This window comes from Acidobacteriota bacterium (assembly GCA_012729555.1).
Lineage (GTDB): Bacteria > Acidobacteriota > UBA6911 > UBA6911 > UBA6911 > UBA6911.
This window is the reverse complement of record JAAYCX010000015.1, coordinates 1-57,671: the sequence shown is the minus strand read 5'-3', so window position 1 is coordinate 57,671 and position 57,671 is coordinate 1. Positions and strand designations below refer to the sequence as shown.

Sequence of the window (57,671 nt, the reverse complement as noted above, 5' to 3'; positions counted from 1 at the left end):
ATGACGCGGAGGAACTTGACGGTGCGGTCGTAGTCGCGGTCCTTCTTGAAGCGCATATCCACCCCGAGAGCCCCCACCGTCTTCCGTCCCACCATGATCGGGACGCAGAAGTAGGTCAATTCCTCCCGGAGCCCCTTCCGCTGGGCCGCGCGGTTGAGCAGCATCGGTTCCTTGCTCACCTGCGGCACGATGATGGGTTTGCCGCTCTCGACCACGCGCCCGGTGATTCCCTCACCGAGGCGGTATTGCGCCCGCTGCCCCTCGGCGCTGATCCCGTTGGAGGCTTCGATGTGCAGCCCGCCGTCCGCCCTCTCGAGCGTCACCGCGCTGCGGAACATCCCGTGGCGGCTCTCCAGGATCTCCAGCGCCCGGTGGAGCGAGTGCTTGAGATTCAGGGTGCCGGAAAGGGCCTGGTTCAGTTCCAGGAGGGTGGCCAGTCTCTGCGTCTCGGTGGACGGTTGTCGGCGCATGGAGCCTCTATTACAAAAATGTAAAAACCGAAACATCATCCTACCGAAGTGTGATACGGGCGTCAAGGCCCGGATCGCGCGAAATCTCCGGGCGGGCGGTTTCGGCCGGCGGTGCTTCCGGGGAGCTTCAAAAATTTCGTTTGTCTGTCCAAATATTTGGATTATGCTGGGGCGCCATTTCGGGCATTTCGGGACAGATTCTGGTTAATGCATTGCAGTAAAAGGAGATGTATTTCCGGTTCCCGGTTGATGCGGTTGGCATGGAATATGCTTCCAAGGCAGTGGTATTTTCAAAATCCAGGCTCTGGCCCTGAAACTTGGTTTTCGGCGCACGAAAATAATTCGCGGTCCCTTCCCGCGATGCCAGGGATTTTCAAGCGCTGAGGATTCAAGTTTAGGGCCGGGCTTGGCAGCCCTCCCCCTTCCCGGCAGACCGCTGCGACCTACTCCATTTCGGGGAAGATCTGGATGTAGGCCTCTTCGCGGAGCTGGGCGATGAAACGATCGTATTCGGGGCTGCGCTTCTGCTGGTACAGCTTGTTCTTGATCTCCTCTTTGACCTCTTCCAGCGGAAGCACCACGGGCGCCCGGCGGGCGTCCACCCGGTAGATCACGTACCCCTCTTCCAGCTTCGAGGGCCTGGAAACCTCTCCCTCAGCGAGTCCGGCGACGGCCTTGGCGGTGTCGGGATTGAGCTTGGCGCTGAGATAGGTCCCGATGCTCCCCCCCTTGTCCGCGGTCGGACCCTTGGAATACTGGCTGGCCAGAGCGGCGAACGGTTCCCCCTGCCGGAGCCGCCGGTACAGCTCTTCCGCACGGGTCTCGGCGGCCGTACTCCCTCCGGCGTCCGTGATCAGGATCTCGCTGAGGGTGATCTCCTCGGGAGTGGTGTATTCGGCCAGGTGGTTCTTGTAATACTTCTCGATTTCCGGGGTGAGAAGGCTGATCCGGGCGTTGATGAAGTCGTTGACCAGCTCGCCGGTGATGATCTGCCTCAGGAGAAGCTCGCGGTATTCCCTCAGGCTCTGCCCCTCGCGTGCCAGGGCCTCCTCGAGTTCGTCCGTGTCCTTCAGGTTGTTTTCCTTCATGACCCGCTGGATGTAATCGTCGACCTTGTCGTCGGCGTGGGCCTCGTATTCCAGCTCCACGGCCTTCTGGTAGATGAGCTTCTCCTCGATCAGCGCGTCCAGGGTGCCCTTTTCCGCCTTTTCCAGGGCCTGCTCGAGCGCCCGTCCGGAGTGCTTGGACCGCAACTCCCTGCGGACCGGCTCCATGTGGCGGTTGAGTTCGGACAGGGTGATGATCTCCTCGTTGACCTTGGCCAGAATCCGGTCCACCGTGCCCGATCGGGCAAGGGGGAGCAGGAGGAGGATGGGGAGGATGACGGAGAACTTCTTCATATCGGTTGCCCTTTATAGTCGATGAAAGCCTCAATCCTTCATTTTATCCCAAAATCCCCCGGACGGACAGCGGATTGAGCGTCCCTACAGCCGGATCTCCTCCAGGATTTCGTGAATCCGGTCGAAAACCTGCGCCGGGGGGAGCCGGGGCACGTCGAGCGTCAGCAGGCCCTGGGGCGAGAAGGTCGCCCGGCGGTTGCTCATGACGATCGCGAGCAGCTTCTGCGCGTCGACCCGGGAGTGGTCCGCGAAGCGGAAGAAGACCTGGTCCCGGTTTTTTTCGACCGACGGGATCTGCAGGGCGAGGATCTCCTGCCGCAGCCTGGCGTAGCGGAACAGGTTTTCCACCGGCTCGGGGTACTGGCCGAAGCGGTCGCGCATCTCCTGCCGGAGACCGTCGAGTTCTTCCGTGCCGTCGGCCGAGGAGACCCGCTTGTACATTCTCAGCCGCTGGCCCGAATCGGCGATGTAGGTTTCCGGGATGCGGATGTCGAGGTTGAGGTTGATGGTGGCGGCGATCTCCTCCTCCGGCTTTTCCCCGCGCAGTTCCTCCACCGCCCGCTCCAGCAGCTGGCAGTAGAGGTCGAAGCCCACGGTCTCGATATGCCCGTGCTGCTCCCCCCCCAGCAGGTTGCCGGCGCCGCGGATCTCCAGGTCCAGCGCAGCGACGCGGAATCCGGTTCCCAGGTCGCTGAACTCGCGGATGGCCGACAGGCGTTTGCGGGCGACCTCCGAAAGGGCCTCGTCGGAGGGGATGAGGAGATAGGCGTAGGCCCGGCGGTCGCTCCGGCCCACGCGCCCGCGCAGTTGGTAGAGCTGCGAGAGGCCGTACAGGTCGGCGCGGTCCACGATGAGGGTGTTGGCCCGCGGGATGTCCAGCCCGTTCTCGATGATGGTTGTGGCGACCAGGACGTCCAGCTCGTTGCGGACGAACCGGAGCATGATGCGCTCCAGTTCCTGTTCGTTCATCTGGCCGTGGGCCACTCCTATCCTGGCCTCGGGGATGAGCTGCTGTACCTTCGCCGCCGCGGAGTGGATGGTCTCCACCCGGTTGTGCAGGTAGTACACCTGGCCGTTGCGGGCCAGCTCCATCTCGATGGCGGAGCGGACGACGTCGGGGCTGTACTTGAGGACCGAGGTCTGGATGGCGAGCCGGTTCTTGGGCGGGGTCTCGATCGTGGACATGTCCCGCATCCCCAGCAGCGCCATGTTGAGCGTCCTGGGGATAGGGGTGGCCGTGAGCGTCAGCACGTCCACCCGCGTCTTCAGCCGTTTCAGGCGTTCCTTGTGGGTGACGCCGAAGCGCTGTTCCTCGTCCACGATGACGAGTCCCAGGTCCTTGAACTTCACGTCCCTGGACAGGAGCCGGTGCGTTCCCACGACCAGGTCGACCTGGCCCGTTTCCAGGTCCTCGAGGATCTGCTTCTGCTCGCGGGGGCTGCGGAAGCGCGACAGGAGCTGGATGCGCACGGGGAAGGCGGTGAAGCGCCCGACCAGCGTATTGTAATGCTGGAAGGCCAGCACGGTCGTGGGGGCGAGCACGGCCACCTGCTTCCCGTCCATGACGGCCTTGAAGGCCGCCCGCATGGCGACCTCCGTCTTGCCGTAGCCGACATCGCCGCAGAGCAGCCGGTCCATCGGCCGCGGCGCCTCCATGTCGGTTTTCACCGCCTCCAGGGCGTCCGCCTGGTCCCGGGTCAGCTCGAACTCGAAGGCGTCCTCGAACTCCCGCTGCCAGGCGGTATCGGGGGCGAAGGCATAGCCGGAGACCGTCTGGCGCTGGGCGTAGAGCTCGAGGAGCTCTTCCGCCATGTCCCGCATCGATTTCTTGATGCGGGTCTTGGTCCTCGCCCAGCTGGTGCCCCCCAGCCGGTCGAGGGTCGGGCGTGTGCCCCCCATGCTGCTGTATTTCTGGATCAGGTCGAGCCGCTCGACCGGGACGTAGAGCCGGGCGTCGTTCTGGTAGGTCAGCAGGACGAATTCCTTGGCCCCCTCCTGGAGCCCGATCGACTGCAGCCCCTGGAACATGCCGATACCGTGATCCACGTGGACGACGTAATCCCCCGGCTTCAGGTCGCGGAAATCGGAAATGAAGAGGCTGCGTCGGGCGGACTTGATTTTTTTGGGCCCCAGCCCGATGTCGGCCTCGTCGAAAACGTCCTGGCCGGCCAGCAGGCGAAGGTTCGACGCCGGCAGGAAGCAACCCGCGTGCAGGGCGCCCGTGCCGACGAGGACGCCGCCCCCGGGAGCCTCCGGCTCCTCCCCGCCGGGGCGGCAGAGGCGGGCGGGGATATCGTATTCCTTCAGGATGTCGTGGAGGCGCTCCGCGCGCCCGAGGTTCGAGAGCACGAAGGCGAGGGTTTCCCCCGCGGCGCGGAATTTCCCGATATCGGCGATCAGCTCCCGGATGTTGCCGTGATATCTGCGTGTCGGCTGGGATGAGACGTAGATCCGGGAGGCTTCGGGTCCCGCGACGCCGAGCTCCTCCAGTTCGAGCCGGTCGAAGCTCTCGAGCCCGGCGAAGAAATCGTCGACCGCGACGGAGAGCCGCTCAGGGGCGAGCACGGGCTTCTGTGCCTCCGTCCGGTCCACGAAACGCTCGTACAGGGCGGCGTGATGCCGCTCGAGCGCGTGGCGCACCGCCTCGGGCTCGACCAGGGCGAGGCGGGATCCGCGGACGTAGTCGAAAAGGGTGTGCTGGAGCGGATCCACGGCCGGCAGGAGAAACTCGAAGGCGGGGAAAGGCTCCCCGTGGCGCGCCAGCGCCAGCTCCTCCTCGAGGTGGGGCAGAAAGGGGGCTCTCCAGAGGGCGGGGGCTTCTTCCGCCCAGCGCCTGAGCCGCCCGGGCCCCGGGCAGTACTCCCTCATCGGGACGACCTGGAGCGCCCCGGCCCTGGCGGTGGACCGCTGCGAATCGGGGTCGAACAGGCGCATGGAATCGATCTGGTCCCCGAAGAACTCCAGTCGGACCGGCCGATCCAGGTTCGGCGGGAAGAGGTCCAGGATCCCCCCCCTGAGGGAGAATTCCCCCGGATCGGTCACGGGATCGTCTTCCAGGTACCCGGCTTCCCTGAGATGGGCGCACACGAGTTCCGGGGAGAGTTCCTCCCCCTCGGCGAGCGACAGGCAGCCGGCGAGGAAGCGCTCGGGCGAATGCATGCGGACCGCCGCAGCCTTTGCCGAGGCGACCAGGACCGCGGGGGTGTCCTGGAGCAGGCGCCAGAGCGCCCGGGCGCGGGCGGCGGCGATCTCGGGGTGGGGGGAGAGCCCCCGGTAGGGATCGACTTCGAGTTCGGGAAGATGGACGACCTCGGGCGGCGCGGGGGCGAGCAGGTCGAGGAAGAAGCGGAGCTCCTCGGCGAGGGTCTGCGCCTCGGCTCCGGAGGAGGTGATGACGGCGAGCGGGCGCCGCCCGCGAAGCGCCGCCCCGGCGAGGACCAGCGCTTTCGCCCCTCCGGCCGCTCCCGAGACGGTGGCGGAGCCCTCGCCCCGGCCGAGCGCCCCCTCCAGCCGCTCGAACGCTCCGCTTTGCAGCGCCGTTTCCAGTATCCGCTTCAGAGGAATCACCGCCCGCCTATCCGAAACGCTCGAGAACTCTTTGAATGATGTCCGTGGTGGAGACCCCCTCGGCCAGCGGGATGCGGCAGACGCGCCCCCCGGAGCCCTCGACCCGTTCCCGCCCGACGATCGAGTCGGAACTCCAGTCGGCTCCCTTGGCCAGCACGTCCGGGACCAGGAGGTCGATGACGGCCTCCGGGGTGGCTTCGTCGAAAACGACCACAAAATCGACCGGCTCGAGCGCGGAGAGGATCTCGGCCCGTTCCGCCTCGGGCATGACGGGCCGCGCCGGGCCCTTGATCTCCCGGACCGAACGATCGCTGTTGATCGCCACGACCAGCACGTCCCCGAGGGAGCGGGCCCGATGGAGCATGCGCACGTGTCCCACGTGCAGGAGATCGAAGCAGCCGTTGGTGAAGACCAGGGTCCGGCCCGATTTTCCCAGTTCGGCCCGGAGCCGGACCAGTTCCTCGAGAGTCTTCAACTTATGAGAGATCATGGCCGAGATCGAGGATAGCAGATGCCCCCGCGGGCTACAAGACGGGCGGAACCTCCCCGGCGGCTACTTCCCGCGTTTTACCGTGACCTCCGGAGGGTGGATCCCCTTGATGGCGAGGGCGCCGCCGAAATCGTCCAGGACCTGCACGGAGGGTTTCACCCTCCCGGGGAGTTTGGATGGATCGAGGACCCCGGTCCGGACGGAGGCCCGGAAGTTCGAGGCCCCCGTTTTGTCGATGACCTCGGGGGGGGCGAGGATCTGAATCGAAAGATGCCCGGGGGTCACTGAAAAGGCCTCGTTGTCCGCGGCCACCGCGACGTTGTTGATGGTGTGGGTCCTTCTGCGCGGACCGATCGCGATGTCGACCTGGACCGGCTTCCTGGCCGGCGTGCGGACCAGGCGGTCGGCGATGCTCAGGTTGGCGAAATACCGGACCGACTGCGTCTGGCCGCCGATGGAGATCGGTTCGGTCGGGATGTCGTTCAGGGAGTCGACCCGTGAACGCGGGCCGGAGATCAGGACGGTCGGGGGGTTCAGGGTCCTGCCGTACACCTCGAAGCCCTCAGGTGGGGATTCCAGCACCGGCACCACGACGGGCACTTCCCGGGATATGGTTTTTTCCAGGATGATGGAGACCCGGGCGGGGCTGACCTGCAGCACCCGGATGCCGGAACCCTTGGACACCTTCACGTGCTCCGGGGTCAGGGCTACGGTGTGCTCCCCCTCGCCGACCCCCTCGAGATCGATGACGCAGGAGGGGAGGAGCTTGCCGAACCACATGTTGGAAAAGGGCGCGCCCCGCATCGTCACCTCGACCGTGGTCGGTCGTTCGTTGACGATCTCCATCTGGTGGGCGACGCGGATCTCCAGGGGAACCGCGAGCACCCGCTCCGGGCCGGGTTCCCCCCGGACGAAGAGCCACAGGACCAGGGCCAGGAAAGTGGCGGTGGCCTTCAGGCTCCAGTTTTCCAGTGCGTATTCCCGAAAGGTCCTTTTCATGGTGCTTCCCGGCGCGGCTTCGGGCCCGGATCGGAGCCTCGGCCTTCCGTTTTCCCCTCGACGGCGGCGGAGAGCGCGGCGCGCAGTCCCGGGCCGTCGTAGTTGCGGGTGATGTTCCCCCCGATGGCGAGCGAAATCGTCCCCGTCTCCTCGGACACGACCACGGCGACGGCGTCGGTTTCCTCGGTGATGCCGATGGCCGCCCGGTGCCTCGTTCCCAGTTCGTTGCTGAGGTGCGGGTCCAGGGTGAGCGGCAGGAAGCACCCGGCCGCCAGGATCCGGTTCTTCTGCACGATGACGGCGCCGTCATGCAGGGGGGTGTTGGGATTGAAGATGGTGACCAGCAGGTCGTAGGTGATGACGGCGTCCAGGGTGATGCCGCTCTCGACGTAGTTCCTGAGGCCGATTTCACGCTCGATGATGATCAGGGCGCCGATACGGCGGGACGCCAGGTTGGTCGAGGCCTGGACGATCTCGTCGAACCCGCTTCCGCCCCGGTCCCGGTTGCGCCCCCAGATTGAGGTCTTCCCGATGCCGGCCAGGGCCCTCCGGATTTCACTCTGGTAGAGCACGATGATGGCGAAGACGATATAGGTGAGGATGTTCGAAAGCAGCCATTCCACCGCCGTCAGGTTGTAGAACCGGATGACCCAGTAGAAGCCGAGCAGGACGACGATGCCGAACGTCATCTGTACGCCCCGGGTCCCCTTCATGAGCAGGAGGAACCGGTAGAGGATATAGGCGACCAGTGCGACATCCACGAGATCCCGCACCGAAACCGGCGTAGACTGGAAAAATCCCGGTATGAAATCCATGAAACCGCGTCACCCCCGGAAAATGTTCTGGAGAGGGCCTGTTTCAGCCTGCTTCCGGCGTCCGCCCCGCGGCCCTCGCGATCGCGTCGGTGACATCGGCGACATCCCGGGCGGCGGCGACGTCATGCACGCGCACGATGTGCGCCCCGTAAAGGATGGAGGCCGCCACCGTCGCACAGGTTCCCGGGACCCGTTCTTCCGCGGTTTTTTTTACGATGGAACCGATGAACGATTTTCGCGACGTTCCGACGAGGACGGGAAATCCCGCGGCCGCAAGCCGGGGGAGATTCACTATGATCTCGATGTTCTGGGTCGCCGTTTTCCCGAACCCTATCCCGGGATCCAGGATCACCTTGTCTGAGGATACACCACCGGCTTCGGCCCGCGCAACCGCTTCCCGGGCCCAGCGGTCGATCTCCCCGAGAATATCGGGGCTTGGCGGAAGCGCCTGCATGTTGGAGGGTTTCCCCCGCATGTGCATCAGGACCAGGGCGGCCCCCCGCGCGGCGACTTCCTCCGCGATGGCGGGGTCGTTGTCGAGCGCGGTGATGTCGTTGATGACGGCGGCGCCGCACTGGAGCGCCTCGCGCGCTACGCGCGCCTTGGAGGTGTCCACGGAGACCGGGATGGGGTACCCGGGCCCCCGGGCCAGGGCCTCGAGCACGGGGATCACCCTCCGGAGCTCCTCCTCCGTGTCGACCCCCTGGGACCCGGGGCGGGTGGACTCCCCGCCGATGTCGAGGATGTCCGCCCCCTCCTCGGCGATCTGCCACGCCCTCCGGACGGCGGCCTCGATCTCGAAATGCGCTCCCCGGTCCGAGAAGGAATCGGGGGTGACGTTGAGGATACCCATGACCAGGGTCCGCTCCCCCAGCCCGAGGGTCCAGTCTCCGGCCGCGAGGGTGAAGGTCTTTCGGGAAGAGAGTTGGGGCATGAGGTGGGATCCTGTCTGCAGGAGGCCGGGCCGGCTAGGCCGGCGCCGGCTTGCCTTCGGGGTTCATCAGGTGCGGGCGGGGGGAGCCTCCGGGCTCCTTTTCCCGGGTCGCGGTCCCCTCGGGGTCGGGATCGGATGGGACGCCGGTCCTGGGCTTGATCGGCTGCCCCTTGATGATGGCCTCGATCTCGATGATGTCCAGGGTCTCGTATTCCAGCAGCGCCTCGGCCAGCCGCACGAGGGTGTCCCTGTTTTCCTCGAGGATCCTGGCGGCGTGGCCGTATCCCTCCTCCACGATCCGCTTGACCTCCTGGTCGATCCGGATGGCGGTGTCCTCGCTGTAATCGCGGTGCTGGGAGATTTCACGGCCCAGGAAGATCTGTTCCTCCTTCTTTCCGAAGGTCAGCGGCCCCATGGCCGGGCTCATCCCCCATTCGGTCACCATCTTGCGCGCGCGCTCCGTGGCGACCTCGATGTCGTTGGCCGCCCCGGTCGTTTCCTGGTCCAGGAACATCTTTTCGGCGCACCGCCCGCCCATGAGGATGGCGATCTGTCCCTCGATGTACTCCCGGGTGTAGTTGTGCTTGTCGGCTTCGGGGAGCTGCTGCGTCAGCCCGAGAGCCATGCCGCGAGGGATGATGGTGACCTTGTGCACCGGGTCGGTTCCGGGGATCAGGTAGGCCACCAGGGCGTGTCCCGCCTCGTGGTAGGCCGTGACCTTCTTCTCCTTTTCGGTGAGGACCATGGACCTGCGTTCCTTGCCCATCAGGACCTTGTCCTTGGCCCCCTCGAAATCGCTCATCACGACCGTCTTGCGGTTGTACCGGGCGGCGTTGAGGGCGGCTTCGTTCACGAGGTTCGCCAGGGAGGCGCCGGAGAAGCCCGGGGTGCCGCGGGCGATCACCGAAACGTTCACGTCGTCCGATATCGGGATCTTTCGGGTATGGACCTTCAGGATCCCCTCGCGTCCGCGGATATCGGGGAGCGGGACGACCACCTGGCGGTCGAAGCGGCCGGGCCTGAGCAGCGCCGGATCCAGGACGTCGGGGCGGTTGCTGGCGGCGATCAGGATGACGCCGTCGTTGGACTCGAATCCGTCCATCTCCACGAGCAGTTGGTTGAGCGTCTGCTCCCTTTCATCGTGCCCTCCGCCGAGCCCGGCGCCGCGGTGCCGACCCACGGCGTCGATTTCGTCGATGAAGATGATGCAGGGCGCGTTCTTCTTCCCCTGTTCAAAGAGGTCGCGCACCCGGCTGGCGCCCACCCCCACGAACATCTCCACGAAGTCCGACCCGCTGATGGAGAAAAAGGGGACGTTGGCTTCCCCGGCGATGGCCCGGGCCAGCAGGGTCTTCCCCGTCCCCGGGGGGCCCATCAGGAGGACGCCCTTGGGGATGCGGCCTCCCAGCTTCTGGAATTTCTGCGGCTCCTTGAGAAACTCGATGATCTCGGTCAGCTCTTCCTTGGCTTCCTCCACCCCGGCGACATCCTTGAACGTCACCTTCTTCTGCTGGCTGGACATGAGCCGGGCCCGGCTCTTGCCGAACGAGAGCGCCTTGTTCCCCCCGCTCTGCATCTGGCGCATCAGGAATATCCAGAAGCCCAGCAGCAGGATGAGGGGGAGCCAGGAGGTGAGGAAGATCGACATCAGCGACCCGTGGGAGGTTCTCTCCACTTTTACGGCAACCCCGTTCTGGTTGAGGTCCTGGACCAGGTCCCAGGCGCCTTCGGCCGGGATGGTGGTCTTGAATTTCCTTCCGCCGACCTCTTCGCCTTCGAGGTCCTCGCCCATGATCCGGACCGACTTCACCTTCTTGGCCGTCATGTCCCGGTAGAAGGTGGTGAAATCCTTGTCCTCGATATTCACGTCGCGGACATTGACCAGGATCTGCCACAGCACGATCAGCGAAGCGGCTACCGCCAGCCACACCAGAATGTTCTTCATGTTGCTGTTCAATAGAAAAACCTCCAATCGGGACCTTCGGCCGGCGCCCGGCCGAAGCTACACCCCGCTTCCGCGGGGCATAGTTCCCTCTATGACAGTATACCAGAGCCCCCGCGATAAATATAAGATTGAGGATACATTAGAAAAGTCCAGGTTCCACCGCGGCGGGGATCCTCTCGAGCATGATGCAGGGGGTGCCCGGCGCGGCCTCGTGCCGGCGGGCGGGCCGGAAGCCGGGGATCCAGACGACGGCGTCGCCGGAGGCCACCATCGCCAGGCGGGAGCGCTCGAGGCGCGGGACCCTGGCGTCGATCAGCATCCGCTTGACCTTCCGGTGCCCCTCCCCCCCGTACCGGTCCCCCGGTGCCCGCGACCGGACCGTCAGGGGGCCGGGGAGGGTCGAGGGGTCGATGAAGGCACGGGAACGGGGTGCCGGCGTCCCAGGTGACGGGGCCTGGCAGGCGGAAGCCCGGAATGTCACCCCCGTTTCCCGGAGGAGGCATTCGCCCGGCACCGCGAGCGGGTAGGCGTACCCGAGCGTTTCCGAAGGGGGCCGCCCGGAAAGCGTCAGGGTGTCGAACTGGCGGATCGCCCGGGCGCCGCGCGGAAGCTGGGCCTGGCGGCTCTCCCCCCGGCCGGCGCACAGGGCCAGGATCCCCTCGATATGAACCGATCCGATCCCGCGCAGCGACCCCAGGCACTCGCGCAGCGCGCGCCGCACCACCTCTTTCCTCAGAGCGGGGTGGAGCCGGGCCAGGGGGGGGATCTCGAGCACGACCTCCCCCCCGGAGGTGCGGAGGATGCCGTCTGAGGCTTCCGAGGCCTGCGACCGGACGTAATCCCACACCTCCCGCACCATCCGCGCCTGGCGCGCCAGGGCGGGGACGAGGCGGGGGTTGTAGCGGCTCCGGAGGGAGGGGAGGGTTTCATGACGGAGCCGGTTGCGCGCGTAGCGGAGGTCGCCGTTGGAGGCGTCCTCCCTGTGGCCGATCCCGCGCCGCTCGAGGTAGTCGACGATCAGCCCGCGGCCGCAGTCCAGCAAGGGGCGGATCACGAGGCCGTCGGCCACGGGAGCCATGGCCGCGAGCCCTTCGATCCCGCTTCCCCGGAGGAAGCGGAAGAGCGCGGTTTCCGCCTGGTCGTTCAGGTTGTGGCCGACGGCGATCTTTCCGGCCCCCACGCGGCGCGCCGCGCCGCGGAGAAAGCCGTAACGCACCCTGCGCGCATGCTCCTCCAGGTTCCGTCCGGCGAGTTCCGCCTGCCGCCGGACCTCCACGGTTTTGGCGATGCACCGAAGACCCAGCTCGAGGCTCATCCGGCGGACGAAGTCGGCGTCGGCGTCGGCCTCCTCCCCCCGGATCCGGTGGTTGAGGTGCGCCACCGTCAGCCTGAGATCGTATTCGGGCGAGAGGGCGACGAGGCAGTGGAGCAGCGCCACGCTGTCGGCCCCCCCGCTGACGGCGACCAGGACGTGCTCCCCCCCGGCCAGCATCTCATGGGCCTCGATGGTCCTTCGGACCCGGCGCTCGAGGGCGTGCCCCCCCCCGGGTGGAATATGTGTCCCCATCGCCCCACTTCTACCACAAATCCGGACCGATGAGAACGGGCCAAATGGGGCGCTCCCCTCGGCCCGTCGCCGTGATATAATCCTCCTTTTTCGCGGGTCGACCCGGTCTTTGCCGGCCGGCCCTCTTTTTGAAAGGGAGTGGCTTCATGTCCTTTCCGGAAAACCGTCCGCGAAGGCTCCGCAGCAGCCTGATCCGGGGGATGGTGGCGGAAACCAGGTTGTCGCCCGAACAGCTGGTGTATCCCCTCTTCGTCTGTCCCGGCGAGGGGGTGAAAAAGGAGATCTCCGCGATGCCGGGGAACTACCACTGGTCCGTGGACACCCTCGTGGAGGAGGTCCGGGCGGTGAAATCGCTCGGCATCGGCGGCGTCATGCTCTTCGGGGTCCCCGACAAGAAGGACGATCACGGGAGCGGGGCCTGGGACGACGAGGGGATCGTGCAGCAGGCGCTCCGGGCCCTCAAGCGCGAGGTCCCGGGCATCGTCCTGATTTCCGACGTCTGCCTCTGCGAATACACCTCCCACGGCCACTGCGGCGTCGTCTCCGGCGGGGAGATCCTCAACGACGAGACCCTCGAGCTGCTGGCCCGGACAGCCCTGTCCCAGGCCGGGGCGGGCTCGGACATGATCGCCCCCTCGGACATGATGGACGGGAGGGTGGGCGCCATCCGTTCGCTGCTGGACGCCCATGGCTTCCAGAACACCCCGATCATGTCCTACGCGGTGAAGTACGCGTCGGGTTACTACGGCCCGTTCCGCGAGGCGGCCGGTTCGGCCCCGGCGTTCGGGGACCGGCGCAGCCACCAGATGGACCCCGCCAACGCACGCGAAGCCCTGCGCGAGATCGATCTCGACATCGGTGAAGGGGCCGACATCATCATGGTGAAGCCCGCCGGCCCCTACCTGGACATCCTCCGGATGGCCCGGGACCGCTACTCCATCCCCCTGGCGGCCTACCAGGTCAGCGGCGAATACTCCGCCCTGGTGGCGGCCGGGCGGATGGGGTGGCTCGACCTGCCGCGCACCATGATGGAATCCCTGATCGGCATCCGGCGCGCGGGCGCCGATATCATCCTGACCTACTTCGCCAAAGAGGCCGCGGAAATATTGTCCTAACCCGACTTTTTCAGATTGGAGCCAGGCTCGTGAACGATCGATCCAAGGAGTTGTTTTCCCGCGCGCAGAAACGAATCCCCGGGGGGGTGAACAGCCCCGTGCGCGCCTTCCGCAGCGTCGGCGGGGACCCCCGGTTCATCCGGTCGGGGAAAGGGAGCCGCGTTACCGACGTGGACGGGAACACCTACATCGACTACCTTGGCTCCTGGGGCCCCCTCATCCTGGGGCACGCCCCGGCGCCCGTGATCGGCGCCCTGCGGCGGCAGATCGGGCTGGGTACCAGCTACGGCGCGCCCACCGAGAACGAGGTCGTCCTGGCGGAGATGATCACCGAGGCCGTCCCCTCCATCGAAAAGGTCCGGCTGGTGAACTCGGGCACCGAGGCGACCATGAGCGCCGTCCGGCTTGCGCGCGCCTTCACGGGACGCAACAAGATCGTCAAGTTCGACGGCTGCTACCACGGGCACGTGGACAGCCTGCTGGTGAAGGCGGGGTCGGGGGTGGCTACGCTCGGGCTCCCGGACAGCCTCGGCGTCCTGCCCCAGGACTGCAGTTCCACCATCTCCATTCCTTACAACGACATCGACGCGGTGCACCAGGTCCTCGACCTGAACCGGTCGGAGGTCGCCGCCGTCATCATCGAGCCGGTGGCCGGCAACATGGGGATCGTCCCCCCCGCGCAGGGATTTCTCCAGCGCCTGCGCAAGCTCACGCGCGAGCACGGCGCCCTGCTGATCTTCGACGAGGTGATCACCGGGTTCCGGCTCCTGTACGGGGGCGCCCAGGCGCTGCTCAGGGTCAAGCCCGACCTCACCTGCCTGGGGAAGGTCATCGGCGGCGGGCTCCCGGTGGGCGCCTACGGCGGCCACCGCTCCATCATGAAATGGGTGGCCCCGGAGGGGCCCGTCTACCAGGCGGGGACGCTTTCGGGGAACCCCCTGGCGGTTTCGGCCGGCATCGCGGCGCTGGGGGCCCTGAAGAAGGAGGGAGTGTACGCGAAACTGGCGGCCATGACCGCCTCCCTGGTGGTCGGCCTGAAGAAGGCGGCCGGGGACGCCGGCGTCCCGGTCCGGATCAACTCCATCGGGTCGATGTTCACGGTCTTTTTCACCGAAACGGACGTCAGGGATTTCCAGACGGCCAAGACCTCCGATACCGAACGGTACGCCCGGTTCTTCCACGCCATGCTCCGGCGGGGGGTCTATTTCCCGCCGTCCCAGTTCGAGACCGGTTTCCTGTCGCTGGCCCACACGAAAAGCGACATCAAGGCCACGATAGAGCTGGCGCGGGAAGCCTTCGGGGAAGTGGCCGGCTGAGCGCCGCCCCCGGGGGTCACGACGAGGTCCGCACCCGCACGGAGACGATGCGGAACCCTTCCGCCTTCTCGATGGTGAGGACCAGGTTTTCGTAGCGCACGGTTTCCCCCTCGAGCAGCAGCCGCCCGGTCAGCGATTCGAGAAAACCCGCCAGGGTGGCATACCTGGGCGTTTCCGGGAGCTTCTCGTCGAAATAGCGGTTGAAATCGCGGATGGGCAGGTTCCCCGCCACGCTGTAGAGGTGCGGGCCCAGCTGCCTGACGGCCTCGGTTTCCGTGTCGTGCTCGTCGCGGATTTCGCCCACGATCTCCTCGAGCAGGTCCTCGAGCGTGACGATCCCCTCCACCCCCCCGTATTCGTCCACCACGATGGCCATGTGCAGGTGCATCGACTGCAGCCGGCGCAGGACGATGTCGAGCCGGGCGCTGTCGGGGACGAAGTGCACCGGGCGCAGCAGCGTCCGGATGGCGATCTCCAGGTTCGATTTCCGGACGTAGGGGAGCAGGTCCTTGACGTTGAGGATGCCGATCGGGTTGTCGAAATTGCCGCGGTACACGGGGATCCGGGAGTAGTGGGTCTGAATGACGATGTCCAGGATCTTCGCCGGCTCCTCGCTGATATCGATGGCCGTGACCTCGCCCCGGGGGATCATGATCTCGCGGATCTGGGTCGCCCCGATCTCGAAGATGTTGTAGAGCATCAGCTTCTTTTCGTCCGGCACGCTCGCCTCGCTGGAGCCGGCGATCATCGCCTTGATCTCCTCTTCGCTGAGGCTCTGGGCGAAGGGGCTCCCCTTCGGGTTCAGCCCGAAAAGGCGGACGAGGCCGTTGGCCATCCAGGCGGCCATCCGCGCGAAGGGGTTCAGGACGGCGAGGAAAAACCGGACCGGGGGGAGGAGCCTGCGGGAGAGGGTCTCCGGGTGCGCCGCCGCGACGATCTTGGGGGTCAGTTCGCAGAAGATCAGGATGATGAAGGCGAAGACGAAGGACCCGACGAGGCCGGCGATCTCCGCGTATTGATCGGAGAAATAGGAGGTGACGATCGAGGTGGCGATCCCGGCGGCGGCGATTTCGGCCACCGTCACCCCCAGCAGGATGACGCCCAGCAGCCGGTCGGGGTTGGACACGATCCGGTGGATGGCCTCGGCCTGCCGGTCCCCCGATTCCGCCTGGTACTTGAGCTTGAGCCGGTTGACGGCGATGAAGGCCGTTTCCGCCGCCGAGAAGAAGGTCGACAGGACGATGAAAAAAAGCAGGAGAACGAAATAGAGCAGCAGCGGAGACAAGGCTATTCGGAGGTCTTCACGGAACGTGAATAGGCCTCGGAAAGAATGCGATCGATCTGTTCCTCGACGGATTTCTCGTTCAGGCTCCGGACCGTGGCCACCTCGCTGATGATGAGCTGCTTGGCCCGGTCCAGCATCTTCTTTTCGCGGAACGACAGGCTCTTGCGGTAGCTGAGAAAGACGAGGTTCTTGAGCACCTCGGCGACCTGGAAGATCGACCCGGTGCGCATCTTTTCGGAATGGTCCTTGTAGCGCCCCTTCCAGTCCGCTTCCGGTTCGAAGAAATCCTCGTTCAGGAGCTTGTAGAGCCCGTCCACGTCGTTCTTCTTGATGATGCGGCGCAACCCGACGTTCTTGACGTTGGCGGTGGGGACCATGACGAGGGAGGAGTTGGCGTGGATCCGGAGCATGTAGAACTGCTCGGCGGTGCCGTTGACGTCGCGGCTGCTGACTTCTTCGATAATGCCCACTCCGTGGTTGGGATAGACGACTTTTTCACCAATGCGAAAATCCATAATACCTCCGGAAGCCAGCCATTATATCAGAAAATCGTTCCCCGGGCAAACCGCCCCCCTTCGCTCCCGTTTGTGTCGATTGACTCTGGAGGAGCCGATGGGCTACTATGGGCGCCCAAACCGCGGCGGGAAACCGCCGCCGGGCCGAAGTGGCGGAACTGGCAGACGCACGGGACTCAAAATCCCGCGCCCCTTGCGGGCATGAGGGTTCGACCCCCTCCTTCGGCACCAGCAAAATCAACTACATACAGGAATTCAATTTTTCGAATCCCGCCCCAAAAGGCATGACTTTGCCTGTGATTGCCCTAAAGCGCGAATCAGGGGATCGGAATGGACGCGATACACCTATGACGGCGATCACGTGGTGCTGGAGGAGAACAGCGATGGAAGCCTTGTGTGTTACGAGAATGGTCCGGGGATAGATAACAAGCCGTGGTGCCAACAGGGAAGCTCGAGCCCGGTCTTTTTCCTGACGGATCTTCGGGGTAGCGCCCGGGCACTTGCATCCAGCGCCGGCAGCATCATCCGGACGATAGAATACGATTCGTTCGGCAAGCCTCTCGGGCAGATAGCGACGAGAAAACCTTCGGCAATTCGGCCAGAGCCTGACGCTTCCAGATCGTAACCATGTTCGGATGCACTTGGTAATGAGAAGCTATTTCCTGGATGGTCTTTTGTCCCTTTACGGCTTCTATTGCTACTCGGTCTTTGAATTCCGCTGTAAACTGTCTTCGCTTTTTCGTTGCCATTGTCTCGCCTTGTCCGGAGGCAAGGATTTTCCACCCTAATTTCCTGACCGAATTTTGGGGAGCAGCTCCGCCAGTGTTTGATTAATAACCGATTTTAGCAACTGACAGCCCTAGACTTTTTTGAGGATCGGAAGAAACAATGATTTATTCATCCCGGGTGCAAAGCAAAAAGGGCGCTTCATAATGCAACTTTTGAATTACGGATTAGTTACTCGATCTTCAGGATCAAGTGATTAGACGGTATCCCCATAACTCCCGGGTTGGATACCATGATTGCAGCGGAGCCTGTCTCTTGGATGTCCGCAGATGGTATGGCCACACGCAACTCGGTATCGCTGATATAACTGGTGGTCCGCTCCTCGCCGTTCAGCCATGCCACCGCTCCGGGCACAAAGCCAGCGCCATATATAGTCAGGAAAAAATTCCCTCCGCCTCTTTCTGCATTTTTGCTGAGCGCTGATAAGCCAGGCGTATACGCTGCGGAATCAATAGGCAGGACAAGGTCGCTGCGAAGCACGAACAGCTGACCGCCGTCGGTCAGCAAAGCTACCCCGTTTGTCCCCCAACGAATAAAGCTGATAATGGATCCTGAGACGCCCGCAATCTCCTGCGAACCGAGTGAGGCGAAGGTGTTTTGATCAAATGCCAAAAGTTCCTTTTTACCACTTGAAAATGAATCAACCAGAAAAAAGGTCCGACCAATGGATGAGTCAAGTTGTGGCAAATTATCTGCGGGATCCGGCAATGCATAAGTACCAAGCAAATCCAACGTCTCCGGATCGAAAACCAATCCGGTTGTGGAATAAATGCGGCCATTTTCAAACTTTATATCGGCCCCATAGCCGCTGAGGATATCTTGGGAAACGCTGGTTATCGTAACTCCAGAATCGTCCACCCACATCTTTCGGAATCCAAAACCTGAACTTTCATTGTTGTATCCGTATAGGGTGGAGGCTGAAGCAGAGAATTCAATGGCATTGCTCCCCGTGTGCGAAGCAGTAGCCTGAGGCCGCATAATGCCATTGTCGTATATCGCTACGCCGGCGTGCCGGGGTGAAAGTCCTTTATACTTCCTGGATAAAGCGATGGTGCCGTTATTTTCGGGCATAATCGCAATATCTTCAGCATAGAGCGGGCCACGTTGGGAGTCGCTCCCAGGAGAAAATTGCAATCCAGGGGTGCGTGAGGGTATGTCGAAAACGCGTACTGCGGCAGCGCCATCCAATGATGCATAGATGAGCTTTCCATCGCTGCTGATGGCCAGCTTTCCAGGTTCGCTCCCGATGTAGAAGGAGCGCCCAATCGTGCCTGCTTCCGGATCGATTTCAGTAATAGTATTGCCGATGGCTCCGGCGGTGCCGGAAACGGAGGCGTAGATTAATCGCGTAAATGGATCGTAGACCATGTCCCGGGCTTGCAGGCTTAGATACGAATATAGCATTATGGATTGTGAGGATCCGCCGCCGGGAGCGGGATTAACAACCCTCACGGTTGATGGATTGGCAAGTGAAAGGACGCCGGCGGGAATGGTGACCTGAAGTCTCGATTGATTGATAAAGCCTGTCGGATAACTGGATCCATCCACATAGACTGCGGATGTCGAAAGAAAACCATATCCCATAACGTCTATTATAGTTTCATCGTTCACTGCGGCGGACGCAGAACTTAGATTGGAAATTACCGGCAAAGGATTGGTAACGGTGAAAGGGATTGCATTGGAAGTGACATCCTGCGAGGACGAATACACTGTTATCGCATAAGTGCCGGCCGTCTCCATATCGCTATAATAGATGATGGACTGTAATTGAGAGGCGCTCAAAACCACCGTTGGCCGAGCGGAACCGTTCCAGCGCATTACCATAGATGATGAAAATCCTCTCCCGGTGACGGTTACAATGAAGGATGCGGAGCCAGCAACCGCACTGGAGGAGCTAAGGGAAGAAATGGCTGGTCCCGTAGCGTTGATGGAAAAACTGGCGGAGTTCGAAGTCCCGCCTCCTGGACCGGGATTAAAAACTGTTATAGCCACGGTGATTGGCGTTGCGATGTCGGCAGCTGGAATGGAGGCATCCAACTGTGTGTCGCTTATATAGGTAGTTGTTCGGTTGCTGCCGTTCCAACGCACTATGGAGCTGCGAATGAAACCTTTTCCAGTTACTCGCAAAATTATATCCGGAATTCCGGCAGCAACGTTGGACGATAAACTGGTAATCGATGGAACTGGATTTGAGGCGGCCGGCGCCGACGCCTTCGAAGAGCTACAGCCCGTGATTAGCTGCAGGAAAAGAAGGCATAACCCAAAAAGCAGGATGGCGGAAGCACACGAAATAGAATTCTTTTTCAAGATATTTCTCCAATCGAAAGCGAACTCAAACCGTTAACCCAGTTGATCGAATTCTGAATTCAATTAAATCGAAAAAAAATTACCTCAAAACACAGCACTATAGGTGAAATGAGCAGCGGCCCGCCATGAATGCCGTCTGTCAATGCACCGTGTTTCCAATAAGGGGCGCCACGAAAGCTGGCACAAAACCGGTGTGGCAAAAATGCATCTTGACCGCCCCGATCTTCGGTTAAAATGCCCCTCAAAGTCAAGATGGTGCTTTCGCATTCGACATAATAAGACAGATCAGAAGGGGGGAGGGGAAAAAGAATACCGGCGCCTGTATGAAAACGGCGGCTGATCCTTCCTATCCTTCCGGAATCCGCAGGGCCGAGGTCGACCCTTGCCGGATACTCCGGGAGGCACACAAACGGGTGTTCTGAATCGATGACTTGTTACACCTGCGTCTCGGATTAGTGATCTCATATTCTGAAATTTTTAATGTAGCCTTTTGTCTATCAAGATCAACGCATGTTCCTCGTATTGCAATGCGTCCCGGGGTACCCTCCGATCCGCGGGCAATCTTTTATGCTGCCCATTCAGCCTGGATGCCGAGAATTCATATTTAATACTCGCCTGATCCCGCGCACACGGCCGTATCCTTCCCATTGGGCCCGATTTGTGGATAATACGCGAACATGGATGGATTCACCCTTTTTGTCCTGGATGCCGGACCGGATCAGCTGTGTCATTTTGGCAAGCGTGCATGACTCCGGTTGCCGCGATTTGATAGTTTCAGAGGCTGTCGGCGCAAAGAACGCGCCGGGAGGACGGCCCAATGAAACGCGAGAAGTCCCTCGCGTGTTGTGCAAACACCCCGGGCATGGCAATCCTATGCAAGCGGTTGATCCCAACAATGGTAATAAAACAATTTTAGTATGTATTCATTTAGTGAAGGAAATGTTCATTGGAGACCTGAGAATTCGCTGTTCGGAACCTTCGGAGAGGGAAGGTGATGATGAAGATCGCGATTGGAGTTATGTTCACAATTATTATCTGCGAAGCGTCATTCGCTGTGGCGAATCAATCCTCGTGTGGGTGCTATATTAGTATGGATGCAGTCAAGAGTCGGGTTGAACCGCCAGCTGGGATTCCAATGAAGAAGTGGTATCCAGAGGGAATTGCAATCTTGGAAAATAGTATTAGTAGGAGTGGAGATAGTATAGGAAAAGGGATAGCGCGTGTTTATCCCAGAAGGGAATTGCGGAATCCAGACCGGCTGGAGCGAGTTCTATCACTCAGGCGGCTATCATTCAGCGTACCAACAATTATCACCAATGAAGAGGGCAAGACCCCTACTGTGACGATGCTCCTGCTTTTCGCATAAAAACAGGAGCATGAAGATATTAAATTGCGCCAAAAGAGCATTGATGTAGAAAATTATATTAAGGTGCAGTTAGAGGAGGCAAAAAAATGGAGAGAACTGAATCACGTCGGTATTTGAAAGGCGAGGGGGATGCTCTCGATCAAATTCCACAATCTGCGCAATTATGATCTTCATCGCTGGGATGGTGCTGGCGAATGATTCCCTGTCGCAGCTCAAAAATACGGATATTGAGACGGTGAAGAACTGGATAGAGCCGCCCCCCGGATTTTCCATGAAAACGTGGACACCGGAGGATGCTTCGCCTGTCGAAAAGGGTATTGTGAGGAGCGGTGATTGGCTGGGGCGTACAATCGCTAGGGCGTATGAAATAGGGGAATTGCTTAACCCAGATCGACTTGACCGAGTTCTATCACTAATGCGCCTATCATTCAGTTATCCCGCTGTTATTATTCCTATAGAGGATAGCAATCCTAGGGCTACCATGCTTCTGCTTTGCGCTTTGAAACATGAGTGCAAAGACCCGAATTTGCTGCAGAGAATAGTTGATGCTGAGGTGTACATTAAGGAGCAATTGTCAAAGAGCCAAAAGGATCATTTCAGGAGGCTGAGAAGCACCTCCTTAGTCAGCAGGTCCAGATCCCGTGCGCGCTCCAGGAATGGCTTCACATCGGCTCGGGCTTTTTCCCAATCCCGGGACTTGATTCGGCTGCTCAATTGCTCGCGCCAATCAGCTTCCGTTATACGCGGCCCCTTCCACCCTGTTTGTGCCAATGCGGCATTCAGGAGGTCAAGGTTCGGAACCGGGCAAGCGCGGTCGGCGAGGTACCAGACCAGGTCGTAGAGATCGCGGCCTTTTGTCCATTGGCGACTGAGAACCGCGTGGATCTTTCCCGCGAGCAGGGAAGACAGGTCATGGTGGCACAGGTTCAACGTGACGTGCCGGCGAACAACGGTATTTACGATGTGCGCTCCCGCAGGAGGATTGGTGTGCAGTTCCAGTTTTACGGAGAGCACCCGGGCCGCATGGGGGGAAATGCCGATTTCGTGGGGGAGCCCGGGAAAGCGGATCCAGGCGGATGAAACCGTCCTTTTCTCACTCGCCCTTACGTCAATCGAATAGCCTTCCCGCTCAAAAAGTCGCTTGATTCCGGCCGCAGCCGATCCAAAACCAGCGTTTTTTTCCGGATCGATGAGAGAAAAATCGAGGTCTTCCGAAAATCGCGGGATGCTGAACAAAAAGCGCAACGCCGTGCCGCCCAGAAAGGCCCATCGGAGAAATGCGCCGGTGTCCTGCAGCGCTTCCAGGATCCGCGCCTGCAGATACTCCCGGACCAGACAGGTGCGGGCAAGATCGTTCCCTGCGGCGGAGGCCAGCCGGCGCAGATGCTCCTTCATAGGCACTCTCCTCTTTCTTCCTCGAGCAACGGTCCGACAAGGCGGGCAGCACGGATCAGCTTCGGTTTGCCGCTCCGTTCGGCCAGTTCGTTCATGGCCGCCAGGTTGAAGGCTGCCGGATTCTGCAGCCTCAATTGCCGGAGATATTTCTCGGAGTCCGCACCGGCGGTCAGGTGAATCAGGTCCAGGAGCGCCTTTTCGGGCGAAGCCACAAAGGCAAACTGCCTCGGGGCGACTTCAACCTGGGAATACCCGAAGAGAAGGCGCAATGTCAGATGATTGAACTGGAATGCCCCCAGGGGATTCCGGACTGTTTCGGGACGGCCCGGGCCGACGCCGGTCACGACCGGGACATATTCGGGAATCATGCCGTGATACGCCAGCGCCGATTGTGTACTCACATAAGACCCGCGCTGAAGCCGATTGGCGACCAGGAACGGATGCGGCTCCACCTTGCGCCAGACCGGGGCCAGGGCATACAAACCACGGCGAAGTCGAATCAGTCGACCATCCTTCACCCATCGGGACAGTTGCAGCCGCACCTGGGGCGCCGACAACTTCCCCGACAACAGGAGGGCCGAGGAAAACACCGGCTCATCAGCGACCAATTCCAGCAGTGACTGCCATTTCATTGCAGATATATAACAAAAAAGATAATATAATGCAATAAAAAACCCATAGGCGATCGCCTGAATTTGTTTCAGGGTCAATTGCCGGAACAGGATTTGCCCTGCGGATAGAGAGCGAAAGCTGCAGCATTCCGACCCCTCCAGCCTCGATGCCGAAAAGGCGCATTAAAGACCCGCCTGCTCCGGGGCAGACGGCTCCTGTCCTTTTCATTCGATTGGTTTTATGCATAATACGGGACCATGGATGGATTTGCCCTTTTCACCATGGAGGCCGGACCGGATCAGCTCCATATCACCGCCCGGATCGACCGCGACGGCGGCGCCCCGCTCGCGGCAAACGCCTGCGCGGCCATAGCATCGGTCCTCGATGCCCGCGGCATGAGGGTGCTGGGTGAGCGAGCGTTCGGAACGCTCGACTGTTACAAGGTTTACGCTGCGGCACGGGAAAAACACCCCCATTTTGCGACCGGACCCTTCTCCTATATGGAAGGGGCGCCCCCCCGCGGGAGCGGTCTCGCGGGCATCCAGATTCATGCCGTCCGCGCGGCCCGCGGAGACGGCTTCCGGGTCCTCGCGGACGCCACCGGCCCGCGCGGGCGGGTGTGGGAACGGGATGATGCGACCTATGTTCATCTCGCCGGGATCCACGGTTTTGTTCGGGGGGGCAGGGAGGAGCAGGCGGCCGCGACGTTCGAGGAGATGGAGCGGCTCCTGGGGTCCGGTGCGGCCCGCATGCGCGACCTCGTGCGCACCTGGATCTGGCTCGACGGCATCTCCGAAGGGTACGACCGGTTGAACGGCGCGCGCACCGCCCGGTTCCGGTCCGCCGGGCTGATCCCCGTTTCGGGGAAGGAGCCGCCCGCGTATCTTCCGGCCAGCACCTGCGTCGGCGCGCGCACCCCGGACGGGGGGTTCTGCACGGCCGATGGTCTCGCGGTCACCGGCGATGTCCGGGTCGTCCCGCTCGCGGGGGGGCTGCAGCCGCCCGCCTGGGGCTACGGCTCCGCCTTTTCCCGGGGAATCTGCCTCGAGGAGAGGGACAGCCGGCAGATCTTCGTTTCCGGGACGGCGGCCATCGACGGGGAGGGGCGGAGCCTCCATCCGGGGGACGCCCGGGCCCAGGTGGAGGAGACGTTCGAGGCCGTCCGGTCGCTGATCGCCGCCGAAGGGGCGACCTTGCGGGATATCCGCTCGGCGACGATCTATCTGAAAAAGGGCGCGGACCTGGAAGTCTATGATACAGTCGCCCGGAGACGGGGGCTCGGCGACCTGCCGGCCGTCGTCGTCGTGGCCGACATCTGCCGCGACGAGCTGCTGTTCGAAATGGACGTCCTGGCCGTCGTCGGCGGGAAGGGGGGCTGGAGATGAAAAGGGGGATCCTGGCGCTGTCGCTGGCCGCGGTCCTGGCCCTGGGCGGATGCCGGCGCGGGGATTCGCCGCGGACGGCCGGGGGAGGGGAGGCGGAGGCTTCCGGCTACGCCGGGAGCGAGTCCTGCCGCGAGTGCCACGAAAAGTTCTACCAGCTGTGGGCCGGTTCCCACCATGGCCTCGCCATGCAGCCGTTCACGGCGGAGCTCTACCGGACGAAGCTCACGCCGCAGGGGGGCGGCCTGAGGATCGGCGACGCCGACTACCGGGTGGAATTCGACGGGCGGCAGGCCCGGGTCAGGGAAAAGGGGCCGGAAGGGGAGCGGGACTACCCCCTCGAGCACGCGCTCGGGGGGAAGAACGTCTATTATTTCCTGACCCCCATGGAGCGCGGCCGGCTGCAGGTTCTCCCCCTGGCCTACGACGTGCGGAGGCAGGCCTGGTTCGACACCGCCGCCAGCGGGATCCGCCACTTTCACGACCTCGAGGAGGAAACGGTCGACTGGAGGGACGCGGAGTACACCTTCAACACCTCCTGCTGGGGGTGCCACGTCAGCCAGTTTGCGCGCAACTACGACCTCGCGACCGATACCTACCGCTCCGCCTGGCGGGAGCCGGGGATCAACTGCGAGGCGTGCCACGGCTCCGCCGTCGAGCACGTGCGGGTCTGCCGCGCCGCGGAGAAGGGGAAGCCCCCTGCGGACCTCAAAATCGACGTCATCGTTCCGCCGCGGTACAGCAGCGAGGCTTCCAGCGGCGCCTGCTCCGTCTGCCACGCCAAGGGCGCCCCGCTGACCGCTTCCTATGTCCCGGGGGAGGACTTCTTCGACCACTTCGACCTGGGGCTGTTCGAGCACCCCGATTACCACCCCGACGGGCGGGACCTGGGGGAGAACTACACCTACACCCAGTGGCTGATGAGCCCGTGCGCGAATTCGGGGATGCTCGACTGCATGCATTGCCACACCTCGAGCGGAAGGTTCCGCTTCGCGGCCGGGGACACGAACCAGGCCTGCATGCCGTGCCATGCCGAAAACGTGAAGAACGCCGCCGACCACTCCCGCCACCCGCAGGGGAGCGAGGGGAGCCGCTGCATCGCGTGCCACATGCCCATGACCGAATTCGCCCGCATGCGCCGCAGCGACCATTCGATGCTCCCCCCCACCCCCGCGGCGACCCTGGCCTGGAAATCGCCCAACGCATGTAACCTCTGCCACGAGGAGAAGGACGCCGCCTGGGCGGACGGGTGGGTGCGCCGCTGGCGGAAGCGGGACTACCAGGCGCCGGTCCTCCACCGGGCCGGGCTGGTCGAGGCGGCGCGCCGGCGCGACTGGAAGAGGCTCCCGGACATCCTCGCCTACCTCGGGGCGAAGGAGCGCGACGCGGTGTCCGCCGCCTCCCTCATCCGGCTGATCCGGCCCTGCGACGACGAGCGGAAGTGGCCCGCCCTGGTCCGGGCGCTCGCGGACCCCTCCCCGCTCGTGCGCTCGAGCGCGGCCGAACAACTCGGGGACCGCGTGGACGCCCCCGCGCTGGCGGCCCTCGGCGGGGCGGTCCGGGACCCGTCGCGCCTGGTCCGCATCCGGGCCGCGGCGGCCCTGGCGGCGGTGCCGCGGGAAATGCTGGACCCGGGGACGGCGGAGGCCTTCGACCGGGCGGCCGCGGAATTCAAGGCGACGCTCGACGCCCGTCCCGATCACTGGGCTTCGCACTTCAACCTGGGGGGCTTTCACTTCTCCCTGGGGGAGTACGGGCGGGCGGCGCAGCTGTACGAGACGGCCATCCGCCTGGCGCCGCGCGAGATCATGCCCCAGGTCAACGTCTCCTTCGCCTATAACGCGCTCGGGAAGAACGACAAGGCGGAAGCGAGCCTGCGCCGGGCGCTCGAGCTGCAGCCGGGCAGCGCGGAGGTGAACCTGAACCTGGGCCTGCTGCTGGGGGAGATGGGGCGCGTCGACGAGGCCGCAGCCCGCTTCGAGGCGGCGGCCAGGCTCGATCCCGGTTCGGCCGTCGCCGCCTACAACCTGGGCGTCATCCACGCCGGGACCGGAAAAACGAAGTCGGCGATCGATCACCTGCGCCGCGCCTATCGATTGCAGCCCGGAAACGCGCAGTACGGCTATTCGCTCGCTTTCTATCTTGATCAGGGGGGAGACGCCTCCGGCGCCGCCGGGGTGCTGCGGCGGGTCGTGCGGGACGCCCCCGCCCATCTCGATGCCGTCTTTCTCCTGGGCGATATCTATCAACGGCAGGGGAAGGCGGCCGAGGCCCGGGAGCTGTACCGGCGCGCGCTCTCCGCCGGCCCGCTGGCGCCCGAGGCGAGGGGGCTCCTGGAGAACCGGCTCCGGGGGCTCGAGGGGGATTCCTGAGCCGGCGCACCCCCGTGCCCGCTCGCCGGCGCGTCCCGGGGGAAGAAGCGTGTATCCATATCATCGGAGAGGGGAAGTCATGCGTAGAAGACATGCCGGGGCTGGAATCATCGGCGGCGCGATCCTGCTGGCGTCGCTCGCGACCCACGCGGGCTGCAAATTCATGGCCGGTTCGGCCGGAGCCGGGGAGAAGATGCTGACCGTGCTCGATCCCCGGGGGCAGCCGTCGGGACGGTTCGGCCGGCGCGGGGAGGCGGGGGCGCACATGATGGCCATCTTCGACCCCGAAACCCAGCCGGTGATGTCGCGCGACGAACTGCTCCCCCTCAGGATGGCCCCCAGGCTCGAGAGCCTGGAGGGGAAGACGATCTACCTGGTGGACACCGGTTTCGAGGGGGGGAAGGCGTTTCTCGAGGAGATGCAGGAGTGGTTCCGCCAAAACATGCCCGCCGTCAGGACGGTGGTGCACGTCAAGAGCGGCAACGCCTTTTCCGACAGCCCCGAACTCTGGGTGGAACTCAAGAAGAAGGCGGACGGGGTGGTCTTCGGCGTCGGCGGTTGAGACGGCTGCTCGGCGAGTCTCGCCGAGTTCGCCCGCACCATGGAAGGGGAGTTCGGAGTTCCCACCGCCCCCATCGTCACCGCGCGCTTCGCCGAGTACGTCCTGCGGGACGGGCGGTCGCACGGCATGAACCTGCGCTGGACCTTTCCCCCCTACCCGGTCGCCTGGGTCCCGCGCGAGACCCTGCGCGAATATATCCACGGGGACGACCCCGTGACCGGGCGCAGGCTGATGGAAGAGGTGGTCGATGCGCTCACCCGGCCGCTGACCGGGGCGGAGAAGAATCCCGAGGTTCCCGTGCGGCCCCGAAGGGCGCGTTTGCTCGAGCCCGGAACCGAGGCCGGACTCCGGCGGCGGTTCCTCGAGAACGGCTGGACCGACGGGCTCCCCATCGTGCTGCCGACCGAGGAGAGGGTGGCCGAGATGCTCACCGGGACCGACCACGACCCCGGGGAGGTGGTCGGCCGGATGTCGATCACGACGCACGAGGAACTGAACGACTACACCGTCGAGAAGGTGGCGGTGTGCGCCGTGATGGCCGGCGCCCGCCCGGAACATCTCCCCGTCATCCTGGCGATCGCCTCCACGCAGCACCCCGCCATGCCCAGTTCCACCGGGTCCTACGGGAGCATGGTGGTGGTCAACGGCCCGGTGGCCGGGACCATCGGCATGAACAGCGGCGTCGGCGCCCTGGGGCCCTTCAACTACGCCAACTCCGTGATCGGAAGGGCCTGGACCCTGATGAGCATCAATTTCGGGGACGCGCGGGCGGGGGACACCTTCATGGCCACCATAGGCAACGGGCTGAGCTTCACCAACCAGTGCTGCGCCGAAAACGAAGAGAAAAGCCCCTGGAAACCGTTTCACGTCCGGCAGGGGTTCAAGGAATCGGAGAGCACCGTCAGTATCTTCCGCGGCTGGAACGTGACGACCCTGGGGCTGGGGACCGCCGGAGGGTTGCTGTCGAGCGCCCGGGCGATGAACGCCATGGGGAGCCTGACGTTCGTCATGGACCCGCTGGCGGCGAAGACGCTCGAGGGGGAGGGTTTCGAGGACCCGGACCGCCTGGGCCGGTGGCTGGCCGACCAGACGGGCTCCCCGTTCCTCAAGCCCGAGGGTATCCATTTCCTGGTGGTGGGGGGGGAGACCAACCCGATTTTTCACACCACCGATTACGTCCATTACGCCACCGCTTCGGTGGACCGGTGGGTGCCCGCGGGGGGGATCAGGCTGGACGAGAAGCCGCTGCGCATGCCGGCGGTCAAGCTGTGCGAGGACGGGCTCTGCAACTACGGCCGGAAGTGAAACAGGGGAGGGGGCTCATTCCATCGATCCTCCCCCCGATCCTCCCCCCGATCCTCCCCCCGATCCTCCCAAAGACCCGCAGGCGGCGCTGATGTCGCCCCCTCCCGAGTAGCGCCTCGCAACGGGCTGTCCCAGGTGGCGCCGCAGGGCGTCGCGGAACGCGTCGAGTTCCGCCGCGTCCGGGGGGGCGTAACGGCCGGTCGGGTCCGAGACGTCGATCAGGTCGAGCCGAACGGGGGTGTCGCCGACGAGCCGGCCGAGCGCGCGGGCGTCCTCCTCCGAAACATTGACGCCGCCGACGCAGACGTAGGAGAGCATGACGCGCGTGCGCCGGGACTCGGCGTGGCGCCGGGCGGCGGCCATGACCTCGGTGACCGGGGTGCGGGCGGCGGCCGGAACCAGCAGTCTCCGTTTTTCATCCGTCGCGGCCCCCAGGCTGATCGAGAGCCGGAATTTCCGCCCCTCCGCGGTGAACCTTTCGATTTCAGGGACCAGGCCCACGGTGCCGACCGTGATCGCCCGGGCGCCGATGGCCGCGTGAACCGGGAAGCTGAGCAGTTCGGCCGCCGCCATGACGCGGTCGTAATTCAGGAGCGGCTCCCCCATCCCCATGAAAACGGCCCCCGTCACCCGCCCCCCCGCGCCGCGCACGATCGCACGCGCCTGCAGGAACTGGTCGACGATTTCCCAGCCGCGCAGGTCCCTCGGGGCCGGAATCCTCCCGGTGGCGCAGTAGCTGCACCCCATGACGCAGCCGATCTGAGAGGAGACGCAGACCGAAAAAGCACCCGGCTTGTGGAGGGGGATGATGACGGTTTCCACGACCCTGTCGTCGGGGGTGGCGAACACCAGTTTTTCAAACCCCGGATCCTTCGACAGGAGGCGCCTCTGGAGGCGCAGCCGCGGCAGATCCGCGGCCGCACCGAGCAGACGGCGGGGCAGGATGCCGGCCCGGCGGCATTCCTCCACGCCGCACTCCCCCCCGCCGATGAGGAGGGCGAGCCAGCGCCGGGCGTTGCCGAGGGGGAGCGACCAACGGCGGGCCTCGAGCAGAAATTCGGCGGGGCTCTGGTCGCGGGGGTCCCATCTCCCCTGGTCCGGCATCTCTTTGGACATCAGAGTCGTTCCATCCGGCGCGCGATCCATTCCCTCGCTCTCCCGAGCTGCGCCCCGAACGTGTCGGCCCGGAATCCCGTGCGCAGGGCGATATAAAGGATCCTCTCCGGCAGGGGGATGGGGGCCCGGAGCAGGTCCAGGGTGTTCATGAATCCCATGCCGGGCTGAGCGGGTACGGCGGCGGCGGGCCTTTGGAACGGCCAGCCGTCATAGAGGGCATTGGTGAAGGAGGCCAGTTGCCGGAGCGGGAGCCGGCCGAGGACCGCGGCCTCGTCCATGCGCACGAGGAGGTGGTCGAAGGCGCGCAGGTAGTAGACCAACACGCTCGTGGCGTGGCGGCTGTACTCGTACCAGGACAGGCCGTCGACGGCCCGGTCGAACACCCCGAGGGCGGCGGGGCTGAGGTAGCGGAATTCGCGGCCCGCCTCGCACTCCACGCAGTCGCAGCAGCCGGTGTGGTGGAAGAAGCCCGCCAGGTCGCGGCCGTCATGCCCCCCGGAGGTCTCTGCCAGGGGGTGGGCGAGGCACCCGGGCCGCCCCCCCTCGTCCGTGAATCCCAGGAGCTGGCATTCGGGCAGCTCGCCTCTCCCGCGGGGCCGGGCGGGAACGGAACCGCCGACATGGAGGGAGGCGGGGCCCGCATTCGCGCCGTGGCGGTACCGGTAGCCTTCGGCTTCGGCGCTGGCCTTCATGTAGCGGGGGAGCGATTCCCGGGGGTGTTCCGGGTCGTAGATTTCGAGGAACAGCCGGCGTCTTTCGGCAAAACGCCGCTCCATCTCCCCCTTCCCGGCGTCGGCGAAGGCGTCCTCGTACCCCGACGCCTCGATCCGGGGGTCGTGGCGCGGGTTGAAATTCTCGAATTTCAGGAGAAGCCCCCCGGGACCGAGCCAGGCGCCGTCGGCGTCGCGGCAGGAATCGCCGCCGATATGGGGGAGACAGCAGCGGACGCAGGAGAGTGTCCCGCGCAGGCAGAGGCTCCCCCCCGCGCCGGGGCCGGGGCGCAGCAGCGCCTCCATGGCCTCGATCTCCCTCTCCTGTTCGACCGGCAGCGAAAGTTCCACGGGGATAGAATAGCATCCCGCGCCCCCGAATCGCCCGCAATGCGCCCCATTTCCCCTTGTTCCCCCGCCCGGAAACGCTTATAAAGGATAGTCGGCCATAATCTGGAAGCGGGCGGGGGGCAAGGCGGCTCCCGCCTCACAATTCAATGCCGGGCGACCGGCCCGGCGGAAACCCGATCGGAGAACATACATGGAAATCAGACTGAATTCCAACGCGCAGCACCCCCTTTCCACCAAGGTCTTCTTCAGCGACGAGAGCGGTTTCGAGGTCGCCTCCGTCATCGTCATGGGGAAGAAGGACGCGGTCCTGCTCGACGCCCAGTGGACGCTGTCCAACGCCCACCGCGTCATCACCGAGATCCTGGATACGGGCAAGAACCTCACGACCATCTATCTCTCCCACGCGCACCCGGACCATTACTTCGGCGCCGGCGTGATCGCCTCCGCCTTCCCCAAGGCGAAGGTCGTGGCCATCGGTTCCGAGGCCGAGATCATCAACAAGCAGTTCTTCGGCAAGATCGAGCACTGGGAAGGCATCATCGGCGCCCACAACGTCTGCCGGGTCACCACCAAGGCCGAGTCGCTGAAGGAGAACTACTTCGAGCTGGAAGGCCATCGCCTCGAGATCATCTCCAAGGTCATGGGGGACATGCGCTACAACACCATGGTCTGGATCCCGTCGATCAAGACCCTGTACGCCAGCGACGTTCTCTTCAACCAGGCCCACCCCTTCACCTGCGAATGCACCAAGGAGGAGCGGGCGCAGTGGATCGTGGACGTGGACAAGATCGAGAAGATGGGGGCCGAAATCATCATCCCCGGCCACCAGAAGCCCGGGATGCCCTTCGACAACAGTTCGCTCGATTTCACCCGCGACTACGTCCGGGCGACGGAAGAGGAACTGGTGAAGACCGACAGCGTGGGTGAGTTCTACTACGCCATGGCCACCCGTTTCCCCGACGCCAATCTCACCAAGCTGAGCAACGGCATGAACGCGATGGTGTTCAAGGGCGGCCTGGACTGGAACTGGCGCGAGATCGAATAAGCCCGGTCGATCCGACCGAAACGGGTCCCGCTCCAGTCGGCTTCGAACCCCCTGGAGCGGGACCCGATGGTTTTTCCGGCCGGGATCTCCCCTCCCCCCGGATCGGGCCCCGGCCCCGATTGGGTCTTCCCCCCTCAGGAAATAATGGTAAAATCAAAGTGTGGATTTACGGGGCGGTCGCCGGCGGGCCGGTTTTATCGGGCTCTCTCCCGACCGTCAAGGCACTGAATGCACTCCCGGTGGGAACCGGGGGTCTTGGTGAAACGCAGGCGACGGGAGAGCGTAGTATCAAGGTTGACAATGCCGGGTTCCGGTGGCGGGCCGGTTTTTACCGCAGGCGGTCCGGGAGCGGAACGGATAGACGGTGAAGCGGGGTCTTTTGAAGCTTATTGAGGGTATACAAGGGGTGACGGCCGCCTGAGGTCGTCGGCCCTGGTGCCGAGTGAAGCGTTTAGTTCCATCCGCCTTACCCCCCTCTTATTTGAGCAATCCCCTGTCATACGTGTGTGAATGGGTGTGGCGCAAGGTTCGTCCCGGCGGAGGATAACAGGTCCACAGGTTTGTCTGAAAATACGATGAATGGCTAAAAGGAGAATAGGCACTATGGTTAACGGGAAAAAACTGGTTTTGATGTTTACGCTTTTCGTTCTTTTGATTTCCTTCCCCCTGATGGCGGCCGAGAAGGGTTCGGCCCGGATTTCCGTGATCAAGCCGCTCGTGGTGGCGGGCACCGATATCGAGATCCAGCCGGGCAAGTACGACGCCAGGTGGAAGGCGGAGGGGGAAACCGTGACCGTCGTTTTTACGCCGGTGGGCAAGCCCAAGGGGATCGAGGTGAAGGGCAAGATGGAGACCGTGGACAGGAAGTACGAGTTCGACTCCCTCGGGATGGGGACGGATGCCTCCGGCCGCACCATCATCAAGAACATGCAGCTGAAGGGGAAGACGCAGCGCATCGTCTTCGAATAGGTCCGGGCGTTTTTGCCGCCGGATAAGGGTCTGTTCCCGTTTTCCGGCACGGCGGGCTTTGTCCCCGCCGTGCCGGGGGCCGGGAACCAGGCCCTATTTTTTTTGCTTCCGCTCGAGCGCGAATTCCACGATTCGGCGCAGGGTTTCGGAAAAGCCGAGGCCAGCCTCTTCCGCGGACTCCATGAACGACACCCCTTCGGTGAGGTCCGGGTTCGGGTTCACCTCGAGCACGTAGGGCGTCCCGTCCTCCGCCAGTCTGATGTCCACCCGGGCGTAGTCCCTGCATCCCGTCGCCCGGTAGGCGCGCACCGCCTCTTCCTTCACCCACTCCTCCGTTTCCGGGAGCAGGTCCGCCGGGCAGATGGAATGCACCTTGTGATAGGCCGGGGAGAGGGGGTTCCATTTGATGTCGTAGGTGATCAGGTGCGGGTGGTCCTCCGGCAGTTCCTCGAAATTGAAATCGATGATGGGAAGCACCGCGGGCGGGTCGTTCCCCAGCACCGACACGTGGAGTTCATCCCCCTCTATGAATTCCTCGACCAGGATCGGGGGGCGGAAATCGGCGAACATCCGGTCCACCCGGTGGAGGAGTTCCGGGTAATCGCGGACCACCGAGTGCTTGTCGACCCCCGCGCTGCCGTCCTGGCGGGAGGGCTTGATGATGAGGGGGTAGCCGAGCCCGTGGTCGGGACGGATGATGGGGCTCTTCAGGCTGCAGAACCGGGGGGTGGAGACGCCGTTCTCCACCAGGAGCTGCTTCGTCAGGCCCTTGCGCCGGCAGAGGGAGAGGCAGAAGGGGGGCGCCCCCGTGTACGGGATCCCGAACAGGTCGAACAGGCCGGCGACCGCCCCCTCGTGGTTCAGGTCGTTATGGAAGAATTCGACCAGGTTGAAGATGGCGTCGGGCGGGCGCTCCGCCAGGAGGGTGCAGAGGAGATCGAAGTCATCCTTCAGGTTGACGGCGCGGGCGTCGAACCCCTCCCGGGAGAGCGCCTCGACGATCGCGTCGTACTCCTCCGCGGCGGTGGCCACGGCGATCGAGTACTCCGGCTCGAAATCGAGCGAGGCGGGATCCACGGTGCGCAGCGCCAGGTATTCGTCGGTTTCCTCTAGATGGTTATAGAGGACCAGGATCGATTTTTTTTCGGCGTCCATAGAAGTCCCATGCGGTCATCGGGAGCGATGCCGGATCCAGTATATCCCAGGCGGGACTCCCTGATCCCGCGTTTTTTCGCGGGGGCGGCGGTGTCTACTGCTGGTAGAAAATGAGCGTACCGCCCGGAATGTTCTTGGCGTTGATGTCATCGCCGCTCAGGATGCGGCCGTCGGGATACCGGTAATAGGTCGAAGGGTAATTCCATTTGATCCCCGCGATGGTGGAGGCGGGGCGGCGGGATTTGACGTGCCCGCCGTAGACATAGCCCACCAGCAGCCGCGTTCCTTTCGGGGGGGTCTCGAGCAGTCTCTGCCACGAGCGCTTCTTCTTCAGCTCCGAGCCGGTGCGGATGAGGCCGTCGGGGAAAAAGTAGATGGTGGTGGCGCTCGAGGCGGCCAGGCCGGCGATTTCGGCGGGGGTGGAGCCGTCCTTGCCGATCTCCAGGAAGCCTTCGAAGGGCTGGGTGTCTTCGGCCTCGCTGAGAAGCACGCGGGTGCCGGTGGGGATGCGGCCCCAGTCCTCCACCTTGTCCCCCTGCAGCCGCCGGCCGTCGGGGAAGACGTAGACGGTGTCCGGGTGGTTGTACCGTTCCCTGGCGATCTGCCACGCCGTCCGGCTGAGCGAGATCAGCGGGGACTCGGAGGGAGCGTCCACCGTTTCGGGGACCGGCAGGGGGGCGGAGGCGCCCGATGCCACGAGCACGGGTTCCGTTCGGCGCGCAAAGAGAAAGGCGAACAGTTCGGGGTCGGCGACCTTCAACCTCCCGGCCTTGACGTCGGGATCCTCGGGGGGCGCCCCTTCGAGCCCCAGGCGGGCCCGGATCTCCGGGCGGGCGAAGATCATCCCGCACCGCTTCCGTCCCCGGTGGTTGTCGTTGTGAAAACGGTTCGGTCGTCCGTAGGCCACCATGGAGTGGGTCAGGACGCGCTCGTCGGGGATGTCGTAGAGGCTTTTCAGCTGCCGCAGCAGTTCCCGCACCGCGTCGGCCTGGGCGGGAGTGATGTCCCGGTTGTGGTACCCGCAGACCTCGATCCCGATCGAGTAGTTGTCGATGGTGGTCCGCCCCTCCCACATGCTCCTGCCGGTGTGGCGGGCTATCTTGGATTTGTCGATGATGCGGTACACCTGCCCGGAATCGCAGACGAAATAGTGCGCCTCCCCGTACCGCACCAGCTTGTTGAGGGAGCCCTTTTCCTCCCCCTCCGTGGTGTGCAGGATGATGTAACGCGTGTGGGGGCGGCGCGGCCGCTTGCCGTTCAGGGGGCTCAGCCGGTTGCTGATCCTGAGGCCCGCCGCCTCCGAGGTCCGTGCCAGCATGCCGGGCAGCGCCAGGCATGCGACCGCGGTTTTCAATACCTCCCGGCGCGAAGGAACGCGCGAAGCTTCATTTTTCAATGCCACTATCCACTCCAAGCCGCTCCGCCCGCTTGCCCCCCCGTGAGAGGGTCACCTTCAGCAGCGGCGGTGTCACCAGGGTGGTGACGATGACCATGATCACGATGGCCGAGAAGGTGGGGCCGTCCACCACCTTCAGGCTCCGGCCGATGCTGGCGAAAATGAGCCCGACCTCCCCCCTGGGTATCATGCCGACGCCGATGCTCATCCGGTCGATCCCTTTTCCGGTCGCACCCCAGGCGCACGCCTGCTTGCCGATGATGGCCGCCGCCGTGAGGCCGGCGGCGATTCCCAGGACCGACAGGTCGGCAAAACTCTCCAGGTGCACCTGGATCCCCATCAGGACGAAGAAGATCGGGACCAGGAAGGTGGAGATCGGCTTGATCAGGCGGAAAATGTCGATGTCCTCCCGGAATTCCCGGAAATGGACCCTTTCCAGCAGCAGCCCCGCGGCGAAAGCGCCGACGATGCCGGCCAGGCCCGCCACTCCCGCCAGGTAGGAGAGCAGGAAGGCCAGCAGGAGCGAGGAAAGGAGCATGACCCCGGCCGTGCGCAGTCTCGCCAGCAGTTTCATCATGCGCGGGACGACGAACGTTCCGACCGTCAGGGCGCCGCCGAGGAAGAGGACGGCGACGGCAACCAGCTGGAGGATCGATCCCACCTGGATCGACTGTCCCAGCTTGGCGGCGCTGATGACGCTCGAGACGACGGCGAGAACGATCAGTCCCAGCACGTCGTCGATCACCGCGGCGCCGAGGATGATCTGCGCTTCCCTGGTGTGGAGCCGTCCGAGGTCCTGGAACACCCTGGCCGTGATGCCGACGCTGGTGGCGCACAGCACGCTCCCGACGAACAGGTGGACGTAGTGGACGCTGAAGCCGGCGGGCATGCCGGCCGCGATCTGTGCCGGCACCTCGCGGATGAACATCCAGCTGACGCCGTATCCCAGGATGAAGGGGGCGACGACCCCGACGACGGCGACGAACAGGGACGAGGTTCCCACCTTCATCATCCCCTTCACGGTCGATTCCAGGCCGACTTCGAACAGCAGGATGATGACGCCGAGGCGCGCCATGCCGTCGATGATCACGGCCCAGTGGACTTCCATGACCTGGGCCCGCAGCGGTTCGAAGAAACTCCATGCAGGGTTGACGAGGATCAGGTTGCCCAGGACGATGCCGCCGACGAGTTCTCCGAGCACCGCCGGCATGTGGAGCCGCTCGAAGAGTTCTCCGGCCCCCTTCGCTGTCGCCAGGATGACGATCAGGGCCAGGAGCAGCGGGGCGACCGGGTCGTCGTGGACCGCCTCGCCCGAAGCCAGGAGGTTCGGGATGAAGAGGGCCGGAAACAGGGCGGCCACAAGGATACATTTCCGGGAAGAAAGTGTGCGGATCATTTTGATTCCATCCGACGGAACGGACCCTTCCAACAAGGGCTTGCGATACCTCCAGGCTGACAGGAACCCGGGATAAAGGTACAAGTTAACATGAACGATGGGAATACGAAACAAAAGTTGGCGCATTTCGCCGGCGGTGGAAACCATGGTATCTTAGCCCGTATCCGGGGGGCTCTTCATGACGGTGGCCGTGGCGTTCGCTTTCATCGGCGGGGTGATCCTGGTCGGATTCCTCGCCCACCTTCTTTTCAGGGTCACGAAGATTCCCAGCGTGCTTCTGCTGATCGGGATCGGCATCGTCCTGGGCCCCGTCACCGGATGGGTGACGTCCGGTTCCCTGGTCGCCATCGCCCCTTTTTTCGGGACCCTCGCGCTGCTCATCATCCTTTTCGAGGGGGGACTGGGCCTGGATGTATCGAGCGTTCGGACCCAGGCGCCCAAAGCCTCCATCCTCGCCCTGCTCAGTTTTCTCATTTCGTTTCTCGCCGTGGGGGCGCTCGCCTTTTTCGGGCTCGGGATGCCGGTGATCCACTCCCTGCTGCTGGCCTCGCTTCTGGGCGCCGCCAGCCCCGCCATCATCATTCCGCTGGTCTCCGGTCTCAGCGTCCGGCAGGAGATCCGGACCCTCCTGAAACTCGAGTCGGCGCTCGGGGACGTGTTGTTGATCGTTGCCGTCCTGTTCCTCCTCGACGCCCACGCCACCGGGAAGCAGAGCGTCCCCGGGATCGCCCTGGCGCTCTTTTTGTCCATCGCGGTGGCCTTCGTCGTCTCTTCGGTGGCCGGCGCCCTGTGGGCGAGGCTGATCGGCTGGATGGGGAAAGAGCCGCTTGCCTACATGCTGACCCTCGGGTTCGTGTTCCTGCTCTATTTCGGGGTCGAGGAACTGGGGGGGAGCGCGGCTTTCGCGGTCCTCATGTTCGGGATGATTCTCGAGAACATGCACGTGGTCGCCGACCGGGTCGGCCCCCAGGTCCGGTATTTTTTCGGCATCGATGTCCGTGCCGAACAGTTCGTGCTCCAGGCGTTCATGAAGAACATCACGGAGGAACTCTCCTTTCTGATCCGGACCTTCTTTTTCGTCTACCTGGGCCTGCTGCTCGATTTCAGCGCCCTGACCCCGGTCATCGCCCTCTCCGGCATCGCCATGGCGGCCCTGCTGTTCGGCGGCCGGTACGCGGCGGTGCGCGCCGTCCTCAGGAAAGGGACCTATACGGCTGGAGAGCGGCAGATGGTGCTCTCCATGCTCCCCCGGGGGCTCGCGACGGCGGTCATGGCTTTCCTTCCCGTCCAGTTGGGGGTCCCCGGGGCTGAGCTCTTTCCGATTTATGCCTTTATCGTGATCGTGGTGAGCAACATTCATATGACCGGCGGGGTGATCTTCGCCGAGAGGCGGCTCGGGCGGGAAAGGGCGGCGGAGAAGGCGGCGGCGCCGTCACCGGCGGGGGCGCCGTCACCGGCGGGGGCGCCGCTATCGGCGGCGGAGGAACCGGGGCGGACTTCCGCAGGAGGGCGGGAACCCGCCGAGGCCGCCGGGGACGGCCCCGTGCCCGATGCGGCGGTGACGGTCCTGGAGGAGACGCCGCATCGGGGAGCGGGAGAGCAGGCCGCCCGGCGGAAGCCGTTCTCCTTCACGGAACAGGTGATGCGGCTTCTGGGGATCCGCCCCGAGGAGAGGGAGCAGCAGTACCTCCACGCGATGCAGAACGCCTCGATGGCCCCCTCGATCTTCTGGGTGCAGATCCTGCTGGCGTCGGTACTGACGGCGCTGGGCCTGGTGCTGAATCAGAGTTCCATCATCATCGGCGCGGCCCTGATCGTGCCGATCGCCTGGCCGGTCCTGGCCGCAGGCCTGGCCCTGGCGGCGGGGGATATCTACCTCCTGCTGAGGCTTCTGTGGAAGCTGCTGCTCGTCGTTCTCCTGGTCGCCGCGCTCTCCGCCCTGTTCAGTGAACTGCTCCCGTTCAACGCCGTTACGGCCGAGATCGCGTCCCGCACCCGGCCCACGATTCTCGATTTCCTGGTCGCGCTCTTTTCCGGCATGGCGGGAGCCGCGCTGACATTCGGCCGGAAGCGGCTGCTGCGCTATTTCCCGGGGGCGCTGCTGGGGCTCGCCCTGATGCCGCCGCTCACCGTTCTCGGTTTCGGCCTGGGCCGGGAATTCAGCACCGAGATCTTCCGGGGGGCGACCCTGCTGTTCATCGCCAACTTCTTTGCCGTCATCCTGGGTGCCGCGTTGGTCTATGCCGCCGCGGGCATGCCGGCGGCGGCTTCCCTGGAGACCGTCGGGGCACGGAAACACGGGGAGATGAAGCGGCCGTTCGTCCGGTTCCTGTTCGAGCGGCTCGGGCTCGGGACCCTGATCGGGCGGGCCGGGAGCACGCGCGCCCGGCTGATGGTCATCGTCGTTTTTCTGCTTGCCCTGGTCATTCCCCTGCAGATGGCGCTGGACCAGCTGAGCCGGGAATTCCGGGCCCGGCAGGCGGTTTCGGTCGTGGAGAAGATGTTCGACCAGCCGGGGCGCTCCGCCATCATCAACTCGGTGGCCACGATCGGGGAGGAGGAGATCTCCGTCCGCGTCCAGGTGGCGACCAACGCCCTGTTCACCTCGGAGGATATCCGGCGCTTCGAGGAGCGGGTGGCCGACCGGACGGGGGTCGCGGCGCGGCTCGACCTGGTCCAGAGCCTGAGCGACATCGGCGAGGGGCGCAAGCTGATGGGCATGCTGGCCCCGCCGGCTCCCGACTCCGTGCCCTACAGCCCCGGAGTCCCGGACATGGCCCGGGACCTCCGCGATGCCGTCGCCGCGGAGCTGAGGGCGATGGCGTTGCCCGAAACGATCGCCGTCGTGCGCGTCGGCGCCGAGCTCGCCCTGGACGGGGCGCCCCCTTCCTTCAGGGTCGAGTATCTGTCCGAATCCCCCCTGTCCGGGGATGCGCGGGAGCTGCTGGCCCGCCTGATGGAGGACCGGATGGGGCTGCGGCCGGAGAGGCTCGAGTTCCACCACGTCCCCTCGAGGTTCGATTTCGAGCGGGCCGGGGGCGGGATCCGGCCGGACCGATCGCCGGGACTCCGGGAAATCCAGGAAACGCTCCGGCGCTACCCGCAGGTGCGGGCCCAGGTGGAGATCCCGGCGGATCTGGGGCCGGACGACGGGCGGAAGCTCGAGCGGCGGCTCGCGGAGGGCGCGTCCCTGCTCGCTCTCCCGGCGCGTGCCTCGTTCATTCAGAACCCGGAGCTAAAGGGAGGGGTGAGGATCACGCTCCGTCCCCGGTGAACCGGGGTTTTCCCCTTTCGTTCCCCGGCCGGGCTTCATCCGCACGGCGTTGATTTCCGACCCGGTCAGGAGGGCGATGCTTACCAGGTAAAGCCAGAGCATGAGGACGATCACGGCGCCCAGGCTGCCGTACATGGCGCGGTAATTTCCGAGGTGGGTGATGTAGGCCTGGAATCCCATCGACACCACGGCGATCATCGCCACGGCGGCCAGCCCGCCCGGGGAGAACGGGCGGAACTTCCCGCGGCCTCCTCTTCCGAGGTAGTAGAGCAGTTCCAGCCCCGTCAGCAGGAGCAGGGCGAGGATCCCGCGGCGCAGGATCGCGAACCCCCACCGGAGCGGCGCTCCCCATCCGAGCGCGGCCGCCATCCTGTCCTGGGCCGCGCCGCCGAAGATCAGGAGGGAGAGGGTGCCGAAGAGGAGGAAGAGGAGAAGGAACATCAGGATCACGGCCGTCATGCGCGCCTTCCAGAACCGCCGCGGTTCCCCGGCGGAGTGGGTGCGGGCGATCTGCTTCATGGCCGCGTACAGGCCCATGGAGGCGGACCAGAGGGTCAGCGCCAGACCCAGGGTCAGCACCCCCCCCTCTCTTTCGGCCAGGACCTGCCCGACGATCCTCTCCAGGAGGACGGCCGACTGGTCGGGGAGCGCCTGGTGGATCAGGTCCATGGCGGCCCGCTCGAGATCGGGGATCGGGAGAAAGGGGAGGAGGGAAAGGCTGAAAATGGCCGCCGGGAAGATGGAAAGGAGGAGGAAGAAGGCGACGGCGGCGGCGCCGGTGAGCACGTCGTCCTCCTCGATCTTCCGCCAGAGTTGCAGCGCGAACTGCGCGGCCGGGATCAGGCCCATCTCGGATACCCTCCAGGTTTCCCGCCGGCGGCCGTCCGGGGCGGCAATGGAATTGTTTTATCCGGGTGAGGGATAGCGTAGTATGGGGCCGGGATTTTGGCAAGCGCGGTCACCTGGGGGGTCGGTGCGTGGAACTGAGGCATTTGAGATATTTCGTGGCCGTCGCCGAGCAGCTCCATTTCCGCCACGCGGCGGAAATCGTTCACGTGGCCCAGCCCGCCCTGAGCCAGCAGATCAGGCAGCTGGAAAAGGAGCTGGGGGTCACGCTGCTCGAACGGTCCCGCCACCAGGTGCGGCTGACGCCGGCGGGGAAGGCGTTTTACGAAAGCGCGCTCGGCGTCCTCCGGCAGGCGGACCAGGCCGCGGCGAGGGCGCGCAAGGTGGACAGCGGGGACGCCGGCACGATCCGGATCGGCTTCGTCAGCACGGCCGCCATCCGCGTGCTCCCCGACGGCGTGAAGCGGCTGCAGAAACAGGTCCCCGCGGCCGAGGTCGAACTCAGCGAGCTCGCGGCGGGCGAACAGATCGACGGGCTGTACCGGGAACAGCTGGACATCGGGTTCGTCCACGCCAAGCTGTCGCGCGACGTCCTCGGGACGAGGATCGTCGCGCGCGACCGCCTGATCGCGGCCGTGCCCGACTCGAGCCCCCTGGCCCGGTGCCGGCGTGTCGACCTCCGGGACCTGGCCTCCTGGCCCGCGATCATGCCCGCGGGGCATTCGAGTTCCGGGTTCTACGAGCAGGTGCGCATGGCGTACCAGATGGCCGGGGTGCGGCCGGAACGGGTGCATTACACGCGCCTGCTGCAGACCGGGCTGCTGCTGGTGGCGGCCGGGGTGGGGGTCTCCCTGGTCCCGGAATCGTTCCAGCTGATCCACGTCAGGGGGGTCGCCTACAAGAAGCTGCGGGTGGAGCCCCCCCTGTGCGAGATGGTGGCCGCGTGGCGCCGGGACAACGCGTCGCCGCTGCTCGCGCGCTTCGTCCGGTGCCTGCCGGAATTGGGCTGACCGCCTGATATTAATTACTTATCACCGGGGCACGATCTTACTATTGGACGGGGGGGCTCCGCCGGGGTATTAAGATAGCCGGGACCCGAGCCAGCCGGAAAGATCCCGCAGGCTCTGCCGGCCGACCCGGTGGGGGGTAGGGTACTCCCGGTAGGTCAGCTCGGCGGAACTCTTGACGATGAGGTCCCGGGCGCGGCGGGCGAGTCCCACGGGGACTACCGGGTCCGCGGTGCCGTGAGCCAGGAATACCGAGAGCCCCTCCAGGCGGTCCCACGCGAACTCGAGCGACGTGTTCTCGGGGACGTAGCCGCTGTGGGCGACGACGCCGCGCACCTCCCCGGGGGCCGTCAGGGACAGGGCGAAGGCCATGACGCTCCCCATGCTGAAGCCGAGCAGAAACACCTTCCGGCCGTCCACCGGGTAGCCGGTTTTTACATCGCGGACGAACCGGCGCAGCCGGCCGAGGCTCTCGGCGAACTGCTCCGGGTGGGGGGTGAAGGGGGCCGGGATGCCGTACCAGGCGTAGGCGTCCGGTTCCCCCCCGCAGGGGAACGGGGCGCGCACGCTGAGGATGAAGAAGCGCGGGTCGAGGTGGGGCGCGAGTTTCAGGAGGGTGTCTTCGCGGGCCCCCTGCCCGTGCAGCAGGATCAGGGCCGGGGGCGCGCCGGCGCCTGCACCAACGGGCGGCAGGACCTTGTGAACGAGCGTCGACGATATCGGATTCATGGGCATTAAGGTTACAGTCCCGCGCGGCGGTTGTCGAGAATCGGCGGGCCGGGCCATCCCGGTCATAAGGAGAAGAGGAATCATGGCTAAGGCATTGGAAGGCGTCAGGGTACTGGATTTTACGCAATATCTGTCCGGCCCGCACTGCACGGCGGTGCTCTCCGAACTGGGGGCCGAGATCATCAAGGTGGAGATGCCGGGCAAGGGCGAACCGGAAAGGGTGGCCATGCCCAAGACCCCGAAGAAGGAATCCTACCAATTCCTCTCCTACAACCGGGGCAAGAAGAGCGTCACCCTGAACCTGAAGGCCCCCAAGGGGTTGGAGATCGCCCGGCAACTGGCGGCCAAGGCCGATGTCCTCGTGGAGAACTTCGCGCCCGGGGTCCTGGAGCGGCTGGGACTCGGGTACGAGGAGGCGAGAAGGCTGAACCCGTCGATCATCTACGCCTCCATATCCGGTTTCGGGCAGACCGGACCCCGCCGCAACGACGTCTGCTACGACGTGGTGGCGCAGGCGATGGGCGGGCTGATGAGCGTGACCGGGTATCCCGGCGGAGAACCGCTCAAGGCGGGGATTTCGCTCGGCGACTACATGGGGGGGTACAACGGCGCCATCGCCATCCTCGCGGCCCTCTATCACCGGAAGGTGACGGGGGAGGGGCAGTCGATCGACATCTCCATGCAGGACGGCATCTGGGCGATGGTGTTCCCGGACCGGGCCAACTACTTCGACACGCTCGAGGTCCCGAAGCGGTTCGGCAACAAGCTGAGCAGTTCGGCCCCCTTCGGCGCCTTCAACGCCAGGGACGGGTACGTGGTGATCTGCACGATCACCGACGGCCAGTGGCAGAAGGTGCTTCAGGCCATGGGGCGCGAGGACCTCGCCGGCGAGGAGCGCTTCGCCACGCGCGAACTCCGGACCCGGCACATGGCCGAGGTCGATGCGCTGGTCGAGGGGTGGCTCAAGGAGAAAACGGTCGAGGAGGCGATCGCCGAACTGAAGAAGCACCAGGTTCCCTGCTCGCCGCTCCCCACCTTCGACCAGGTGGCCTCCGATCCTCAACTCCTTTCGCGGGAGATGATCGTGGAGGTGGAGCAGCCGGTTTCGGGGAAGGTGAAGCTCATCGGCTCGGTGTACAAGATGTCCCGCACGCCGGGGGACCGGACGATGCGGGTGCCCGACGTCGGCGAGCACAACGGGGAGATCTACGGCGGGCTCCTGGGCATGGATGCCGGGGAACTGGAGAAGCTGAGCGAAGAGAAGGTCATCTGAGCCGCGGCGCCCGCGCGCCCGGGGCGGTTTTCGTTGACAACGAGGGTGTTTCAATGTAATAAAAGTGCCTTTTGCTGATTGCCCGAAGTCTGGAATCATCATGCGCAGGGCGATGGTTTCGCCGGCACTTAAACATTTCTACAAGCCTGGAGGTAAATCCATATGAAGGGTCAAGAGTTTTTGGATGTACTCACATCGAGAAAGAGCATCCGCAGGTACAAGCCGGATCCGGTACCGGACGAGATGATCGACATGATCCTCGAGGCCGCCCGCTGGGCGCCGACGGGGGAAAACTACCAGCCGTGGAGATTCATCGTGATCCGCGACCAGGAAACGCGGAACAAGATCGGCGATCTCTCCAAGCAGGGGAGCGGCTCGCGCATGACCGCCTGGTACTGCCTCAACGAACTCCAGAAGAGGTTCGAGGGGATCGAGGATCCCGAGAAGCGGGCGGGCGTGCTGGAATTCATGTATTCCGGAAGAGTGTCCGAGTTCTGCAAGCAGGCGCCCGTCGTCATCGCCGTGATCGGCGACCTGCGCGTCGGCAGCGTGGACGTTCCCTACGACCTGTGCGCCGCCATGGAGAACATGATTCTCCAGGCCCATTGCATGGGGCTGGGTTCCTGCTGGGTCTACGGCCCGGTGGCCAGCACGCGCGACGCCATCCGGTTCAAGGACATCCTGGGCATTCCGCAGGGGATGGGCAAGTACAAGGTGCTCTCCTACCTCGCGGTCGGCTACCCCCTCGAACAGCGCAAGCATCCGAGGCCCAAAATGGAGCTCGAGGAGATGGTGTACTGGGAAAAATTCGGAAACAAGGAGAGGATCTAAATGGATACCATAAAGTATTGCAATCAGCTTGTCTCTAGGCTTGAAACTCTCATGTTTCAGGAACTCTCCGGCATGGCCTACTGGAAGTGCGAGTTCGTGGGCCCCGACTTCATCCGCGCCCAGAACATCCAGGGGAAAACGGTGCCCGAAATCGTCGAGGCCTGCACCAAGGCGATGAAGGAAGCGGGGATCGTGGCCGACATCTCCTACAAGACCGGCGGGGAAGGGCTCATGCTCAAGCTGAAGGTCAAGGGATGCATCCACCATGAGAAGGAAGCCCTGGTCAAGGCCGAAGGGGTGGCCCCCTACATCTGCCCGATCGCCAACATGGTCCTGGACCAGATCCACCAGAAGCTGAAGTATGAAACCAGCTACCTGACCAAGATCGCCATCGACCCGGACCGGAACCTGTGCCTCCTGTACCTGGCCCTGTACGAGACCGCCGACAAGATCGGTTGCGTGACCGACTGGCTCAAGGACGACGAGGACGCCGAGTGGCTGAAGGCGCAGCCTTCGCAGATTCTGGCCGCCGAGGACCGGAAAAAGAAGTAGGCGGAGATCCCGCCCGCTTGAAGTTCAGGGAGCCTTCAGCGTCGCGCCCGGGGAGGGTGCGGCGGCGGAAGGCTCCCTTTTTTTTGGTGCGCCCGGTCTACGCGGACGGCCGGCGCATGGCGCCCCGGATCGCCCTGGCGATTTTCGCCCGGTCGGGGATGACGAACTTTTCCATCGGCGGGCTGAAGGGGATCGGGACGTCGAGCCCGCAGACCTGGGCCGGCGCCGACCGCAGCCGCGCGAAGGTCGTGCGGTCGGAGGCCGCCAGGGCGACGATCTCCGACGCCGCGCTGCAGGTCCGGCAGGCTTCATCGACCACCACGAGGCGCCCCGTCTTGCGGACCGAGCGGAGGATGGTGTCCCGGTCGAGGGGGACCAGCGTCCGGGGATCGATCACCTCCACCGAGATCTTCCCCTCCACCTCCGCCGCCGCCTCCAGGGCCACGTGCGCCATCCGGCCCAGGGCCACGACCGTCACGTCGGTTCCCCGCCTCCGGACCGCCGCCTTGCCGAAAGGGATGAAATACTCCTTTTCCGGCACCTCGGCCTCGGTCCGGCCCAGCATGAAGGGCTCGAAGGAGATGACGGGGTTCGGGTCATTCAAGGCCGTCTTGAGGAGCCCCTTCACGTCGTAGGGCGTGGTCGGCAGGAGGATCTTCAGCCCCGGTACGTTCATGAACATGGAGTAGGGGCTGATGGAGTGCTCGGCGGCACCGGAAAAGCCCGCGCCCACCGTCATCCGGATCAGGACAGAAAACTTCGCCTGGCCGCCGAACATGTAGGTGATCTTGGCGGCGTGGTTCATCATCTGGTCCAGGGCGACGAAGCCGAAGGTGGCCATGCGCAGGTTGACCACCGCCCGGAACCCCGATCCCGCCAGGCCGATGGCGGCCCCCACGAAGCTGTTTTCCGCTATCGGCGTGACCCTCACCCGGTCGGTCCCGAATTCCTCCGCGAGGTCGGCCGCCAGGTCGGTGGACATGTGGACGCAGCGGGGATTCTTGCGGAATTCTTCCTGGATGGCCTCGTTCGCCGCCTGGTCGTACGTGATCTTTCGCATCGTTCCCTCGCTCGGTTTAGGTGGAATAGACATCCTGCAACGCGTCCTGAGGTTGCGGGTAGGGGCTCCGGAGGGCGAAGTCGTGCGCCTCTTCGACCGCCCGCAGGATCTTGTCGTTGATCGACCGGACCTTGGCCGCCGAGAGCACGCCCCGGTCGCGCAGCTTCTTTTCGAAGGACGCCACCGGGCACTTCCTCTTCCACTCCTCCAGTTCGGCCGCGGGGCGCAGGTCCTCCAGCCCCTGGGAGAGGAAATGCTTGTGCCAGCGGTAGGTCCGGCATTCCAGGAAAAAGGGGCCTCCCCCCTTGCGGATCCCGGCGACCGCGGAACCCGCGGCGCGGTGGACCTCCTCCACGTCGTTGCCGAATACCACCTTGCAGGGGATCTTGTGGGCCCTGGGGATCCGGGCGATCTCGCCGGCCGCCATCGCGTAGGCGGCCGGGGTGTTGACCCCGTACTGGTTGTTTTCGCAGACGAACAGCAGCGGCAGCTTCCAGATCCCCGCCAGGTTCAGGGCCTCGTGAAATTCCCCTTCGTTGCAGGCCCCGTCGCCGAAAAACACCGCGGCGATGTCCCCTTTCCGCTCCAGTTGCGCGGCGAAGGCGGCCCCGGTGGAGATCGGCAACCCGGCGCCCACGATGCCGTCCGCCCCCAGCATCCCCACGCTGAAGTCGGCGATATGCATCGATCCCCCCTTCCCCTTGCAGTACCCGGTCTTCTTGCCGTAGATCTCGGCCATCATCCTTTTCAGGTCGGCGCCCTTGGCGATGCAGTGTCCGTGTCCGCGGTGGTGGCTGACGATGCGGTCGCGCCGCGTCAGGTGCCGGCAGACGCCGGCGGCGATGGCCTCCTGCCCGATGTAGGAATGGACGAACCCGGGGATGTTCCCGGCGAAGACCTCGCGGACGAGCCGCTCCTCGAAGCGGCGGATCGTCAGCATGGTGGTGTAGAGTTCGATCAGGATCTTGTCGTCGGACTGCACGGAATCCCCCTTTCTCAGAACTGCGCGATCGTGGTGTCGTAGGCGCGCGTGGCCGCCTCCCCGAGGGGCAGGGTCCGCAGCTCCCGGCTCAGGACCTCGATCCCCCACGGGCCGTCGTATCCCGCCGCGAGAATCCGGCGGACGAACCCCCTGATGTCGAATTCCCCCTCCCCGCACAGCCTGCGGTGGTTGATGGTGTCCTCGTGAAGGCTCCAGGGGCACTGGAGCGTCCCGTCGTTGATCTCGACCCCCAGGAGAAAGCGGGGGGGGATGCGGGCGACCTCCTCGTAGGGGATCCCCAGCTTGACGACGTGCCAGAGGTCGATCATGATGCCGCCGTTTTCCCGGTCCGCCCCCGTGACCATTTCCAGGGTCTCGGGGAGCGTCTTGATCATCGCGTCGACGATCAATTCGAAAAGGATGCGGGTCCCGTAGTTGCGCGCGTCGTCACAGAGGGCGGCGAAGGACTCGATCAGCCGCGGCATGGGCGTCACCTGCGAATCGAAGTCGCCCGCCTTGATGTGCCGGGCGCCCAGCGCTTCGGCCGCCTCGAGCAGCATATGCTTGACCTTGTCCGACTCCCGTTTTTTCTCCCCGTCCAGGAACCAGTCGGAGATGAACTCCAGCTCGACGTGCCGGATGCCGTTGTCGTCGAGGATGCGCTTCATCTCCCGGAGGGTCCTCCGCTCGAGCGTGTGCGCGACGTCGGCCTCCTTCAGCCCGATTCCGGTGAATCCGGCCCGCGCCGCCGCCTCCACGCGGTCCCGGAAGTCGAAGGGGCTGAATTCCTGCTCCGAGTGGGGATGGACGTCCCCCGCGATCGTCCAGTAGGACGCGATCAGATCGACCTTGCTCATGCGCACACCCTCCATTGAAAACCCGTCCATCCTATGCGAACGCGCCCCGCGGAGTCAATCGCGTTGGGGCCTCGCGCGGCCCGGTTCCGGGGGCGGAAATAGGGGTGGGAATCCGGGTCCGGTGGAATTATGATGATGTCAAAGGCCCCGTTCCGGCGGGGACCCTGTCTCTGAACATTCTTCGGTCTTCACGGGAGGATCTATGGAGTTCGACGCGTCGCGCAGGAGATTCCTGCAGGCCGGGGTTCTTCTCCCGGCGGCCGGTTTGGCGGGTCCCGCCCGGTTGGTGGCGCCCGGCCCGGCCCCGGGATCGGAATACCGTATTCTGGGGCGGACGGGGATGAAGGTGTCGGGTGTCGGCTGCGGCGTCGGGATCACGCCCGATCCCCGGGTGATCGCGCGGGCCATCGACCTGGGAGTCAACTACTTCGACACCGCCCGGGGGTACGGGGAAGGAGCCAGCGAGCGTATCACCGGCGCCGCCCTCAGGGGGAAAAGGTCCGGGGTGGTGCTGGCGACCAAGACCGATGGGCGGAGCCGTCAGGACGTGCTCGGGGACATGGACGCGAGTCTGCGGGCGCTGGGGACGGAGTACGTCGATGTCTTCCACCTCCATTCCCGCGACACCCCCGATACGATCACGGACGAGGCGCTCGAGGCCTGCGTGTCGTTGAAGCGGCAGGGGAAGGCCCGCTTTCTCGGCGTCAGCACCCACGATATCCACGCTGTCGCCGACCGTATCCTGGAACTCGGAGCCTTCGATGTCGTGCAGACGACCTACAGCTACGCCATCAGCGCCCCTTTCCGGAACCGCGCCATCGATCGGCTGCACGACGCCGGCATAGGCGTGGTGGCCATGAAGGTGGTGATCGCCGTGGCCGGCTTCGTTCCCAGGGAGATCCCGCTAAAGGGCGAGGGGCCGCTGGCCGCCATCAAGTGGGTGCTTTCGAACCCGGCGATCTCCACCACCGTCCCCTATGCCAAAAACATCGCGGAACTCGAGATGAACGTGCGGGCGATGACGGAACCGTACTCCCCCGGAGACGAAAGGCTGCTGTATGTCCGCAGCCGGGAGATCGCGCCGTATTACTGCCGGATGTGCTACGAATGCAGGGGGAAGTGTCCCCACGGGGTGCCGGTCGCGGAGGAACTGCGCTTCCTTGCCTATCACGATTTCGGCCGCAGCCCGGAACAGGCGCGGCAGAGCTTCAGGGCGCTCCCGGCCGCCGCCCGCGCGGTGAGCTGCCGCGATTGCGCCTCCTGCGTCATCCGGTGCCCGAACGGGGTGGAGGTCCGCAACCGCCTGATCCGGGCGCAGGAACTGCTGGCCTGACCGCGGCACGGGCTTTATATCCCGGGGTCGTCGATGACGGCGTTCAGGACGGGGCTGGGGCGCATCGCGGCGGAGGTCCGGGCGAGGTCGGGATGGTAGTACCCTCCCATGTCCACCGGGCGCCCCTGCACGGCGATCAGCTCGGCGTGGATCTTCTCCTCGTTTTCCGCCAGGCGCCGCGCGAGCAGGGTGAACCGGGCGCCGAGGGGGGTGTCCCCGGCCCGGTCGGCCAGCGCCCGGGCCCAGTAGAGGGCCAGGTAGAAGTGACTGCCGCGGCAGTCGATGCCCCCCAGTTTGCGGGCGGGGGAGCGGTCGTTTTCGAGGAAGGCGCCGATGGCGTCCTCGAGTGTTTCGGAGAGGAGGGAGGCCGTGGCGTTCCGGAAGGCGGTTCCCATGTGCTGCAGGGAAGCGGCCAGGTTCGAGAATTCACCGAGGGAGTCCCAGCGGAGATAGTTTTCCTTGATGAACTGCCGCACGTGCTTGGGCGCGCTCCCCCCGGCTCCCGTTTCGAACATCCCCCCCCCGGCCAGGAGCGGGACGATCGACAGCATCTTCCCGGAGGTCCCGACCTCGAGAATGGGGAAGAGATCGGTCAGGTAGTCGCGCAGGACGTTGCCCGTCACCGATATGGTGTCGAGGCCGCGGCGGACGCGCCCGAGCGAAAACTCCATCGCCGCGACCGGCGTCATCACGCGGATGTCGAGGCCCCGGAGGTCGCATCCGGCCAGGTCCCGTTCGACCTTGCGGAGGACCTCCGCGTCATGCCCCCGCGCGGGGTCGAGCCAGAAGACGGCGGGGGTGTCGCTCCGGCGCGCCCGCCGGACGGCCAGCAGCACCCAGTCGCGGACGGAGGCGTCGGTCGTCCGGCAGGAGCGGAAGATGTCCCCGGGCTCCACCGTCCTGCTGATCAGGGTTTCCCCGGTATCGGCGCACCGGACGCGGATGACGCCCGGCCCGGGGGCGATGAAGGTCTTGTCGTGGGAACCGTACTCTTCCGCCTGCTGAGCCATGAGCCCGATGTTCGGCACGCTCCCCATCGTCGCCGGGTCGAAAGCGCCGTTTTTCACGCAGTCCTCGACGATGGCCTTGTAGATCGTGGCGTAGCAGCGGTCGGGGATGACGGCCTTGGTGTCGTGCAGCCGGCCGTCCGGCCCCCACATCTTTCCGGAGTCGCGGATCATGGCGGGGATGGAGGCGTCGATGATGACGTTGTTGGGGACGTGGAGGTTGGTGATCCCGCGTTCGGAGTCGACCATGGCCAGCTCCGGCCGCTCCTCCAGGGTCTTCCGGATGTCCGACTCCAATCCCGCGCGTGCCTCCGGGCCGAGGGATTCGATCCTTGCGTATAGTTCTCCCAGGCCGTTGTCGGGGTTTATTCCCAGCCGGGCGAAGAGGTCGGCGTGCTTCGCGAATACGGGCTCCAGGAAGGTGCTGACGGCGTGTCCGAAGATCACCGGGTCGGACACCTTCATCATGGTGGCCTTCACGTGGAGCGAGAAGAGGATCCCGCGCTCCCGGGCGTCCGCGATCTCCTCCCGGTAGAAGGCGCGCAGCCGGCGCACGTTGAGCACGGCGGCGTCCAGGATGTCCCCTTCGCCGAGCTCCGGCCCCTTTTTCAGCACCGTGACGGCCCCGTCATCGGCCACGAATTCGTACAGCGCCGCTCCCACGCGCTCCACCGTGACGGCTCTCTCGCTTTCGTAGAAGTCTCCCCGGGACATATGGGAGACATGGGTCGGGGAGTCCGGGCTCCAGGCGCCCAGCTTCCGGGGGTGTTTCCGGGCGTAGGCCTTGACGGCGGGGGGGAGGCGGCGGTCCGAGTTTCCCTCCCGGATCACCGGGTTCACCGCGCTCCCGAGAACGATGTCGTAGCGCGCGCGTATGTCCCTTTCCCCGTCGTCTTCGGGGGCCTCCGGGTAGTCGGGGATGGCGTACCCCTGCGCCTGCAGCTCCCGGACGGCGTCGACGAGCTGCGGGACCGATGCGGAGATGTTGGGAAGCTTGATGATGTTGGCCTCGGGCTTCAGGGTGAGATCCCCCAGCCGGGTCAGCCAGTCGGGCACCCGCTGGGCTTCGGTCAGCCATTCGGGGAAATTGGCCAGGATCCGCCCCGCCAGGGAAATGTCGGCGAGCTCGACGCGGATGCCTGTTTGCCGGGTGAAGGCCCGGATGATGGGGAAGAGGGAGAGGGTGGCCAGCGCGGGCGCTTCGTCCGTCCAGGTCCAGAAAATGGTCGATTCCGAGGGTTTCTCCATCATGATCGTGCGTCCCCTTTCTCTTTGGTGATGATATATCATGGGGAGAGGGTTGAGAAGGCTCCCAAAAACCAGGCAAAATTTCAGATATCTTGGGATATTTTCGGACAATTTGTTCCATTAGGTGGAATGCGTTGACGCATAGTGGAATGCGGCCTAATCTTATGGAAGATCAATCTTTATTTCTCGGGAGGTCCGCCATGAAGATACTGCGTGTCCGCATGAAGGAAAAGGGTGTTCGTTGGGAACCCGTTCCCAAGGAATATGAACAGCTTGGCGGCAGAGCCCTAATCGCGAAATTGCTTTTGAGCGAAATCCCTCCAGCCTGCGACGCCCTCGGGCCGCATAACAAGCTCGTGTTCACCCCCGGATTGCTGGGCGGGGCCATCGTTCCCACGGCCGGAAGGCTTTCGGTCGGGGCCAAGAGCCCGCTGACGGGGGGGGTCAAGGAGGCCAACGCCGGCGGGACCGCGGGGGACACCCTGGGCAAGTGGGGCATCAAGGCGATCGTGGTCGAGGAGCAGCCTGCCGCCGGGGACTTCTCCATCCTGGTCGTGGACGGGGATTCGGCCGAACTGGTCCCCGCGGCCGATGTCCGCAACATCGGCACCTACGCGACCGCCGACCGGTTGCAGGAGCGCTATGGGGAAGACGCGACCGTCATCTCGATCGGGCAGGCGGGCGAGTACCTGATGTCGGGCGCGGGGATCGCGGCGACCGGGGAGCGGGACCAGCGCAGCAACCACGCCGCGCGCGGCGGCCTGGGCGCCGTCATGGGGAGCAAGGGGCTGAAGGCCGTCGTCATCAAGAAGGCGCTGGGCAGGGCGGTCCGGATGCACGACGACAAGCTCTTCCGCACCGCCTGCAAGGAGTTCGCCCAGGCCCTGATCACGAGCCCCAAGCTGGGGGTCAAGGGATCGCAGCACCTGTACGGCACGGCTTCGATCGTAGGCGCCGTCAACGAGATGGGGGCGCTGCCGACGCGCAATTTCTCCTCGGGGCGCTTCGAGGGCGCGGCGGAGCTGCGGGGCGAAAAGCTCCGGGAAATCATCCTCGCCCGCGAGGGGAAGGTGGGCACCCGCTGCATGCCCGGGTGCGTCATCGCCTGCCGCAACCTTTTCACGGACAGGACGGGCAAGCCGGTGGTCGGCACCGTGCAGTACGAAACCATCGGGCTCGTCGGCTCCAACCTGGGGCTCGACACCCTGGACGACGTGGCGACCCTGAACTACATGTGCAACGATTTCGGGCTGGACACCATCGAAACGGGCGCCGCGCTCGGCGTAGCCGTCGAGGCGGGCCTGGCGAAATTCGGGGATATCGACAGCCTCGTCGGGCTGCTCCGGCAGGTGGGCGAGGGGACGGTCCTCGGGCGCATGATCGGGTGCGGGTGCGTCACCACGGGGAGGATCCTGGGAGTGCGCCGGGTGCCGGCCGCGGTCGGGCAGGCGATGCCGGCCTACGACCCCCGCGCGCTGAAGGGGAACGGCGTGACCTACGCGACCTCCCCGCAGGGGGCGGACCACACCGCGGGCAACGCCTTCGGCGCCCGGCTCGAGGTCAACCCCCTCGGAGCCGAGGGGCAGAAGGAGCTCTCGCTGAAGCTGCAGATCATCGCCGCCATGCTCGACAGCACGGGGTTGTGCCTCTTCGCCCGGCCGCCCATCATTTCGAAGCCGCAGTTGATGATCGACATGATCAACGGCATCTACGGCTGGGGCTGGACGCTCGAGGACTACGACCGCTCGAACCGGGAGGTCCTGCGTACCGAACTGGAGTTCAACCGCCGGGCGGGATTGACCCGGAACGATTACCGGATCCCGGAGTTCATGCGCGAGGAGCCGCTGCCGCCCCACGACACGGTGTTCGACGTCCCCGATTCCGACCTGGATTCGGTGTTCGACACGCTGTAGGCGGGGGCGCTGGAGGGAGTCAGGCGCAGCGCAGGACGCCGCGGGCCCAGAGGCAGTGGCCGCAGACGGGGAAGGGATTGCCGTGGCAGTCCGTTTCGTTCCCCTCGGCGAATTCGCACCCGCAGCAGTCGATGCAGGGGGAAAATTCGAATTTCCTCACCCGCTCCCTGAAGGAGGCGTAATCGGGCTGCCGCCAGATCGACTCCAGGGACCGTTCTTTCAGGCTCCCATATTCACAGCGCCGGAATGCCTTTTTCCAGTCCCGGATATAGCAGGTGTAGGAGTGCAGGAGCGGGGGGCAGGGGCTGATCCCGCCGTGGCAGGAGAGGGCCACGCTTCCCGGCCGGATGAAGGGGCAGTAATTGTTCCGCTGCCCCAGGTTGAGGTCGAGATAACTCAGATTGGCCTGACGGAGGGCCACGGCCGATACGGCTTCGAGGGCTTCCCGGCTCCAGTCCATCCTGGGAAGGATCCAGAGCGGGTTGCGCGGGTCCCCCGGCGACTCGTGGCTGGTGGGCGTCCTCTCGTAGAGGATTTCGTCCTGGAGCTCGGGCGCGTAGGGGAGCACGTTCGAAACCAGGATGAACGACGCCCGGACCCTGCGCGCGATCTCCTGCAGGTCCGGCAGCTCGTGGATGTTGCTCTTCATGGCCACGAACTCGATCCCGATCCGCACGGGCGCCTGGGGCAGGGTGTCGAGCATGTCCTCCATGGGGTAGAGGAAGTCGGTGGCCTCGAGCGGGGGAGAGGGGGCCCCGGCGAGCTCCTCGAGGCGGGCCAGGGTCTTCCGCTTCAGGTCCGCGCCGGCGTCGGGCGGCGTCGTTTGCTTCACCAGGCTCCAGAGGTAGAGGGTGCGGACGTTTCGCACGATCCGGTCGAGCGACGCCCCGGGGCGGACGGCGCCGTGGGATTTGTTCGACGTGCCGTCGACGGACACGGTGATCTGGTCCAGCCCGGCGTAGACCAGCCGCTCCGCCATCGCCGGGGTCAGGAGCATGGCGTTGGTCGTGATCTCCGTGCGCAGGCCGCTCTCGTGGGCCAGCCGGATCATTTCGGGGAAGCGCGGATGCAGCAGCGGCTCCCCGAAACCGGCGAAGGCGACGGTCCGGGCTTCGGGGAAAGCGGCCAGACCCTCGATCAGTCTCCCGTAAACGGTCCAGTCCAGGTCCTCGGGCGATTCGTCCCAGCTATGCCGGATGCAGGTCACGCAGTCGAGGTTGCAGCGGTTGGTGGGTTCCACGTAGGCCTTGAGCAGGGGATCGGCGGAACTCTCGGCCGGGGCGGGAGCCCCGGGCGCGTCGGATTGGGTGTGATTCATTACTCTTGGGGTTCCTCGAGCGGACCGCGCGGAGCCCGGGCGTGCGGCCGGGTCATCCGCCCTCCATGTGGGGATAGAGCTGGACGAAGTCGCCGTCCTTGATGACGCTGTCGAGGGGCGCCCATGCGCCGTTGATGAGCAGCATCCCCACGCTGTCGGGGGGGAAGCCGAGCCGTGCCTCGAGCTCCGGCAAGGGCAGGGAAGCGCCGATATCGAGCGTTTCCCCGCTCTTGCCCGCCAGCTCAGCCAGCATCAGGTTGTATTCCAACTCGATCATGGGTGTCTCTGGCTCCTAGCGCAGGACCCCCTTCTGCATCTCCTCGTCGGAGAGGTCGAACACCGAATTGGTGGGAGGCAGGGGGATTCGGTACATGTATTCCGGCAGCTTGTCCTGGGAAGGGGCGATGCCGGCCTTGACGTTGTACTCGTATTCCAGGCGTGCCGTCTCGTGCCCCTGTTCCCAGAACTCTTCCACCGTCATCTTGTCGCCGCAGATGCCGTAGGCGAACCGGGTGAAGAGTTCCGGTTTCTTGAAGAGGTAGCTCCGGACGAAAATGCAGAAGCCCGTGTTTTCCAGCCCCGCCATCTGCAGCTGGGTCTTGCGGGACAGGTCCCCCTGTCCTTCCGTGGCCAGGGGCGGCATGGTGGCGCGCGCCCCGTAGAGGTTGCCCATGGTGTGGTCGGCCCCCATGGGGTTCATGGCGAAGGTGACGCCGTTCCCCTTCAGCGCGCGGGGGTCGTAGGCCGGCATCGCCTGCCCCTTGGTCATGGGGAGGTCGTTGATCCCGAGCACCTCCCCCGTGATCTTGACGCCGTTGCCGATCACGCGGCCCAGCGGCGTGGCGGCCTCGACCTCGGCCAGCAGCTTCATGAAGCTCTCCTCGTTCCCGAACTCGGCCAGCCCGGCTTCCGCGGCCACTCCCAGGGCGGCGCCGATCTCGATGGCGTCCTGTCCCAGGTCGTTTACCTTGTCGTTCAGGTGGGCGATGCTGTCCAGGGTGGCGAGGCAGAGGTTGGAACCCAGGAGCGACAGGTTTTCATACTGGAGGGTGGAGCAGCTGGCCTTGCCGTTCTCGTCGGGGAAGACGGAGAGGCACTTGATCATGCAGCCGTTCATGCACGACTGCCCGGTCTTTCCGTCGCCGCCGCGGGCCCGGATGAGCTCGACCATCTTCTCACCGCCGATCTCGGTGTGGAACTCGAAGGCGCCGAGGGTGAAATTGCGCGTGGGGCACAGCCCCAGCTCGTTGACGATCTTGAACATGCCGGAGGTGCCGAACGTCTGGTTGCTTTTCTTGATGGTGGGCATGGCGTCGATCAGCATCTGGTGGAATTCCTTCGCGGCTTCCGTGAAGGCCGCCTTGTCGAAGTATTCCACCTTGGAGATCCTGGCCGGGACGATGACGACGGCCTTCAGCCGCTTGCTCCCCATCACGGCCCCCATGCCCCCGCGCGCCGCGAATCGCATTTCGCCGCGGGGGGCGGCGACCGCGATGCCGGCGCCGCGCATCAGGCGCTCGCCGGTGGGGCCGTTGCAGATGACGCCGGCCTTGTCGCCGAAGCGCTCCCTCAGGGTCCTGAAGGTATCGCGCACTCCCAGGTACTCGAGCTCGTTCATGGCCTCGAGCCGGATCCCCTCGTCGGAGATCACCAGGACGTAGCTGTTGGTGTCGCCGGGGGCGGGCAGCCGTTCGATGATGACGGCCCGGATGTTGTGGCGCGCCAGATCGTTTCCCGCGGTCCCTCCCGAACTGGCCTCTTTGATGCCCTGGGTGAGCGGGCTCTTGCCTCCCACCGAAAGCCGGCCGGAACTGGAGACCATGGTACCGCCGAGCAGGCCCGTGCAGAAGACGAGCTTGTTGTGGATGCCGAGGGGTTCGCAGGTCGGGTCGACCTCATCGGTAAGGAAGCGGGCGATAAAGCCGCGGGCGCCGTAGCTGTTGTATTTGCCGGCGTCCTCCTCGGTGATCCCCTTGGTTTCCATGTTGACTCTGATTATTTTAGCCATCGATGATCTCTCCAACAAAGAATGATTCCGGTAATAGACACACTCACTTCACGGTCCCCGTCACCCCTAGGATGGCGCGGCCTCCCCGCGGTTTCCGCACGCGGGGCAATCGGGGCGCCGTCCTGCGCCCAGGGAGGACAACGTCCATCGGGAGCCGTCAAACAGCATCAGCCTTCCCGCCGGGCCCGGGTGTCCCAGCAGCATCTGGAGCACCGCCAGGGCCTCCATCGAACCTATGACGCCGGCCATGGGGCCCAGGGACACCGGGGCCCTCCCTCCGGGCTTCCGCTGTTCGAACCAGCAGGAAAGGCAGGAGGTCTTTCCCGGCACGACGGCGGTGACATACCCGCTCCAGCCGTCGATGCCGCCGTCCACCAGCGGCCTTCCGGCCGCGACGCAGAGGCGGTTGGCCAGCAGACGGGTTTCCCGGTTGTCGAGCGCCAACGCCACGAGGTCGCTCTGCACCACCAGCGCCGGACCGTTCTCCCCGGTGAAACGCGCCGCGATGGGCGTCACCCGCACCGTGGCGTTCAGAGCCGCGAGCCGCTCTGCCGCCCTCCCGGCTTTCGAATGGCCCAGGTCGGTCTCGGTGTAGAGAACCTGGCGGTTCAGGTTGCTTTCCGCCACCCGGTCCTCGTCCACGAAGGTCAGGGTCCCGACTCCGGCCGCCGCCAGGTAGGAGAGCAGGGGGGAGCCAAGGCCCCCGGCGCCCACCACCAGGACCCGGGCGCGCTCGAGCTTCTCCTGACCCTCCGCGCCCAGCAGCGCGAGCTGCCGGGCGTAGCGTTCG

General features: G+C 64.8%; 45 protein-coding genes and 1 tRNA gene (1 of these 46 running past the window's edge). 16 read left to right on the top strand and 30 right to left on the bottom strand.

The features are described 5' to 3' along the window. The 9 genes from GXY47_04525 to tilS all read right to left on the bottom strand — a co-directional run. Positions 1–470, bottom strand: partial view of a sigma 54-interacting transcriptional regulator gene (locus GXY47_04525; protein NLV30401.1) — the 5' end (the start) only. The gene continues 1,063 nt to the left of window position 1, outside the view; 470 of the gene's 1,533 nt are visible here — the first part of the coding sequence; its start codon is at positions 468–470; its stop codon lies off the left edge, out of view. Positions 471–913: 443 nt separating this feature from the next. Next, positions 914–1,870 carry a hypothetical protein gene (locus GXY47_04520; protein ID NLV30400.1) on the bottom strand — a complete coding sequence of 319 codons (957 nt, stop codon included), beginning with the start codon at positions 1,868–1,870 and terminating at the stop codon, positions 914–916. 84 nt (positions 1,871–1,954) lie between these two features. Then, positions 1,955–5,437 carry a transcription-repair coupling factor gene (gene mfd, locus GXY47_04515; protein ID NLV30399.1) on the bottom strand — a complete coding sequence of 1,161 codons (3,483 nt, stop codon included), beginning with the start codon at positions 5,435–5,437 and terminating at the stop codon, positions 1,955–1,957. Between the two features lie 7 nt (positions 5,438–5,444). Then, positions 5,445–5,927, bottom strand: a complete 483-nt coding sequence (gene rfaE2, locus GXY47_04510) for a D-glycero-beta-D-manno-heptose 1-phosphate adenylyltransferase (protein NLV30398.1) — start codon at positions 5,925–5,927, stop codon at positions 5,445–5,447. Between the two features lie 63 nt (positions 5,928–5,990). Then, positions 5,991–6,926, bottom strand: coding sequence for a hypothetical protein (locus tag GXY47_04505; GenBank protein NLV30397.1), 936 nt, complete (start codon positions 6,924–6,926; stop codon positions 5,991–5,993). Beyond that, a complete protein-coding gene (locus GXY47_04500) occupies positions 6,923–7,741 on the bottom strand; it encodes a TIGR00159 family protein (protein NLV30396.1) in 819 nt (272 codons plus the stop codon). The genes GXY47_04505 and GXY47_04500 overlap by 4 nt, the downstream gene beginning before the upstream one ends. Before the next feature lie 43 nt (positions 7,742–7,784). Beyond that, the gene (folP, locus tag GXY47_04495) at positions 7,785–8,675 is read right to left on the bottom strand and encodes a dihydropteroate synthase (GenBank protein NLV30395.1); all 891 of its coding nucleotides are present in this window, start codon (positions 8,673–8,675) and stop codon (positions 7,785–7,787) included. A 34-nt stretch (positions 8,676–8,709) separates the two neighbouring features. After that, the gene (locus GXY47_04490; protein ID NLV30394.1) at positions 8,710–10,632 is read right to left on the bottom strand and encodes an ATP-dependent metallopeptidase FtsH/Yme1/Tma family protein; all 1,923 of its coding nucleotides are present in this window, start codon (positions 10,630–10,632) and stop codon (positions 8,710–8,712) included. A gap of 127 nt (positions 10,633–10,759) precedes the next feature. Further along, entirely contained in the window at positions 10,760–12,187 is a 1,428-nt protein-coding gene (gene tilS, locus GXY47_04485; protein ID NLV30393.1) for a tRNA lysidine(34) synthetase TilS, read from the bottom strand. A 146-nt stretch (positions 12,188–12,333) separates the two neighbouring features. Here tilS and hemB point away from each other — a divergent pair, with 146 nt between their 5' ends. Together hemB and hemL are read left to right on the top strand one after the other, a co-directional pair. Continuing rightward, positions 12,334–13,302, top strand: a complete 969-nt coding sequence (hemB, locus tag GXY47_04480) for a porphobilinogen synthase (protein ID NLV30392.1) — start codon at positions 12,334–12,336, stop codon at positions 13,300–13,302. Between the two features lie 14 nt (positions 13,303–13,316). Then, positions 13,317–14,618 carry a glutamate-1-semialdehyde 2,1-aminomutase gene (hemL, locus tag GXY47_04475; GenBank protein NLV30391.1) on the top strand — a complete coding sequence of 434 codons (1,302 nt, stop codon included), beginning with the start codon at positions 13,317–13,319 and terminating at the stop codon, positions 14,616–14,618. A gap of 16 nt (positions 14,619–14,634) precedes the next feature. Here the strand turns inward: hemL and GXY47_04470 are convergent, their stop codons facing one another. Continuing rightward, positions 14,635–15,903 (bottom strand): HlyC/CorC family transporter, encoded by a 1,269-nt coding sequence (locus GXY47_04470; GenBank protein ID NLV30390.1) that lies wholly within the window; start codon positions 15,901–15,903, stop codon positions 14,635–14,637. A gap of 2 nt (positions 15,904–15,905) precedes the next feature. Next, on the bottom strand, positions 15,906–16,418 hold the full coding sequence (locus GXY47_04465) for a CarD family transcriptional regulator (protein NLV30389.1): 513 nt from the start codon (positions 16,416–16,418) through the stop codon (positions 15,906–15,908). 143 nt (positions 16,419–16,561) lie between these two features. Here GXY47_04465 and GXY47_04460 point away from each other — a divergent pair. Then, a tRNA-Leu gene (locus GXY47_04460) sits at positions 16,562–16,649 on the top strand. 290 nt (positions 16,650–16,939) lie between these two features. Here GXY47_04460 and GXY47_04455 read toward each other — a convergent pair. The 4 genes from GXY47_04455 to GXY47_04440 all read right to left on the bottom strand — a co-directional run bounded on the left by GXY47_04455 (position 16,940) and on the right by GXY47_04440 (position 22,982). After that, positions 16,940–17,167, bottom strand: coding sequence for a transposase (locus GXY47_04455; protein NLV30388.1), 228 nt, complete (start codon positions 17,165–17,167; stop codon positions 16,940–16,942). A gap of 208 nt (positions 17,168–17,375) precedes the next feature. Then, complete coding sequence (locus GXY47_04450; GenBank protein NLV30387.1) at positions 17,376–19,511, bottom strand: hypothetical protein; 2,136 nt, start codon at positions 19,509–19,511, stop codon at positions 17,376–17,378. A gap of 1,957 nt (positions 19,512–21,468) precedes the next feature. Next, positions 21,469–22,272, bottom strand: coding sequence for a nucleotidyl transferase AbiEii/AbiGii toxin family protein (locus GXY47_04445; protein ID NLV30386.1), 804 nt, complete (start codon positions 22,270–22,272; stop codon positions 21,469–21,471). Next, a complete protein-coding gene (locus tag GXY47_04440; GenBank protein ID NLV30385.1) occupies positions 22,269–22,982 on the bottom strand; it encodes a hypothetical protein in 714 nt (237 codons plus the stop codon). The genes GXY47_04445 and GXY47_04440 overlap by 4 nt, the downstream gene beginning before the upstream one ends. A gap of 159 nt (positions 22,983–23,141) precedes the next feature. On the opposite strand from GXY47_04440, the gene GXY47_04435 reads away from it, so the two are divergent. The 4 genes from GXY47_04435 (at position 23,142) to GXY47_04420 (ending at position 28,505) form a co-directional block, all read left to right on the top strand. After that, the gene (locus GXY47_04435) at positions 23,142–24,269 is read left to right on the top strand and encodes a hypothetical protein (GenBank protein NLV30384.1); all 1,128 of its coding nucleotides are present in this window, start codon (positions 23,142–23,144) and stop codon (positions 24,267–24,269) included. Further along, on the top strand, positions 24,266–26,638 hold the full coding sequence (locus tag GXY47_04430; protein ID NLV30383.1) for a tetratricopeptide repeat protein: 2,373 nt from the start codon (positions 24,266–24,268) through the stop codon (positions 26,636–26,638). The genes GXY47_04435 and GXY47_04430 overlap by 4 nt, the downstream gene beginning before the upstream one ends. Positions 26,639–26,717: 79 nt before the next feature. Then, positions 26,718–27,200, top strand: a complete 483-nt coding sequence (locus GXY47_04425) for a hypothetical protein (protein ID NLV30382.1) — start codon at positions 26,718–26,720, stop codon at positions 27,198–27,200. Positions 27,201–27,239: 39 nt separating this feature from the next. Further along, positions 27,240–28,505 (top strand): hypothetical protein, encoded by a 1,266-nt coding sequence (locus GXY47_04420; protein ID NLV30381.1) that lies wholly within the window; start codon positions 27,240–27,242, stop codon positions 28,503–28,505. A gap of 15 nt (positions 28,506–28,520) precedes the next feature. Here the strand turns inward: GXY47_04420 and GXY47_04415 are convergent, their stop codons facing one another. Both GXY47_04415 and GXY47_04410 read right to left on the bottom strand, forming a co-directional pair. Next, positions 28,521–29,609, bottom strand: coding sequence for a radical SAM protein (locus GXY47_04415; protein ID NLV30380.1), 1,089 nt, complete (start codon positions 29,607–29,609; stop codon positions 28,521–28,523). 11 nt (positions 29,610–29,620) lie between these two features. After that, positions 29,621–30,682 (bottom strand): hypothetical protein, encoded by a 1,062-nt coding sequence (locus tag GXY47_04410; protein NLV30379.1) that lies wholly within the window; start codon positions 30,680–30,682, stop codon positions 29,621–29,623. 190 nt (positions 30,683–30,872) lie between these two features. On the opposite strand from GXY47_04410, the gene GXY47_04405 reads away from it, so the two are divergent. Together GXY47_04405 and GXY47_04400 are read left to right on the top strand one after the other, a co-directional pair. Then, positions 30,873–31,727: an MBL fold metallo-hydrolase gene (locus tag GXY47_04405; GenBank protein ID NLV30378.1), complete on the top strand. Its 855-nt coding sequence runs from the start codon at positions 30,873–30,875 to the stop codon at positions 31,725–31,727. A gap of 603 nt (positions 31,728–32,330) precedes the next feature. Continuing rightward, complete coding sequence (locus GXY47_04400) at positions 32,331–32,696, top strand: hypothetical protein (GenBank protein NLV30377.1); 366 nt, start codon at positions 32,331–32,333, stop codon at positions 32,694–32,696. A 93-nt stretch (positions 32,697–32,789) separates the two neighbouring features. Here GXY47_04400 and GXY47_04395 read toward each other — a convergent pair whose 3' ends face one another. From GXY47_04395 to GXY47_04385, 3 genes are all read right to left on the bottom strand, one after another. After that, positions 32,790–33,851, bottom strand: coding sequence for an ATP-grasp domain-containing protein (locus GXY47_04395; protein ID NLV30376.1), 1,062 nt, complete (start codon positions 33,849–33,851; stop codon positions 32,790–32,792). A 94-nt stretch (positions 33,852–33,945) separates the two neighbouring features. Further along, positions 33,946–35,205 (bottom strand): N-acetylmuramoyl-L-alanine amidase, encoded by a 1,260-nt coding sequence (locus GXY47_04390; GenBank protein ID NLV30375.1) that lies wholly within the window; start codon positions 35,203–35,205, stop codon positions 33,946–33,948. Between the two features lie 31 nt (positions 35,206–35,236). Continuing rightward, on the bottom strand, positions 35,237–36,607 hold the full coding sequence (locus GXY47_04385; protein ID NLV30374.1) for a cation:proton antiporter: 1,371 nt from the start codon (positions 36,605–36,607) through the stop codon (positions 35,237–35,239). Between the two features lie 214 nt (positions 36,608–36,821). Between GXY47_04385 and GXY47_04380 the strand changes: the two genes are divergently transcribed. After that, the gene (locus GXY47_04380) at positions 36,822–39,917 is read left to right on the top strand and encodes a DUF389 domain-containing protein (GenBank protein NLV30373.1); all 3,096 of its coding nucleotides are present in this window, start codon (positions 36,822–36,824) and stop codon (positions 39,915–39,917) included. Here GXY47_04380 and GXY47_04375 read toward each other — a convergent pair. Continuing rightward, on the bottom strand, positions 39,879–40,766 hold the full coding sequence (locus GXY47_04375) for a YihY/virulence factor BrkB family protein (protein ID NLV30372.1): 888 nt from the start codon (positions 40,764–40,766) through the stop codon (positions 39,879–39,881). The two genes, GXY47_04380 and GXY47_04375, sit on opposite strands and share 39 nt — an antisense overlap. Positions 40,767–40,894: 128 nt before the next feature. Between GXY47_04375 and GXY47_04370 the strand changes: the two genes are divergently transcribed. Next, positions 40,895–41,773, top strand: a complete 879-nt coding sequence (locus GXY47_04370; GenBank protein NLV30371.1) for a LysR family transcriptional regulator — start codon at positions 40,895–40,897, stop codon at positions 41,771–41,773. 69 nt (positions 41,774–41,842) lie between these two features. On the opposite strand, the gene GXY47_04365 is transcribed toward GXY47_04370, so the two are convergent. Next, a complete protein-coding gene (locus GXY47_04365; protein NLV30370.1) occupies positions 41,843–42,499 on the bottom strand; it encodes an alpha/beta fold hydrolase in 657 nt (218 codons plus the stop codon). An 82-nt stretch (positions 42,500–42,581) separates the two neighbouring features. On the opposite strand from GXY47_04365, the gene GXY47_04360 reads away from it, so the two are divergent. The 3 genes from GXY47_04360 to GXY47_04350 all read left to right on the top strand — a co-directional run bounded on the left by GXY47_04360 (position 42,582) and on the right by GXY47_04350 (position 45,155). Then, complete coding sequence (locus GXY47_04360; protein NLV30369.1) at positions 42,582–43,772, top strand: CoA transferase; 1,191 nt, start codon at positions 42,582–42,584, stop codon at positions 43,770–43,772. A gap of 162 nt (positions 43,773–43,934) precedes the next feature. Next, positions 43,935–44,603, top strand: a complete 669-nt coding sequence (locus tag GXY47_04355) for a hypothetical protein (protein ID NLV30368.1) — start codon at positions 43,935–43,937, stop codon at positions 44,601–44,603. A gap of 51 nt (positions 44,604–44,654) precedes the next feature. Continuing rightward, a complete protein-coding gene (locus tag GXY47_04350; protein ID NLV30367.1) occupies positions 44,655–45,155 on the top strand; it encodes a hypothetical protein in 501 nt (166 codons plus the stop codon). A gap of 97 nt (positions 45,156–45,252) precedes the next feature. On the opposite strand, the gene GXY47_04345 is transcribed toward GXY47_04350, so the two are convergent. Genes GXY47_04345 through GXY47_04335 form a run of 3 tightly spaced genes read right to left on the bottom strand, consistent with a single transcriptional unit; the run spans position 45,253 to position 48,054 of the window. Beyond that, entirely contained in the window at positions 45,253–46,215 is a 963-nt protein-coding gene (locus tag GXY47_04345) for an alpha-ketoacid dehydrogenase subunit beta (protein NLV30366.1), read from the bottom strand. A 16-nt stretch (positions 46,216–46,231) separates the two neighbouring features. Beyond that, on the bottom strand, positions 46,232–47,155 hold the full coding sequence (locus GXY47_04340) for a thiamine pyrophosphate-dependent dehydrogenase E1 component subunit alpha (protein ID NLV30365.1): 924 nt from the start codon (positions 47,153–47,155) through the stop codon (positions 46,232–46,234). A 56-nt stretch (positions 47,156–47,211) separates the two neighbouring features. Further along, positions 47,212–48,054, bottom strand: a complete 843-nt coding sequence (locus GXY47_04335) for a sugar phosphate isomerase/epimerase (GenBank protein ID NLV30364.1) — start codon at positions 48,052–48,054, stop codon at positions 47,212–47,214. Between the two features lie 202 nt (positions 48,055–48,256). On the opposite strand from GXY47_04335, the gene GXY47_04330 reads away from it, so the two are divergent. Then, a complete protein-coding gene (locus GXY47_04330) occupies positions 48,257–49,387 on the top strand; it encodes a hypothetical protein (GenBank protein NLV30363.1) in 1,131 nt (376 codons plus the stop codon). A gap of 14 nt (positions 49,388–49,401) precedes the next feature. On the opposite strand, the gene GXY47_04325 is transcribed toward GXY47_04330, so the two are convergent. After that, positions 49,402–51,642: an NADP-dependent isocitrate dehydrogenase gene (locus GXY47_04325; protein ID NLV30362.1), complete on the bottom strand. Its 2,241-nt coding sequence runs from the start codon at positions 51,640–51,642 to the stop codon at positions 49,402–49,404. A gap of 200 nt (positions 51,643–51,842) precedes the next feature. On the opposite strand from GXY47_04325, the gene GXY47_04320 reads away from it, so the two are divergent. Continuing rightward, the gene (locus GXY47_04320; GenBank protein NLV30361.1) at positions 51,843–53,555 is read left to right on the top strand and encodes an aldehyde ferredoxin oxidoreductase; all 1,713 of its coding nucleotides are present in this window, start codon (positions 51,843–51,845) and stop codon (positions 53,553–53,555) included. Positions 53,556–53,574: 19 nt separating this feature from the next. On the opposite strand, the gene GXY47_04315 is transcribed toward GXY47_04320, so the two are convergent. The 4 genes from GXY47_04315 to GXY47_04300 all read right to left on the bottom strand — a co-directional run. Continuing rightward, complete coding sequence (locus GXY47_04315) at positions 53,575–54,873, bottom strand: radical SAM protein (protein ID NLV30360.1); 1,299 nt, start codon at positions 54,871–54,873, stop codon at positions 53,575–53,577. A 52-nt stretch (positions 54,874–54,925) separates the two neighbouring features. Continuing rightward, positions 54,926–55,150 (bottom strand): MoaD/ThiS family protein, encoded by a 225-nt coding sequence (locus tag GXY47_04310; protein ID NLV30359.1) that lies wholly within the window; start codon positions 55,148–55,150, stop codon positions 54,926–54,928. 15 nt (positions 55,151–55,165) lie between these two features. Continuing rightward, on the bottom strand, positions 55,166–56,881 hold the full coding sequence (locus tag GXY47_04305; GenBank protein ID NLV30358.1) for an aldehyde ferredoxin oxidoreductase: 1,716 nt from the start codon (positions 56,879–56,881) through the stop codon (positions 55,166–55,168). A 66-nt stretch (positions 56,882–56,947) separates the two neighbouring features. Next, positions 56,948–57,671 (bottom strand): HesA/MoeB/ThiF family protein (locus tag GXY47_04300; GenBank protein ID NLV30357.1); only part of this gene is annotated, 724 nt, incomplete at its 5' end.

Coding starts and splice junctions, on each gene's coding strand:
- GXY47_04520 (NLV30400.1), bottom strand. CDS start 1,870: ATGAAGAAGTTCTCCGTCATCCTCCCCATCCTCCTCCTGCTCCCCCTT.
- rfaE2 (NLV30398.1), bottom strand. CDS start 5,927: ATGATCTCTCATAAGTTGAAGACTCTCGAGGAACTGGTCCGGCTCCGG.
- GXY47_04505 (NLV30397.1), bottom strand. CDS start 6,926: ATGAAAAGGACCTTTCGGGAATACGCACTGGAAAACTGGAGCCTGAAG.
- GXY47_04500 (NLV30396.1), bottom strand. CDS start 7,741: ATGGATTTCATACCGGGATTTTTCCAGTCTACGCCGGTTTCGGTGCGG.
- folP (NLV30395.1), bottom strand. CDS start 8,675: ATGCCCCAACTCTCTTCCCGAAAGACCTTCACCCTCGCGGCCGGAGAC.
- tilS (NLV30393.1), bottom strand. CDS start 12,187: ATGGGGACACATATTCCACCCGGGGGGGGGCACGCCCTCGAGCGCCGG.
- hemB (NLV30392.1), top strand. CDS start 12,334: ATGTCCTTTCCGGAAAACCGTCCGCGAAGGCTCCGCAGCAGCCTGATC.
- GXY47_04465 (NLV30389.1), bottom strand. CDS start 16,418: ATGGATTTTCGCATTGGTGAAAAAGTCGTCTATCCCAACCACGGAGTG.
- GXY47_04455 (NLV30388.1), bottom strand. CDS start 17,167: ATGGCAACGAAAAAGCGAAGACAGTTTACAGCGGAATTCAAAGACCGA.
- GXY47_04445 (NLV30386.1), bottom strand. CDS start 22,272: ATGAAGGAGCATCTGCGCCGGCTGGCCTCCGCCGCAGGGAACGATCTT.
- GXY47_04435 (NLV30384.1), top strand. CDS start 23,142: ATGGATGGATTTGCCCTTTTCACCATGGAGGCCGGACCGGATCAGCTC.
- GXY47_04430 (NLV30383.1), top strand. CDS start 24,266: ATGAAAAGGGGGATCCTGGCGCTGTCGCTGGCCGCGGTCCTGGCCCTG.
- GXY47_04425 (NLV30382.1), top strand. CDS start 26,718: ATGCGTAGAAGACATGCCGGGGCTGGAATCATCGGCGGCGCGATCCTG.
- GXY47_04420 (NLV30381.1), top strand. CDS start 27,240: ATGGAAGGGGAGTTCGGAGTTCCCACCGCCCCCATCGTCACCGCGCGC.
- GXY47_04415 (NLV30380.1), bottom strand. CDS start 29,609: ATGCCGGACCAGGGGAGATGGGACCCCCGCGACCAGAGCCCCGCCGAA.
- GXY47_04405 (NLV30378.1), top strand. CDS start 30,873: ATGGAAATCAGACTGAATTCCAACGCGCAGCACCCCCTTTCCACCAAG.
- GXY47_04400 (NLV30377.1), top strand. CDS start 32,331: ATGGTTAACGGGAAAAAACTGGTTTTGATGTTTACGCTTTTCGTTCTT.
- GXY47_04395 (NLV30376.1), bottom strand. CDS start 33,851: ATGGACGCCGAAAAAAAATCGATCCTGGTCCTCTATAACCATCTAGAG.
- GXY47_04380 (NLV30373.1), top strand. CDS start 36,822: ATGACGGTGGCCGTGGCGTTCGCTTTCATCGGCGGGGTGATCCTGGTC.
- GXY47_04375 (NLV30372.1), bottom strand. CDS start 40,766: ATGGGCCTGATCCCGGCCGCGCAGTTCGCGCTGCAACTCTGGCGGAAG.
- GXY47_04365 (NLV30370.1), bottom strand. CDS start 42,499: ATGAATCCGATATCGTCGACGCTCGTTCACAAGGTCCTGCCGCCCGTT.
- GXY47_04360 (NLV30369.1), top strand. CDS start 42,582: ATGGCTAAGGCATTGGAAGGCGTCAGGGTACTGGATTTTACGCAATAT.
- GXY47_04355 (NLV30368.1), top strand. CDS start 43,935: ATGAAGGGTCAAGAGTTTTTGGATGTACTCACATCGAGAAAGAGCATC.
- GXY47_04350 (NLV30367.1), top strand. CDS start 44,655: ATGTTTCAGGAACTCTCCGGCATGGCCTACTGGAAGTGCGAGTTCGTG.
- GXY47_04345 (NLV30366.1), bottom strand. CDS start 46,215: ATGCGAAAGATCACGTACGACCAGGCGGCGAACGAGGCCATCCAGGAA.
- GXY47_04340 (NLV30365.1), bottom strand. CDS start 47,155: ATGCTGACGATCCGCCGCTTCGAGGAGCGGCTCGTCCGCGAGGTCTTC.
- GXY47_04335 (NLV30364.1), bottom strand. CDS start 48,054: ATGAGCAAGGTCGATCTGATCGCGTCCTACTGGACGATCGCGGGGGAC.
- GXY47_04330 (NLV30363.1), top strand. CDS start 48,257: ATGGAGTTCGACGCGTCGCGCAGGAGATTCCTGCAGGCCGGGGTTCTT.
- GXY47_04325 (NLV30362.1), bottom strand. CDS start 51,642: ATGGAGAAACCCTCGGAATCGACCATTTTCTGGACCTGGACGGACGAA.
- GXY47_04320 (NLV30361.1), top strand. CDS start 51,843: ATGAAGATACTGCGTGTCCGCATGAAGGAAAAGGGTGTTCGTTGGGAA.
- GXY47_04315 (NLV30360.1), bottom strand. CDS start 54,873: ATGAATCACACCCAATCCGACGCGCCCGGGGCTCCCGCCCCGGCCGAG.
- GXY47_04310 (NLV30359.1), bottom strand. CDS start 55,150: ATGATCGAGTTGGAATACAACCTGATGCTGGCTGAGCTGGCGGGCAAG.
- GXY47_04305 (NLV30358.1), bottom strand. CDS start 56,881: ATGGCTAAAATAATCAGAGTCAACATGGAAACCAAGGGGATCACCGAG.